This window comes from Shewanella sp. MF05960, assembly GCF_050849305.1.
Classification (GTDB): domain Bacteria; phylum Pseudomonadota; class Gammaproteobacteria; order Enterobacterales; family Shewanellaceae; genus Shewanella.
The window spans coordinates 1-57,671 of the sequence record NZ_JBOZPS010000006.1 but is presented as its reverse complement, the minus strand read 5'-3'; the positions used below and the strand labels follow the sequence as shown (position 1 = coordinate 57,671).

Annotated in this window: 43 protein-coding genes and 4 tRNA genes (1 of these 47 running past the window's edge); 25 read left to right on the top strand and 22 right to left on the bottom strand. The window is 42.9% G+C overall.

Translation table 11 applies throughout. The annotated features are described in order from the left end of the window. The 3 genes from ACROAE_RS07620 to ACROAE_RS07610 form a co-directional block, all read right to left on the bottom strand. On the bottom strand, positions 1-1,851 hold the 5' portion of the coding sequence (locus ACROAE_RS07620; protein ID WP_432400401.1) for a TonB-dependent receptor. 285 nt of this gene lie to the left of the window's left edge; the window shows 1,851 of its 2,136 coding nt (coding positions 1-1,851); it begins with the start codon at positions 1,849-1,851; its stop codon lies beyond the left edge, outside the window. Between the two features lie 168 nt (positions 1,852-2,019). Continuing rightward, a complete protein-coding gene (locus tag ACROAE_RS07615; protein WP_432400399.1) occupies positions 2,020-3,666 on the bottom strand; it encodes a ShlB/FhaC/HecB family hemolysin secretion/activation protein in 1,647 nt (548 codons plus the stop codon). 205 nt (positions 3,667-3,871) lie between these two features. After that, positions 3,872-5,092: a threonine/serine ThrE exporter family protein gene (locus ACROAE_RS07610; RefSeq protein ID WP_432400397.1), complete on the bottom strand. Its 1,221-nt coding sequence runs from the start codon at positions 5,090-5,092 to the stop codon at positions 3,872-3,874. Positions 5,093-5,265: 173 nt separating this feature from the next. On the opposite strand from ACROAE_RS07610, the gene ACROAE_RS07605 reads away from it, so the two are divergent. The 3 genes from ACROAE_RS07605 to ACROAE_RS07595 all read left to right on the top strand — a co-directional run bounded on the left by ACROAE_RS07605 (position 5,266) and on the right by ACROAE_RS07595 (position 8,919). After that, on the top strand, positions 5,266-5,661 hold the full coding sequence (locus tag ACROAE_RS07605; protein WP_432400396.1) for an MAPEG family protein: 396 nt from the start codon (positions 5,266-5,268) through the stop codon (positions 5,659-5,661). A 200-nt stretch (positions 5,662-5,861) separates the two neighbouring features. After that, on the top strand, positions 5,862-8,165 hold the full coding sequence (locus ACROAE_RS07600) for a YgiQ family radical SAM protein (protein WP_432400395.1): 2,304 nt from the start codon (positions 5,862-5,864) through the stop codon (positions 8,163-8,165). Positions 8,166-8,316: 151 nt separating this feature from the next. Further along, a complete protein-coding gene (locus ACROAE_RS07595; RefSeq protein WP_432400394.1) occupies positions 8,317-8,919 on the top strand; it encodes a hypothetical protein in 603 nt (200 codons plus the stop codon). Positions 8,920-9,283: 364 nt separating this feature from the next. Here the strand turns inward: ACROAE_RS07595 and ACROAE_RS07590 are convergent, their stop codons facing one another. Next, on the bottom strand, positions 9,284-9,532 hold the full coding sequence (locus ACROAE_RS07590) for a hypothetical protein (RefSeq protein ID WP_432400393.1): 249 nt from the start codon (positions 9,530-9,532) through the stop codon (positions 9,284-9,286). 75 nt (positions 9,533-9,607) lie between these two features. Between ACROAE_RS07590 and ACROAE_RS07585 the strand changes: the two genes are divergently transcribed. After that, complete coding sequence (locus ACROAE_RS07585; RefSeq protein WP_432400392.1) at positions 9,608-10,207, top strand: pentapeptide repeat-containing protein; 600 nt, start codon at positions 9,608-9,610, stop codon at positions 10,205-10,207. Positions 10,208-10,711: 504 nt separating this feature from the next. On the opposite strand, the gene ACROAE_RS07580 is transcribed toward ACROAE_RS07585, so the two are convergent. Both ACROAE_RS07580 and ACROAE_RS07575 read right to left on the bottom strand, forming a co-directional pair. Next, positions 10,712-11,293, bottom strand: a complete 582-nt coding sequence (locus ACROAE_RS07580; RefSeq protein WP_432400391.1) for a YSC84-related protein — start codon at positions 11,291-11,293, stop codon at positions 10,712-10,714. A 176-nt stretch (positions 11,294-11,469) separates the two neighbouring features. Next, positions 11,470-11,871: a nitrous oxide-stimulated promoter family protein gene (locus ACROAE_RS07575; protein WP_432400390.1), complete on the bottom strand. Its 402-nt coding sequence runs from the start codon at positions 11,869-11,871 to the stop codon at positions 11,470-11,472. 366 nt (positions 11,872-12,237) lie between these two features. Here ACROAE_RS07575 and ACROAE_RS07570 point away from each other — a divergent pair, with 366 nt between their 5' ends. From ACROAE_RS07570 to ACROAE_RS07540, 7 genes are all read left to right on the top strand, one after another. Then, a complete protein-coding gene (locus ACROAE_RS07570) occupies positions 12,238-13,170 on the top strand; it encodes a hypothetical protein (protein WP_432400389.1) in 933 nt (310 codons plus the stop codon). Between the two features lie 144 nt (positions 13,171-13,314). Further along, positions 13,315-13,656 carry a hypothetical protein gene (locus ACROAE_RS07565; protein WP_432400388.1) on the top strand — a complete coding sequence of 114 codons (342 nt, stop codon included), beginning with the start codon at positions 13,315-13,317 and terminating at the stop codon, positions 13,654-13,656. Continuing rightward, positions 13,646-15,115: a protein adenylyltransferase SelO gene (locus ACROAE_RS07560; RefSeq protein WP_432400387.1), complete on the top strand. Its 1,470-nt coding sequence runs from the start codon at positions 13,646-13,648 to the stop codon at positions 15,113-15,115. The genes ACROAE_RS07565 and ACROAE_RS07560 overlap by 11 nt, the downstream gene beginning before the upstream one ends. 26 nt (positions 15,116-15,141) lie before the next feature. Continuing rightward, complete coding sequence (locus tag ACROAE_RS07555) at positions 15,142-15,462, top strand: DUF3630 family protein (protein ID WP_432400386.1); 321 nt, start codon at positions 15,142-15,144, stop codon at positions 15,460-15,462. After that, positions 15,455-16,456 (top strand): serine/threonine protein kinase, encoded by a 1,002-nt coding sequence (locus tag ACROAE_RS07550; protein ID WP_432400385.1) that lies wholly within the window; start codon positions 15,455-15,457, stop codon positions 16,454-16,456. Before ACROAE_RS07555 ends, ACROAE_RS07550 begins: the two co-directional genes overlap by 8 nt. Positions 16,457-16,596: 140 nt before the next feature. Then, positions 16,597-17,214: a thiol:disulfide interchange protein DsbA/DsbL gene (locus ACROAE_RS07545; protein ID WP_432400384.1), complete on the top strand. Its 618-nt coding sequence runs from the start codon at positions 16,597-16,599 to the stop codon at positions 17,212-17,214. 513 nt (positions 17,215-17,727) lie between these two features. Next, complete coding sequence (locus ACROAE_RS07540; RefSeq protein ID WP_188959125.1) at positions 17,728-17,940, top strand: DUF1107 family protein; 213 nt, start codon at positions 17,728-17,730, stop codon at positions 17,938-17,940. A 10-nt stretch (positions 17,941-17,950) separates the two neighbouring features. Here ACROAE_RS07540 and ACROAE_RS07535 read toward each other — a convergent pair whose 3' ends face one another. After that, positions 17,951-18,172, bottom strand: coding sequence for a cell division protein ZapB (locus ACROAE_RS07535; protein ID WP_432400383.1), 222 nt, complete (start codon positions 18,170-18,172; stop codon positions 17,951-17,953). A 172-nt stretch (positions 18,173-18,344) separates the two neighbouring features. On the opposite strand from ACROAE_RS07535, the gene ACROAE_RS07530 reads away from it, so the two are divergent. Next, entirely contained in the window at positions 18,345-18,698 is a 354-nt protein-coding gene (locus tag ACROAE_RS07530) for a RidA family protein (protein ID WP_432400382.1), read from the top strand. Positions 18,699-18,954: 256 nt separating this feature from the next. Next, complete coding sequence (locus ACROAE_RS07525) at positions 18,955-20,046, top strand: branched-chain amino acid aminotransferase (RefSeq protein ID WP_432400381.1); 1,092 nt, start codon at positions 18,955-18,957, stop codon at positions 20,044-20,046. A gap of 57 nt (positions 20,047-20,103) precedes the next feature. Here the strand turns inward: ACROAE_RS07525 and ACROAE_RS07520 are convergent, their stop codons facing one another. From ACROAE_RS07520 to ACROAE_RS07500, 5 genes are all read right to left on the bottom strand, one after another. Further along, positions 20,104-24,576, bottom strand: a complete 4,473-nt coding sequence (locus ACROAE_RS07520; RefSeq protein ID WP_432400380.1) for an EAL domain-containing protein — start codon at positions 24,574-24,576, stop codon at positions 20,104-20,106. A 241-nt stretch (positions 24,577-24,817) separates the two neighbouring features. After that, complete coding sequence (locus ACROAE_RS07515) at positions 24,818-25,723, bottom strand: acyltransferase (protein WP_432400379.1); 906 nt, start codon at positions 25,721-25,723, stop codon at positions 24,818-24,820. 6 nt (positions 25,724-25,729) lie between these two features. Further along, complete coding sequence (locus ACROAE_RS07510; RefSeq protein WP_432400378.1) at positions 25,730-26,626, bottom strand: acyltransferase; 897 nt, start codon at positions 26,624-26,626, stop codon at positions 25,730-25,732. 80 nt (positions 26,627-26,706) lie between these two features. Beyond that, a complete protein-coding gene (locus tag ACROAE_RS07505) occupies positions 26,707-28,230 on the bottom strand; it encodes a YifB family Mg chelatase-like AAA ATPase (RefSeq protein WP_432400377.1) in 1,524 nt (507 codons plus the stop codon). Between the two features lie 88 nt (positions 28,231-28,318). Continuing rightward, positions 28,319-28,465, bottom strand: a complete 147-nt coding sequence (locus ACROAE_RS07500; RefSeq protein WP_432400376.1) for a hypothetical protein — start codon at positions 28,463-28,465, stop codon at positions 28,319-28,321. A gap of 232 nt (positions 28,466-28,697) precedes the next feature. Here ACROAE_RS07500 and ACROAE_RS07495 point away from each other — a divergent pair, with 232 nt between their 5' ends. Further along, entirely contained in the window at positions 28,698-30,005 is a 1,308-nt protein-coding gene (locus tag ACROAE_RS07495) for a hemolysin family protein (RefSeq protein ID WP_432400375.1), read from the top strand. Between the two features lie 37 nt (positions 30,006-30,042). On the opposite strand, the gene ilvY is transcribed toward ACROAE_RS07495, so the two are convergent. Then, on the bottom strand, positions 30,043-30,915 hold the full coding sequence (gene ilvY / locus ACROAE_RS07490) for an HTH-type transcriptional activator IlvY (RefSeq protein ID WP_432400374.1): 873 nt from the start codon (positions 30,913-30,915) through the stop codon (positions 30,043-30,045). A 189-nt stretch (positions 30,916-31,104) separates the two neighbouring features. Between ilvY and ilvC the strand changes: the two genes are divergently transcribed. The 6 genes from ilvC (at position 31,105) to ACROAE_RS07460 (ending at position 40,010) form a co-directional block, all read left to right on the top strand. Next, positions 31,105-32,586: a ketol-acid reductoisomerase gene (ilvC, locus tag ACROAE_RS07485; protein ID WP_432400373.1), complete on the top strand. Its 1,482-nt coding sequence runs from the start codon at positions 31,105-31,107 to the stop codon at positions 32,584-32,586. A 577-nt stretch (positions 32,587-33,163) separates the two neighbouring features. Beyond that, the gene (gene ilvG / locus ACROAE_RS07480; RefSeq protein ID WP_432400372.1) at positions 33,164-34,849 is read left to right on the top strand and encodes an acetolactate synthase 2 catalytic subunit; all 1,686 of its coding nucleotides are present in this window, start codon (positions 33,164-33,166) and stop codon (positions 34,847-34,849) included. Then, on the top strand, positions 34,846-35,103 hold the full coding sequence (ilvM, locus tag ACROAE_RS07475; RefSeq protein WP_432400371.1) for an acetolactate synthase 2 small subunit: 258 nt from the start codon (positions 34,846-34,848) through the stop codon (positions 35,101-35,103). Before ilvG ends, ilvM begins: the two co-directional genes overlap by 4 nt. A 79-nt stretch (positions 35,104-35,182) precedes the next feature. Continuing rightward, positions 35,183-37,042, top strand: coding sequence for a dihydroxy-acid dehydratase (ilvD, locus tag ACROAE_RS07470; protein ID WP_432400370.1), 1,860 nt, complete (start codon positions 35,183-35,185; stop codon positions 37,040-37,042). A 1-nt stretch (position 37,043) separates the two neighbouring features. Beyond that, entirely contained in the window at positions 37,044-38,609 is a 1,566-nt protein-coding gene (ilvA, locus tag ACROAE_RS07465) for a threonine ammonia-lyase, biosynthetic (RefSeq protein ID WP_432400369.1), read from the top strand. A 258-nt stretch (positions 38,610-38,867) separates the two neighbouring features. Then, entirely contained in the window at positions 38,868-40,010 is a 1,143-nt protein-coding gene (locus ACROAE_RS07460) for a pyridoxal-phosphate-dependent aminotransferase family protein (RefSeq protein ID WP_432400368.1), read from the top strand. 102 nt (positions 40,011-40,112) lie between these two features. Here the strand turns inward: ACROAE_RS07460 and ubiK are convergent, their stop codons facing one another. After that, positions 40,113-40,361 (bottom strand): ubiquinone biosynthesis accessory factor UbiK, encoded by a 249-nt coding sequence (gene ubiK / locus ACROAE_RS07455; protein ID WP_432400367.1) that lies wholly within the window; start codon positions 40,359-40,361, stop codon positions 40,113-40,115. Between the two features lie 140 nt (positions 40,362-40,501). On the opposite strand from ubiK, the gene rep reads away from it, so the two are divergent. Continuing rightward, positions 40,502-42,514 (top strand): DNA helicase Rep, encoded by a 2,013-nt coding sequence (gene rep / locus ACROAE_RS07450; protein ID WP_432400366.1) that lies wholly within the window; start codon positions 40,502-40,504, stop codon positions 42,512-42,514. 92 nt (positions 42,515-42,606) lie between these two features. Here rep and ACROAE_RS07445 read toward each other — a convergent pair whose 3' ends face one another. Beyond that, on the bottom strand, positions 42,607-45,231 hold the full coding sequence (locus ACROAE_RS07445) for a bifunctional diguanylate cyclase/phosphodiesterase (protein WP_432400365.1): 2,625 nt from the start codon (positions 45,229-45,231) through the stop codon (positions 42,607-42,609). Positions 45,232-45,483: 252 nt separating this feature from the next. Between ACROAE_RS07445 and ACROAE_RS07440 the strand changes: the two genes are divergently transcribed. The 4 genes from ACROAE_RS07440 (at position 45,484) to ACROAE_RS07425 (ending at position 45,922) form a co-directional block, all read left to right on the top strand. Then, positions 45,484-45,560 (top strand) — tRNA-Arg (locus ACROAE_RS07440). A gap of 50 nt (positions 45,561-45,610) precedes the next feature. Further along, positions 45,611-45,686: transfer RNA gene (locus tag ACROAE_RS07435), tRNA-His, on the top strand. Positions 45,687-45,707: 21 nt separating this feature from the next. Next, positions 45,708-45,784, top strand: a tRNA-Pro gene (locus ACROAE_RS07430). Between the two features lie 61 nt (positions 45,785-45,845). Beyond that, a tRNA-Pro gene (locus ACROAE_RS07425) sits at positions 45,846-45,922 on the top strand. Between the two features lie 250 nt (positions 45,923-46,172). Here the strand turns inward: ACROAE_RS07425 and ACROAE_RS07420 are convergent. The 7 genes from ACROAE_RS07420 to ACROAE_RS07390 form a co-directional block, all read right to left on the bottom strand. Then, the gene (locus tag ACROAE_RS07420) at positions 46,173-48,095 is read right to left on the bottom strand and encodes a bifunctional diguanylate cyclase/phosphodiesterase (protein ID WP_432400364.1); all 1,923 of its coding nucleotides are present in this window, start codon (positions 48,093-48,095) and stop codon (positions 46,173-46,175) included. Between the two features lie 7 nt (positions 48,096-48,102). Beyond that, positions 48,103-48,753 (bottom strand): transglutaminase-like cysteine peptidase, encoded by a 651-nt coding sequence (locus ACROAE_RS07415; RefSeq protein ID WP_432400363.1) that lies wholly within the window; start codon positions 48,751-48,753, stop codon positions 48,103-48,105. Between the two features lie 85 nt (positions 48,754-48,838). Next, complete coding sequence (locus ACROAE_RS07410) at positions 48,839-49,444, bottom strand: OmpA family protein (RefSeq protein ID WP_432400362.1); 606 nt, start codon at positions 49,442-49,444, stop codon at positions 48,839-48,841. Next, entirely contained in the window at positions 49,444-50,796 is a 1,353-nt protein-coding gene (locus ACROAE_RS07405) for a TolC family outer membrane protein (RefSeq protein ID WP_432400757.1), read from the bottom strand. The genes ACROAE_RS07410 and ACROAE_RS07405 overlap by 1 nt, the downstream gene beginning before the upstream one ends. Positions 50,797-50,874: 78 nt before the next feature. Then, the gene (locus tag ACROAE_RS07400) at positions 50,875-52,257 is read right to left on the bottom strand and encodes an HlyD family type I secretion periplasmic adaptor subunit (protein ID WP_432400361.1); all 1,383 of its coding nucleotides are present in this window, start codon (positions 52,255-52,257) and stop codon (positions 50,875-50,877) included. After that, positions 52,254-54,431, bottom strand: a complete 2,178-nt coding sequence (locus ACROAE_RS07395; protein WP_432400360.1) for a type I secretion system permease/ATPase — start codon at positions 54,429-54,431, stop codon at positions 52,254-52,256. The genes ACROAE_RS07400 and ACROAE_RS07395 overlap by 4 nt, the downstream gene beginning before the upstream one ends. An 85-nt stretch (positions 54,432-54,516) precedes the next feature. Next, positions 54,517-57,671, bottom strand: a 3,155-nt coding sequence (locus tag ACROAE_RS07390) for a beta strand repeat-containing protein (protein ID WP_432400359.1), incomplete at its 5' end; no start/stop codon positions are given.

The window sequence follows — 57,671 nt, the reverse complement described above, 5'->3', positions numbered from 1 at the left end:
TGCTTGCCAATTTACATAGCTTGTAAATTTGGGCGCCGATATTGTGCTGCCATCAAGGTACACATCTGCTTCTGTGTCTTTACCTTCAATCCAGCTATAGCTTAAGCCGGTGCTGATATCTTCGGTTACGTTATAGTCAAACTGTGCTTCATACCCCCATATTTTCTGGGGAGCTCGCACGGGTAAATACACACCTGTGGTCGCATCAAAACTGTTACTGGTGCCTAGTTCAGATTGGCTACGATAGGCGGCAACTTCATAACGTAAGTCACCCATTTGACCCGAAACCCCTACTTCGTAGTTATCAACAATCGATGCCTCTGTGCGGATCAAATTGATGTCATTGACTGTTGCAGTCCTTAATAGTCGACCTAAATCCGAAATATCTGCGCCTTGAGAAAAACTCATAAACGGACTAAATGCATCGTTTAAATTATAACGAAGTCCAATGTTGTAGGTCGTTGAGTCATAAGCTAAATCACCACCCGCGACGTCAAAAGGCACTGAGCAAGTGCTTTCTGTGCTACATAATTTTAAGGTTTGGTAATCATCAACGGTTAAGTCAACACTGTCTTGTCGAATACCGGCTTTGATTATCCAATCTTCAGCGATGACAAATTTTGTTTGTAAATAAAAGGCCAAATTTTTCATGTCCATCTCTGGCACCCAAATTCGGCCATCTTCTAGCGGTTGTGAGCTGATGTCCTCGAGTGCATCAAGTCCATAAATAAACGTCGACTCAATATTATCCCAATCTACTTGGCTGACGAAGTTAACTCGCATGCCCTTTTTTTCTGACTTGATTAATGACTGTCCACCGGTATAGCCTTCACTCAAATTTGCTAGTGCTGTTGAATAAAAAAACATATTTTCTATTTTTTGTACGTAACCATCTAAGGTTAATTGAGTGTTGTTAAAAATGTCTTGGTCTACATATTTCAGCATCAAGTTATGATTACCACGTGGGCCTTGTGGTACACCTTGTTTAGCGATGCCAGTGGTATTTTTAATCGCGTAGGTTTTAACGCCTGAGTTGACGCTGCCAATCACATCGATTAAGTCCGCGTCTTGTTGAGCTTCATAGTAGTTGTAAGTTAATTTAATCGACTTATCGTCATCAAATTGGTAACCGAGTTTAGTAAAAAAGTTATTCGATTCGGTTTCTGATAAACCATAAACTAAGCCAATAATGTCACCTTCAGCGTCACGTTCAACCCCTGTTTTTTCCGTAATAGCACTAAAAACATAACTAAAATCGTCAAGGGTTCCATCGATTGAGGTATCAACTCTGTATCCCGCACTGTCTTGCAACTTGACGGCGCTAAATTTACTCGAAACCCCCACTTTGACTCGTGCTTTATCCTCGCTAGCGTGTTTTGTGATGTAGTTAATTATCCCGCCTGATGCGCCATTACCGTAGATGGAAGTAGAGCCTTTAATCACCTCAATTCGTTCAATAACGCCAGCATCGATAGAGCTGATATCTAATTGACCATTACGCAGCGGTGTGGACTGTGGCACACCGTCGATGAGGACTAATGCTGCACGACCGCGTAAGTTTTGCCCTGAGTTACTTGAAGTGCCAGTACTAGGTGCTAGTCCGGGCACCCGAAAAGCCAATAGATTTTGTAGTTCAGTGGTAATTAGCATGTCTTGTGCTAAAGCTTGCTGGTCAATTAACGTCACTGATGAGGGGACTTCATCTATTCGCTCGGCCAAACGACTACCCGTAACGATCATTCTTTCCATTGATGTTACGGGTTGAATCTCATCTGCAGCAACATAGGTGGGTAAGGCAAGTAAACAAAGCGCGTAACGTGTAGCGGTCGAAAGTTGAGTCAGTTTAAACATCACTTATAATCCATTAGTGTAAAAATCCGGCTTGATGATATTAGTTATCATTTGTATTTGCATGTAATTTACAAATACAATCAGATCTTTACAAATTAGCTCATGATTAAATGGCTATGATGGAGATGAAAGTGTGCAACTGGCTTTATCGTAGCATTACTAACAGAATTAAAAATGCTCCTTCACCTGGAAGCGAAATTCCCATGAATTAATGTCGTTACCCGATGTCATTGGCATGGCAATATCAATGTGGGCAACGTTGCCGTAACTCGATTTTGATGAGTATAATCTTGCACCTATACCAATGCTGCCAATAGGACCACTGACTTCATTTTGCTGATCTGGGCCGCCAGAAGCTTGGCCTATATCGGCAAACAGTGCCCAGCCTAATTCTGCTAATTGATATAAATTGATATTAGGGTAATAACGGATTTCGCTGGTAAATAACCATTGATTATCACCATGTTGATAATCGTTAGGATAACCTCGTACACCCGTCTCGTCTCCTAAGGCAAAGGTTTGATCGAGGTAGTTATTGTGCGATGTAGCGACTCTAGCTTTAGAGTAGGCAGTCCATTTAGGGTTTATTTGATGGAAGTATTCTGCCGATAAACCCACATTATAAAAGTCTTGTTGACCTGTTTGTATGTCAGTTCTGCCAGTTAAACTCATTAGCAGTAATTGATTATCTTGCTGCCAGCCACGGGTGGTCAATACATTTAAGTGATAACCCAGCGCTGAACTGTCGGCAACATCATTGGTTTCTAGGCCAAGGGTGACCACATGGCGCCAGCCTAGGTTAAAGTCTTCGTTGTTATTGATTAAGTGAATGTTATTGAGCACGGTGTACTGGTCTTGCAAGTATTCGTAACTTAGCCAGGGGTAAATAAAATCGCGGTCTAACGGCAGTGGCGAATCAGGATAGATATCAAGGTTATTAAACAGGTGCTGTTCTTGTGTTACGCCAACACTGATACGCTGTAAGTAATCGGCTTGTCTATCGACTAACCAGCCAAAACCGATATTGGCATAATCGATAATATGCTCAAATTCGTAAATGTCTTTGCCATTTTGTCTAATGGTGTCAATGCGAGTGTCGGTTGACCACGCTGCGCCATACATATCTTTGGTGTCTAAGGCGTAAAAGGGTTTATTAAAGGCTAATGCAGAGGCCTGGCCGTCGCTGTTATCATAAAAATCAACGGCAATATTGCCATGTTTAACCCATCTCACTGGTGCGTCAAAGGCAAATTTATAACCTGTTCTGTCGGCACTTGATTGGTATTTTATTTTGGTTTGTACGCCTAAACCCAGCAAGTTATCTTCTTTAATTCCGAACGAGTATTTGGTATCGCCACCGTTTTTACTCAAACTTACCGTAGGCAATAGCGACCAATTGTCCCAGGTCTCTACTAATACCACGTCTTCAACATTGTCTCCGGCCAATGGGTCTTTGCGCGCGATATTAATTTCGGCATCGCGAATATAAGGCTCATAACGCAGTAGACGTTGCGCTTCGTAGAGATCTTTTTCGGTGATTTTATCGCCTTCTTCAAAACTTAAGCTATTGAGAATGGTCGATTCTTGGGTGTTGATGTGTAAGTAATTAGCCCAACGATGGAGAAAAATAGCGTCAGGGGCTGACTCATCAAAAATAGGGTGGCTGACAATGACGATACTAGCGACCTTGTCGACATCATGTTTGTTCACTGTCGATACAGCGGGTGGGCTTTCCACCGGCTCATCATTAGCGCTGGCGCTAGTGTGAGAGAGCAAAATGACGAAAAAACCGGCTGCCATTACAGATCTTGGCATAAATTCGTCCTCAATATTATTTTTGTTATATGTCACGGACACGTCAAACGTTAAATTAGTGTAAGTAAAATGAAGCGTTTGCGTTATCACTTGCCTTAATAACACACTTGAATGAGACAATAGTCAAGTGTTTAAAGGTTTTAGCGTGACTTGAGTAATAACGGGCTGCCCAGTCGGCAGCCCTTTTGCTGGGAGAGTGGAATGACTACAATGAACGGCGCGGCGGAACTACAACGTTTGCAAAAATCAGCCCCGCAATTAACGACATAAAAATCAGAAAAATTTGCGAGCCTAAATGTGCTTGATTAAGCATAGTTTCACCGGAGATAAGGGCGTTTAAACCAATGTAGGTTTTGCTGCCAGGTACCAAAATAACAATCCCTTGCAGTAAGGCTATCGATACCGGAGCTTTCATCCAACGTGCATATAAGTTGGAGTAAATACCAACGGCCAATGCACCAACAAAAATACCAATGGATTCACCTAAATAAATCCCTCCAAGCATTGCCGAGAAAAAGGCCACAATACCGGCAAACACGCCCCATGGAGAGTCTTTAAGGCGCGCTTTAAAAATAATCACCAATGACATCGACAATAATGGCACCGCAGACCATATGGCCCAGCGAGGTAAGGGGATAGGGTCAATATAGGTGACATCACCAAATATCGCTTTACCAATGGTCATGCCGAGTACCGCACCAAAATACAGTTTAAATAACTGCATTACCGCATCCATAATACGTGCTGTACCAGAGATTAAATCGCGCGCCGCCAGTTCTGCTAAACCTAAGGTAAGGGCTAAGCCCGGCACAAAAATAATGATCCCCGATAAAATGGTCACTGGCAAATTAATGCTCGGGTCAAATTGCGAGATGGCCGTGGCTAAAATTGCGCACATTACTGCTGCCATAGGTTCGAGCATTTCAGCTATGCGCTTTGAGCGTTCGGCCCAAAATACCAAGCTATAAACTAATAAGCCTAGAATGGCAGACCAAAAAACATCATGCCAACCGGTGCCCATTAACATAGCAAACGCCCCAGCACTTGAGCCAAAGGCTAGCAGTGTCAGTTTATGGCCATAAGGGTTAGGTTTGTTGGCAATTTCTTCTAGACGGTCCAGTGCTTCTTGTAAGGTGCGCTGGCCTGAACTGAGCTCTTCAACTAATTCAAAAGTTCGTGCCAATGAGCCCAAATCAAGTTCGCCAGGTTTAACTCGCGCTACGTGGTTATACTCTTGCTCAGTGTCATGTTGCAGTACAAAAGTCATCGAAGTGGGCGATATTAAAAAATAACCTTCAATGCCTAGCGTGCTACATACTGTTTGCAGGTGGGATTCTAAGCGATACGCCGGCGTACCAAACTTATGCAGGTACTTTCCTAACTTAATGATAAATCTGCGTTTTTCTAAAAAATCCTGATTATCCACTGGGCAGTAGTCACTCTTATTAAAGTATTGATGTTATTTTGGCGCGAATATTAACCGATAAGGTCGTGTGTTTATAGCCAAACTGATTCAAAATGTGGTTTTAGCTCATATTAGCATTGTGATATTAAATGCTGATGTCAAAATAATAATATAGTCGAATTAAGGATTAAGGCATGACATTAATGATTTCGGGATTATACGCAGGGTTAACTGCACTATTGTTACTTGGGTTAGCTTATAAAGTGGTTAAGTTACGTCGATTGAATAAAATTGGCATTGGTGATGGCGGTAATCAGGCGTTATCACTTGCCATTCGCGCACACGGCAACTTAGTTGAAAACGCCCCCGTCGTTATGGTGTTATTGGTGTTAGCTGAACTCAACGGCATGCCAGATTATTTATTACACATCGTTGGTACCGTGTGGATTGTTGCTCGTCTATTGCACGCCATTGGGCTTAATCAGGGTAAAGGCGGACTTCATTTTGGCCGTTTTTGGGGTGTATTAATGACCTGGATAGTGCTATTGAGTTTAGCTGTTGCTAATATTGGCTTCTTTTTAGGTCTGTAGCCGTCTAATACGTGGTGATACGCGCTTATCACCACTTTTTATAAGGTTAATTACTGATAAAATATTTCACTTTTGCTGCTTTTTTAGTCACACTTAGTGCCACTGTACTGCTATACTCCGCGTCCGTTAAATTCAGCTTTAGGCTGAGATTATCATCGGATCAATGAGACTGATTTCCCCCATTTATGTAGGTCATATACATGCAAGTTGAGTCAACGTTATTTAATTATCCAAAGTTTTGGGCGCATAGCTTCGGAACAGCACCTTTTTTACCCATGTCTCGCAAAGAGATGGATATTTTAGGCTGGGATAGTTGCGATATTATTGTCGTAACAGGCGATGCGTATGTGGACCATCCAAGTTTTGGTATGGCGGTGATTGGGCGGATGTTAGAGGCCCAAGGTTACCGTGTGGGGATTATTTCTCAGCCTGATTGGTCAAATAAAGAAGACTTTATGCAGCTTGGCCGTCCTAACCTGTTTTTTGGGGTGACAGCTGGCAACATGGATTCAATGATTAACCGCTACACAGCAGACCGCAAGTTACGTCATGACGACGCTTACACCGCTGGTGATATTGGCGGCAAGCGCCCAGATCGTGCCGTAACCGTATACACCCAGCGCTGTAAAGAAGCCTTTAAAGAAGTGCCTGTTGTCATTGGTGGTATTGAAGCCAGTTTGCGCCGTATTGCTCATTATGATTATTGGTCTGATAAAGTGCGTCGCAGTGTGATTTTTGACGCCAAAGCCGACATCTTAATTTACGGTAATGCCGAGCGCCCATTAATGGAAGTGGCTCGTCGTATTGCTGCAGGTGAAGCGATTAGCGACATTGACGATGTTCGTGGTACGGCTGTGATGCGTAAAGACCCTATGCCGGGTTGGCGTGGTATGGATTCGCGTAAAATAGACCAACTGCATAAAATTGAACCCTTGCCGAGCCCTTATGGCGCTGACGATGTGGGTTGTAGTAATTTATCTGGGCCAACAGACAACAAAATTTTTGATAACGATGCGCCAAAGCCCATAAGTATTCAACCACCTCGTCCTAAGCCATGGGAAAAAACCTATGTGCTATTGCCTGCTTACGACAAAGTCAGCGAAGATAAATATTTGTATGCGCATGCCTCGCGTATTTTGCACCAAGAGCAAAATCCAGGTTGTGCTCGCGCGCTGTTTCAACCGCATGATGCAAACCGTGGTGTATGGGTAAACCCGCCTGCGTGGCCATTAAACACTGACGAGATGGACGCGGTATTCGACTTGCCTTATCAGCGTATTCCGCATCCGATGTATGGCAAAGAAAAAATTCCTGCTTACGATATGATTAAGACTTCAATCAATATCATGCGTGGGTGTTTTGGTGGCTGTTCATTCTGTTCGATTACCGAACATGAAGGGCGTATTATTCAAAGTCGCTCGCAAGAGTCGATTATTAAAGAAATTAAAGACATTCAAGAAAAAGTGCCTGGGTTTACCGGCGTTATTTCTGACCTAGGCGGCCCAACAGCTAACATGTACCGTTTAGGTTGTACTAGCGAAAAAGCGGAAAAAACCTGTCGTCGTTTGTCGTGCGTATTCCCATCGATTTGTGGCCATTTAGGCACAGACCATAAACACACCATCGACTTATACAAAGCAGCACGTGAAGTACCAGGCATTAAAAAAGTATTAATCGCTTCGGGTGTTCGTTACGATTTGGCTATCGAAAACCCAGAATATATTAGAGAGTTAGCTAAACATCATGTGGGTGGTTATTTAAAAATTGCCCCAGAACATACCGAAGAAGGCCCACTCAGTAAAATGATGAAGCCGGGCATGGGAACCTATGACAAGTTTAAAGAACTGTTTGATAAGTTTTCTAAGGAAGCCGGTAAAGAGCAATTCTTAATTCCGTATTTTATTTCGGCCCATCCAGGCACCACAGATGAAGATATGGTTAACCTTGCGCTATGGTTAAAAGGACAGAAGTTTAAACTTGACCAAGTACAGAACTTTTATCCATCGCCAATGGCTAACGCGACGACCATTTATCATACCGAGCTTAACTCATTGAAAAACGTTAAACATGATAGTGAGCAAGTGACAGTACCGAAAAAAGGTCGCCAACGTAAATTGCATAAATTCTTATTACGTTATCATGATCCTGCAGGCTGGCCGATGATCCGTGAAGCCTTAGTGGCGATGGGCAAAGAGTCGCTTATTGGTAATGGGCCAAATCACTTAGTGCCACCAGAAACTCGTAATGAGCAAAGTAAAGTGAAGTGGGGCCAAAAGCCTGCTGCTAAAGCTAAAGACCAAGGTGGTCAAAAAGCCATGACTCGTTTTTCTGCTGATCAATTTGAAGACCGCAAAGGCGCGTCAAAAGCAGAGAAAACCAAAGCCAAACCCGCAGGACAAAAATCTAAAGCTGCGGTAAAAAGCACTGGCCAGCCGGCAAACGCCACAGGGGCTAAACGTCCGGCCAAAACCGGTTGGGCAACCAAGTCTAAATACGCGAAATAGTCAGTTAGCTTTATCGCGCGATATACACTAAACCCGCATTTATGCGGGTTTAGTGTATCTACTATCCCGAGTTGAGGTTATCTAGTCCTCCATACGTAAAGCGTGTACTCTGTGTGCAAGAATAAATATCAATAAGCAAAGGATCAGCATCATGGCTAAAACGAGTACATTACGTGGTTACTTCACTAGCGCATTAGTATGTAGCGCGGCATTAATTGCCTTCCCAAGTAACGCGGCTAACTCAGTGCAGCAACAACAGTTTTTTGAAGCAATAACTGATCTTTGTGGCCAAGCCTTTGCCGGTAAAATTACTGCTGGTGGCAGTGAAGATGATGGCTTTAGTGGCAAAACACTAATTATGCATGTGCGCGAATGTAACGATAAGCAGTTAAAAATTCCATTTCATGTAGGCGAAGATCATTCACGTACCTGGGTCATCACCCAAACCGACACGGGCTTACAGTTAAAACACGACCATCGCCATAAAGATGGCTCCGAAGACAAAGTCACTATGTACGGTGGCGACACTCGCGATGTCGGTACCGCCAATATGCAATCGTTTCCAGTGGATGATGAGTCGATAGTCAATTTTAAACAAAATGGTCTAGATCAATCGGTCACCAATGTGTGGCAGATGATGATTGAAGCACATACGTTTACTTATCGTTTAACACGCGAAAATCGTGATTTTAAAGTGGAATTTGATTTAACCAAACCGGTTGAGTTACCACCTGTACCGTGGGGGTATGAGTAAACGCCATTCGTTACGTCTTCCCGGCAATGCTTTTTAGCCGGGATCCAGGTGTTTGTTTTTGTCGTTTTGCTTATGGCCTGCGGCCACTAACTTTGTGGCGCTTCGCCCACATCAGAGTATGAATAAACGTTACTCTGGTTCAAGTAAACTCCATTAGTTACGTCTTCCCGGCAATGCTTTTGAGCCGGGATCCAGGTGTTAGTTTTTGTTGTTTTACTTATGGTCTGCGGCCACTAAGGTCGTGGCGCGTCGCCCACACCAGAGTATGAATAAACGTTATTCTGGTTCAAGTAAACTCCATTAGTTACGTCTTCCCGGCAATGCTTTTGAGCCGGGATCCAGGTGTTAGTTTTTGTTGTTTTACTTATGGTCTGCGGCCACTAACGCTTAAGATCGCAAGGTTCCACCCTGCACGGGCCAAAAGGGGATCAACAGCAATCCCCTCTTGGATCACCTGTGCCGTTCCGGCAACATTTTCGCTTTTTAACCAAACAACAGCAGCGAAAAAATTGCGACGGAAAATTATCGAGCTTTTTACCGTGTTTGTAGCCTGCTTCAGCCACCTCTTTATGGTAAAGAATGAAAATGCTAACGCTTCAGATGGGGTGTTCATTCCATCACATTGACTATCTTGTTTACTCGAACTACCTGATGTACTGTCTAAAAAAGTGTTGGTGGATGGGAAATCATGAAAGTGTTAGTTGATGGTGAGAGTTATCTAGATATTTTGTTTGAAAAACATCTTGGCTCGCATAAACAATTTAATCATATCGAATTTGAGGACTGTCAGTTTGTAGACTGTGATTTCTCCGAAACTCAGTTCAAAAATTGTAAATTCCTTAATTGTATATTTGAACGATGTAATTTCAGCTTGGTTGACCTTTCTAATTCAAAGCTGTTTGAAGTTAGGTTTCAAGATAGCAAATTAATCGGTGTTGATTGGGCGAAAGCTGAATGGGCTATATACCACTTAGATTTTGAACTTAACTTTACGCGTTGTATTTTGAATGACTCATCATTTTTTGGGCTTAAATTGCACGAGTTAGTCTTGGATGAATGTAAGTTACATGATGTTGACTTTCGCGAGGGTGACTTTACTAATTCATCAATGACTTATTGTAACTTTAGGCATAGTTTATTTATGAGAACAAATTTACAAGGGGTCGATTTCAGTGACTCAGAAGAATACGTTATTGACGTTTTTGAAAATAATGTGAAAAAGGCAAAGTTTTCAAGGAGCGAAGCACTGAGTCTATTGGACAGTTTAGGTGTTGAACTCGTTGACTGAAAGTCTGACTGACGTTTAAGACGAGTTTCGAACGCTTAGTGGAATTAACATAGCTATCTAACCCAATTGGTCGAATAGTCAATACTTTACTAGATGTATGCCTCTAGTATCAGAGGCACTTTTTATTTTGAATCATGTTGTTTAAATCTTTATTGATATTTTACCTCCAGACACGCAAGAGGTTAGATCGAAGAGAGATAATGACAGGTGTAGATGAGTCAGCGAGTGTCCAAAAAAGGGATGTTTTGGTTAAGCCCACATGGAGGTGCTTGCGGCGTCTCGCTTAATCATCTGCACGGAGCCTGCGGCAGGCAATAAGTAACAATGAATTTGGGGTTTTAAAGAAGCAACCCAATACCAATAAGGTCAGATTAAGCAAGTATGTGAGCTGCCTTTTTACAAAAGATCTAGCAATATGAATCAACTCACCCAAAACAATTCAGGCTGCCAATGGCAGCCTGAATGCTCTGTAAGCTACGAGTACAAACTCGTATGAGTTAGTTACTACTTACTATCAAACGTAAACGATTGACCTGCTAAGGCTGCTTCAAACATCAATCCGCCTTTAGCTGCGGTGAAAATAGCCATACCATTAATGTATTTAGCAGCCGCATTATGGTTGCTGCCCGCTTGACCTGCGCCTGCTGAATTACCCGTGGTGCCAACCTGGGCACTAGCACCTAAATTAATTGCCACAGCTGAAGCTTGGGCGCTAAATTCAAAACTACCACTGGTAAATTCGTTATAGGCTTTAGCGTCTTTAAAAAAGATAATTTCGCTATAGGCTTGGCCGCCTAATTGAAAACCAATCGATAACTGCGTAAGGGTTGAGTCACCCATGTGGCTACCAGCTTGATAGACTCGGCCATTGCCATAAGCGGCACCAATACCTATGCCGCCTTTAGCAACGGTAGGGAAAATAGCATAACCATAAGCGGAATTAAAAAAGTGCTGCGTTTCAGTGGCTTTTTTAAAGTTATTTTCGGCTTCTACATAGGTGTTGTCATTTGCGAAGCTAGGTAATGAAAACGCTAAGCTAAATAACACTAATATGCTTGAAAAAAATAGATTTGTTGGACGTTGCATAAATCACCTCATTGACATCATTGTCACTCTATATCCATCTAGATTACCAATACCGATAGATAGGCGCGAGTTAATTAACGTTTATACTTGCGCACAGGTAGACTGAGATCAAACAAACCCTATTCTCATGTGTTGTAGGTGCAATTGGTTGCAATCGCATCCAGATGTATAAGCGGCTATATGATGGACTCACTTTGACGCTTGCGCTCATGACGGTTTGATACGCCTTCTGGCGGTAAGCCTGGAGCGGGCTTGCGTTCAGCAAGTAAATGTTTAATGGCCATAATTGGGTGGGGTAATAACATTCTTGGGCCTGCAAAAAGCATAATCTCACGAGCTTTTTGTTTCATGTGAGGCTTGTAGCAATGTACCGGACATTTATTGCAGGTTGGTTTATCTTGGCCATATGGGCAGCGGTCTAGGCGGGTATTGGCATAACTTAAAAATTCACAACATTGCTCGCACACACCGTGCGATGGTTTTATCGGGTGGTGCGCTTTACAGTAAATAGTGACCATGGCTTCAATGGTGCGAAATTCAAACAGTAACTGGCCTGTGAGTAATTCTGTGTCGCTCATGGTAATACCTTAGTAAATTAGTCTGGTATTGTGAGTTTATGCGGCAAAATAACCGCTGACAAATTCGCATTCGCTAATTATGAATTCAAACACAAAACTAAGGTTGAGTGTGTTATTGATCGCAAAAATGGCTTAAATGATCATTGATTTGGCGGTAATGGATAGCTTGTTACAGTTTAAAGTGGATAAACACTTGATTTTATAGCACAGATTGAAATAATAATGACTGGTGCTTAAAAAATAATCGCACTCGAATATTCACAGCGAAAAAATGATATTAATATCGTAAAAATGGCTCACAACCCATGAGTGTGAGTAACATGGAATCCATGCGTGTTTGCGCATAACCAGCAAGGTGGACGCCTAATGCTAATAAAGATCTTTTTAGTTGTCATATTGGTTGTAATTGCCATGTATCTATACAGGCGCACCCAAGTAGTGGCAAAACAAGAATTAGACAAAAGTACCCGTACAACCAAAGTATCTGAAGCGCAATCAGAGGTCGCTTCGCACGCAGATACCGCGCAATCAGACTCAGTAGAGGCACCCGCAGCGGTTACCGACAGTAGTGAAGTTGACACGACCATCAACCAAGACAATGACACACCAATTGAACCAGAAATCTCTCCGGCGGAGAGTGTTGAAGTGCCAGCGGTTAAGCCTGAGATGGCTGAACCACATGAAACCAAAGATGTCGCGCCTGCTGTAGCGCAAGCAACTCAGGCAGAAGTCACTGAGCCTGAAGCTATTGTGACTGAAGCTATTGCAACTGAAGAGATAGACACTGAAAAAGCAGAAGATGTTAAAACTGCTCAGCTTAATAAAGACGAAGCGCCAACTGCAGCACCTCAAGTTGAAGCCGATGAGAATCAGGGGCATCAATTAAGTTTAACAACAGTGAAAGGGGAGTGGGCCAGCGATAGTTTTGTGCAGTTAGTTGCAGTAGCAAACACCGCAAGTGATGCACAAGCTCAGCATGATGCGCTAGCGAACGTGATTAACCATTGCTATAAAATGCGTAAGCAAAGTGATTATTGCCAATACGGCGCTGCACTTAAGTTGGCTTACCTCGACTTATTCCGTGTGGTATATCAACAACACGTTGCGAATGATAATGCCCAAGATATTAAAGCCCCTGCGTTTATGCAATTATCGACATTGTTGAATGATATTGGCGAGTTTGGGCAAGCGATTAGTGTATGCCAACAGGCGATTGAATATCACTTAACCGACGGCACCGTCACCGGATTTGAAGGCCGGATTAATCGAATTGAGAAAGCGCAAGCAAAGGCAGGCTAACTCAGTTAATACAGGGTGATGGATATCGGGTATGATAGCCATAAAGGAAGCGGACCTCGGTCCGCTTTTTTGTATTTTGTGTCCGTGAATGAATGTGAATAATGGATGCTGGTGGCTGACAGAATAAAGGTTTGGGTGACAGTGATGACTTCTTTAATAAGCAAATTACTCCTTGCTGCAATTGGGTTAAGTGTTGTGATGGGGTGCACGCGCACACCAGAATGGACACTCTTTTACGTTGCTGATAATCCGCAAAATGCCGAAATGGCGATAGCATCAGCCAACATGGTGCAAACCGAGTTCATTTTAGGTTATTACGATACGCTCGAGCAATGCCAAGCAAAAGGTTCCGGCATGTTACGTTTGCAAGGTTCATCAATGCCCGCTGCGCAAGCCTTTGTGTGCGCGCAACAATGCCAAGTAGACGACAACAAGCAACTGAATTGCCAAAGCCAAGTGTTGGGAGGCGCGTTGGATGCGCTTTAAGCAAGACTTTTTTGAACAATTAGACGGCTTTTATTCGCAAGTCTATCCGCAGGGGATTCAACATCCCCACTGGCTCGGCTGGAGCGATGACGCCGCTAAATTGATTGGTTTAGACAAACCAAATGATGATTTATTAATGCAGCTTTCGGCAAATGCTGCTGCGCCTGGTGCCAGTTATTATGCTCAAGTTTACAGTGGTCATCAGTTTGGTGGATATACCCCAAAATTAGGTGATGGTCGCTCGATTATTTTAGGTGAAGCGGTGGGGCCTAATGGTGCGTGGGATGTCGCCTTAAAAGGTGGCGGCCCAACGCCGTATTCACGCCAAGGTGATGGCCGAGCCGTAATGCGCTCTGCAGTGCGCGAGTTTTTAGTGTCAGAGGCACTGGCGGCATTGTCTGTCCCTACAAGCAGAGCATTAGCGGTCATTGGGTCTGATTTACCGGTATGGCGCGAAAGCCAAGAGACCGCAGCCATTACCGTGCGTTTGGCTAAAAGTCATATTCGCTTTGGCCATTTTGAATATTTTTGTTACAGCGAAAAAGGTGCGCCAGACAAGCTAACCCAATTGCTTAATTTTGCCATTACTCAGCATTTTCCTCATTTAACAACCGATATCGCAGGCTACAAACAATGGTTTGTCGAGGTGGTGCAATCAACAGCAAAAATGATCGCCCATTGGCAAGCCGTTGGATTTGCTCATGGGGTCATGAATACCGATAACATGTCGATTTTAGGCGATACGTTCGACTTTGGCCCGTTTGCATTTTTAGATACCTTTAAAGAAGACTTTATCTGTAATCATTCAGATCACGAGGGCCGCTATGCTTTTGGTCAGCAACCTGGTATCGGCTTATGGAATCTAAAACGCCTAGCGCAAGCGCTGACTCCGATTATTCCGTCGGATGATTTAATCGCAGCGTTAAATACTTACCAGCCGAGTTTAGTGAGCCAATATGTGAGTTTAATGCGGGCAAAATTGGGTTTTGGCTCTGGCCACAGCGTAGAGCGCGATGCGCAAACCGAGTTAGAGAAACAAGACTTACAGTTAATTAGCCAATTTACGGTGTTATTAGAAAATAACCAGTTGGACTATAGCAACAGCTTGCGCCAAATAGGCCAGATAGACATAAGCAGTCAGCACAGTTCACTTCGCGATAACATGGTTAATGTGAACGAATTTGACCGTTGGTTTCAAACTTATCAAGCCCGGGTTGGTTCAGTTGCCGATGTTACTGCCTGGCAAGGTGAGCGTAATCAGCACAATCCAAAATATATTCTACGTAATTACCTCGCCCAAGAAGCGATTATCGACATTGAAGAAAAAGGCGATAACAGCAAGCTGCTTCAATTGCAGCAACTATTAACCCGCCCGTATGATGAACAGCCCGAAATGGATGATTATGCTAAACGACCACCAGACTGGGGCCAAGGCTTAATTATGTCTTGCAGCAGTTAGTTGAATTATTTTATCTGAGTCTTTTTATGAAATTATTGTCTGCTAAATTTGATCCCGACGCCCTGAGTATTGTTATTCAAGCTGACGTTGATTTTGAGCAATTTGAATTATTTGCCGAACCCTTAGCGACCGCATTAGATTGCGATATTCGCGAACGCCAGTGGGGCGCTGACAGACACCAATGGCTGCTGAATTTTGAAGGTTGCCCGGTGTGGTTACACTATGAATTTTACGGTGATATTTGCTGGTTATCGGTCGATAACGCCAATGATGTCGACGTATTAGGCTTTTTAGTCAGCTTGCTTACGCCGCATATTAAAACCACCCAAGAAGGTTTACATGGATAATAGCAGTGCAGAGTTTCACTTTCAGGCATTAACGCCAGACCTTATTTTAGATGCGATTGAAAGCATTGGAATATTTCCTGAAACCGGTTTGTTAGCATTAAACAGCTATGAAAACCGGGTTTATCAGTTCCGTTGTGACCAAGGTTTACGTTATGTGGTTAAGTTTTATCGTCCACAACGTTGGAGTGATGCGCAAATCCAAGAAGAGCATGACTATGCATTGGCCTTAGCGGCTGAAGATATTCCTATCGCAGTGCCTGTTGTCATTGAAACTCGGACATTGTTTGAGTTTAAGGGGTACCGCTTTGCTTTATTCCCCTCCATTGGTGGCCGTGCATTTGAAGTTGATAATGACGAGCAGCTTGAGTCTGTAGGGCGCTTTATTGGCCGTATTCATCAATATGCCAGTAAGCAGCCTTTTGTACATCGCGAGCCGTTAACCCCTGAAATTTTAGGCGATGACGCCTATCGTTATTTGCGCGATAGCGGTATTGTTTCCTCGGGAATGCACGATGCGTTTTTTACTGTGGTAGAGCAAGTGCTGACAAAAGCGAAACAGATTTGGCAGCAATATAACGTTGAGACCATTCGTTTACACGGTGATTTGCATCCGGGTAATATTTTGTGGACACCCGACGGGCCAGGTTTTGTCGATTTAGATGATGCAAGGCAAGGACCCGCGGTACAAGATATTTGGATGATGCTGACTGGCGATAGAGCACAACAATTATTACAACTCGACATTTTGATTGAGGCTTACCAAGAGTTCTGTGATTTTGACACCAAACAATTGGCGTTAATCGAGCCGTTAAGAGCGTTTAGAATGATCCATTACAACGCATGGCTAACTAAACGTTGGCAAGATCCTGCGTTTCCGATGAACTTTCCCTGGTTTGCTGACATCAAATATTGGGAACAACAAACCTTGGCGTTTAAAGAGCAACTGGCGGCATTAAACGAGGCGCCTTTGAGTCTCAGCAGCTTTAATAGTTGATTAACATTGATTCATAATCACTACAGGATGTATTTAGTTACAAATACAATCAGGTAGCGATTGAGTTACTGCCTAGCGCTAGACTATGATAGTACCAGCGATTTTTTATTAGTATATTTTGCCTATTGAAAGGAAGTGAGATGAAAAAAGCATTATTGATGGCCGCAGCACTACTACTCGCGCCAATGGCGGCGATGGCTGCAGATTATAAAGAAGGTGTTCATTACACTGTGATTAATGAAGGCCCTGAATCAGCCAAGCCAGAAATCACTGAGTTTTTCTCTTTCTATTGTCCACATTGTTTTAACTTTGCTAAAACGGTTGTGCCAAAGATTGAAGCTAACTTGCCTGAAGGCGTGGCGTTTAACCAGTCTCACGTTGATTTCATTGGCCGTGAAATGGGCGTAGAAATGTCACGCGCCTTTGCGGTTGCGAAGCAGTTAAATGTTGAAGAAAAAATTGAACCTGCATTATTTAGTGCTATCCATGATAAGCGTCAGCAGTTTACCCGTGCGGATGACATCAGAGCGTTATTTATTGCCAATGGCGTAGATGCTAAAGCCTATGATGCAGCAGCAAGTTCATTTATGGTGAATGCTCAGATGTCAAAAATGAAACGTGATACTGAAAATTCAAAAATTTCTGGTGTGCCAACGCTGGTTGTTAATGGTAAATACCGTGTAGAAACAAGCTCTATCAAGTCTTATGACGAGCTTATTGATATTGCATTTTATTTATCAACGATGAATAAAAAGTAAATTAAATCATGGCGACTTTAGCGCTATGATTGAGCTGAAGTGCGGTATGCGAAGAGGAGCTTAGGCTCCTTTTTTGTTGTCTACAGATTGGATAGCATGACAATAACTGGGGGATTACAGGCAAAAAAAAACCGTATATCTATAAAAGACAATACGGTGATGAGTCAAATGACTCTTTTTTACCCTGAGTAACGTCAAGGATATTAGCATGGCGTCAAAATATTGGCAAGTGGCATTATATTGTCGCAACCATTATCGTGTGATTTGTCAGACTATTTGAAAACGTAATGTTAATGAAACTCTTATTAAAACGTGTTGTCCAACCTTCTGACTGGCATCAATGCTGTCTATTTATTCAGCAGTTAAGAGATAACAGTCCGTTTTAGTGCGATACAACTACAGCCAAACGGGTTCATTGTATCGCACGCTAATCTCACTATGCCGCAGGGCTGTTTAGCCCTAATGTCGGTTAATGACAACGTATTATGTGTATTTGCTCTAGGAGGAGACACTATGAGAACGTTCCCTGTTTATGCGCCCAAGTTAATTGTTAAGCATGCTAGGATCTTTCTGAGTGGCGTGATTTGGGTAAAAGATTTAGGTTTACTCGAGTTTGAAAAAGGACGTTTTTTGCAAACAAAAAAAAGCCTGCCAAAAGTGAGGCAGGCGATCAGCGAATTAAATGCCCTGATTGAGGCGCAATCTACGCCGCAGCAATCAGTTTAAAAAGACTCGCTTACATTTCGTTATTCAATAAACCAACAAGGCCGTTGACCTTATCGCTCCAAGAGTTGAGGTCTTGCTGCAATTGTTGGTTTTTTTGTGTCAATTCTTCTTGCTGTTGCACTAATGCTTGGTTCTTTTGCTTCTCTTCATCAAGCTCCATTTTTAATAGCTCGATATTTTCAAGAGTTGCCTGGATTTTGGTTTCCAGTTGGGACAATAATTCAAGGCTCATGGGGAGTCCTATACGTTTCTGGATGGAACCCCGATTCTAGCAGTGACAAGGCCTATAGGAATAGCCTTTAAAACTAAGTGGCTAAAATATGTTCAATAAATCAGTCGATATTGTACTTTATCTAAGATCGCGCTATTTTCATCGACTCACTTAGACATTAAAAGCGCATTTTATGACAATTACCAGATTGGATGTGGGTACGCGGATGAGCAGTATTGTTATTCATAACAATACTGTTTATTTGTGTGGCCAAGTCGCTAAAGATAAATATAGCGACATTACCACGCAAACTATCACCATGCTCGAAGAGGTCGATGGGTTATTATTGCAAGCGGGAAGTCGTCGTGAAAATATTTTATCTGCCACCCTTTACCTCAAAGACATGGCTGATTACGATGCGATGAACTTGGTGTGGGACAAATGGGTGCCAACAGGTCATGCGCCAGCGAGAGCTTGTGTACAAGCCGCTATTGCAGAACCAGAATATTTAGTCGAAGTGTCTATTGTTGCCGCTATCGTAAAATAAACCGATAAGTTAATGTCAAGAACCTTAACTCGGGATACTTTGATATTAAGCATTTTGTTTCCATCGCTTATCCCTAGTTCAGGTTAAATAGATAGAATAGACTGATGCACTGACAGTTTGTCTGTTGCAATATGAATAAATATATTGATGCTTGTTACGTTCAATTGACGTATTTTGATTTAGGATCTAGGGCTGTGACTTGACATTAATCTCTAGCCTCCATAGTCTGCAAGCTCAGTTTTTAAGGTGGTATGCAATGGACATAAAATATAATTTAAAATCAGCGTCAGAGCGCCGCACAGAACCGTTTAAGCCAGAAGGTGATGTCGGTTTTGGCAAGCTTCGAACTGACCACATGTTTCTAATGGATTATCGTGATGGTCAATGGTGCGATCCGCGCATTGTCCCTTATGGGCCGTTTGAGATGGCACCTGGTGCAATGTCGTTGCATTATGGGCAATCTATTTTTGAAGGCGCGAAAGCCTTTATGCACGAAGACGGTGAGATTTATACTTTCCGTTTAAATAAAAATGCTGAGCGCATGAACCGTTCTGCCGATATTGTGTGTATTCCCAATATAGATGAAGCGATGCAGGTTAAGGCGATTAATGCACTTATTGACGCTGACCGTTTGTGGTTCCCGCAGCAAGAAGGCGCATGCTTATATATTCGCCCGTTTATTTTTGCAACCGAAGACCGTTTATCTGTGAGCCCAAGCCAGCAGTATACTTTTTGTGTCATGCTGAGCCCGTCTGGTGCTTACTATGCGTCGGGTGTTAATAATGGCATTCGTTTATTAATAAGCACTAAGTATCACCGTGCAGTGTCTGGTGGAACAGGGGCTTCGAAAGCATCTGGTAACTATGCTGCTTCTCTTCGTGCTGGTAAAGCCGCGGCAGAACATGGTGCATCGCAAGTATTGTATTTAGATTCAACCAACACCCAAATTGAAGAAGCGGGTGCAATGAACCACTTCCATATTTTAAAAGATGGCACTGTGATTATTCCTACCTTCACAGACACCATTTTAAAATCAATTACCTCGCAGTCCATTATGGAACTTGGAGATATGTTGGGTTGTGAAATCAGGCAAGAAACGGTGATGTTAGATAAGTTTATTGCTGATATTGAAGCGGGTGAAATTATTGAAGCGGGTGGTTTTGGTACTGCTGCTGTTGTATCACCTGTTAGCTCATATATCTTCGAAGATGGTCGCATCGTGACTGTTGGCGACGGTAAGGTTGGCCCAAATATTAAGCGTATTTATAAGCTGTTTACTGAGTTACAAAAAGGCCATTTAGCTGCACCACAAGGCTGGGTTAAACGTGTAGAGCGTGTTGCCCCTTAGTTTAAGCAAAGCTGCAGACAAAATAAAAGCTCCCTAGGGAGCTTTTATTTTGTCTGCTTAAAGCTGTTTATCTTTGGTCAGCAGCGCTAAACAATCGCTTGCAGTAAGTGGTTTACTGAGGAGGAACCCTTGTACTTGGTCACAACCGCCATTGCGTAAAAACTCAAGCTGTTCTTGGGTTTCTACACCCTCAGCCACCACTTTCAGTTCAAGACTGTGGGCTAAGGTAATAATCGCGCTGGTGATCGCGGCATCATCTGGGTCTTCAGTGATATCACGGACAAACTCACGATCGATTTTTAAAGTATCAATCGGAAAGCGTTTCAAATAACTCAAGCTTGAATAACCAGTACCAAAGTCATCAATGGCAATGGTTAAGCCTAATGCTTTGAGTTTCGATAATACCGCCACAGAATCTTGTGGATTACCCATAATCATCGACTCAGTCAGTTCAAGCTCTAATGCTTCGGCTGCTAATCCTGAGACGGCAAGGGCTACTTCAATGATTGAAATAATGTCGGCTTTTAGCTGTCTTGCTGATAAGTTGACGGCCACCGAGATATGCTCAAAACCTTGTTGATGCCACAATGCCAGTTGGCCACAGGCTTGGTTTATGGCCCAGTTGCCGATGGGGTTAATTAAACCTGTCTCTTCAGCTAATGGAATAAATTCTACAGGTGAAATAGAGCCAAGCTCAGGGCTTTCCCAGCGTAATAATGCTTCTAATCCAATAATTCGTTCGGTTTTAACGTCATATTTAGGTTGATAGACTAAGTAAAACTCGTTTTCTTGTAGGGCTTTTTTCAAGCCCGCTTCTAATTGAACATGACGTGTCGCGTATTGATTGAGCTCTTTGGTATAGAACTGGAAATTATTGCGGCCTAATGACTTGGCATGGTACATGGCGGTATCGGCATACTTAATTAATGATGTCGTGTCCTCTGCATCTTCAGGATACAAACTAATTCCAATTGAGGGTGAAATAGTTAGGACTTTATCATCCAATAAAAAGGGGGTTTGGAATGCGTGTAATACTTTTTCGGCAATAATGGTCGCCGCTTTGGTTTTAGCAACACCCTCTAAAATAATGGTAAATTCATCGCCACCTAAACGGGCGACGGTATCGCCGTCACGCACTGCATTTTGTAAGCGGTGTGCAACCGCTTTAAGCAGTAAGTCGCCCACATGATGACCCATTGAATCATTAATGTGTTTAAAGCGGTCAAGGTCTAAAAATAGTAATGCGACCATGCTTTCGGCGCGATGCGCTTTAGTGACTGCTTGGTTTAATCTGTCTTGAAATAACGTGCGGTTAGGTAAGCCTGTTAATGGATCAAAGTTCGCCAGTACGCGAAGATCTTCTTCTGCTTTTTTGCGCGCAGTAATGTCGGTAAATACCGCAACAAAGTGGCTTGTTTCACCTTTATTATCGATAACTTGATTGATCTCTAACCAGGCAAGAATGCCACGACGGTCGCGGGTTCTTATGTTAATTTCGCCAGCCCAGTGCTTGTGTCTTAATAGTTGGGTTTCTACTGAGTTATAAAACTCACGCGATTGTTTACCCATGGTTAAAAACAAAAAGTGTTTACCGACAACATCGCGATGTTTAAAGCCGGTTATACGACTAAAGGCCGGGTTTACCGAACGGACTTGATAGTCTAACTCGCCAACGACAACGGCTTCGTTCATGCTAAATAATACTTGCGATGACAGTTTGAGTTCGTTTTCGGTCAGCTTACGGCTGGTAATGTCTTTGTGGGTACCGGCCATTCTGAGGGGCACATTATTAATATCACGTTCTACAATTTGGCCTCTGTCTAATAGCCAAGCCCATGTTCCTGGTTGCGTTTCTACGCGATATTCAGCTTCAAAGAATTCACTTTCGCCATTAAGGTGTTCGTTTAATAGTTTTTGTACACGGGGACGATCTTCTGGGTGAATGCTTTTAATCAGTAACTGATCTTTTAACGAAAAATTCATCGGTTCGACCATATTGGTCCGATACACTTTATCGTCTTTAATATTCCAGTCCCACATGCCGTCGCCTGAGGCCCAAAGTGCTAATTTAAGTCGCTCTTCAGAGGCCCGAATACTGCTATCAAATTCACGCTGTTTAGTGTGCTTTTTACGTCTTGCAGCAACAATCCAAATAATGAGTAGTAAGCCAATGGTCACGTAAGCTGCGTAAGCCATATGAGTCATATAAATTGGCGGGACCACTGATACACGGACATTGAGGGTGTATTGACTGTATTGGTTTGTTCCCAGTGCGTGACGAACGATCAGCGTATATTCGCCCGGTGAGAGGTTGGTATAAGAAATTTGATTGCCTTGAGACAATGTTCGCCAATCAGTGTCAAAGCCGTCGAGTTTATAACTAAAACGGCTAAGTCCTGGATAACTAAAGTTAAGCGAACCAATTTCAAAGCTGATGAGTTGCTTTTCAAATGGCATTACAATATCTGGCGCATGGCTTAAATCGCGGACTGGATATTGAGTTTCACCAATGGTGTATTTGGTGAGTGCTAGCTTGTTTTCAGCTCTGTAATTTGGAATTGTGCTGGGGTTAAACTGGTTGAGACCATGAATACCACCAAACCATAATGTGCCGTTAGTATCTTTAAATTTGGAGGCACCATTAAACTCATTGGCCTGTAAGCCTTCAAATTTATTATACGAAATAAAGCTATTGTTACTTGGGGTAAAGCGCGAAATACCGGAGTTAGTGCTTAACCATATGTCATGTTTTTCGTCTTCTAACATGGCATAAACAGTATTACTGCTGTGATCGGCATTGACGTCCATGCGCTCAAATTTAAAGCTACCGTATTCGATGGTCAGCTTGTCGATACCACCATGTGTAGCGATCCAAAAATCCCCGTTGTCGGTTAATAAAAAATCTCTGACACGATTATCACTGAGGCTATAAATATTCTCTGGATCATGCCTTAAAAATTCTAGTTTTTGCTCTTCAGGTGATAACCGGACAACGCCCCCCATGGTACCTAACCATAAGTCGCCTTGGCTAAAATGCAGTTTAATGATTTGATATTTAAACGGTGAAAAGTCGGCCTGAAAGCCAAAATTATAGGCCATCATCCGATGGGTATGTTCAGAGATAAAATATAAGCCTAGCGAGCTTGCTATCCATAAGCGGTCTTTATCGTCAAAGGCTAAGCTACGAAATTTGGTATCGGCACGAAACTGCTCATTTGCAGGCTGAACTTGTACGAGAGTGTTGTTGCTGTCCAGGGTAAATAAACCAAGGTTGGTCGCAAACCATAAAACATCCTGCTTATCTTGAGCAATGTCATGTACTATCAATGATAATTGTTCTGTAGGTATCGATAAAGCTTCTGCAAATAAATGATTAATATAATGATATTGATTATCTTGCGAGGTGAGATATTTTACTCCCGCGCCATCTGTGCCAATCCATAGACGTTGTTGTTTATCACGAAAAATACTGCGCACCATATTGGCCATGCCGGGTGAGTCGGTTTGGTAGTCGTAATAATGGGTAAAATATTGATGGCTTAGGTTGAGCTTATCGATACCGGAGTAACCGCTGCCTATCCAAAGAGTACCGCTCGAATCGAGTAATAGCGTTTGTAACGTATTGGCGCTGATGGTGTTTAGGGCTTGCGAATTGTGCTTATATATCGTGCTGTGCCACTGGCCATCTTTAAAGTCGAGTTGAAAAAGCCCCGTATTATTGCCAATAGCAAAGATTTGGTTGGCATTAACAACGATAAAGTCTGTAATTTTGCGGTTGTCACCGTAACTGTTGTCGCGCGACCATATTAAATCTTTTTGGTGGGTATCGAGATTGTAGCGCCAGATTTGATTGTCGATAGCCAACCAAACGGAATAAATAGAACTTGAATGGATTTGGTTAACGACCATTGAAGTCGGGATATCAAGGCGAATAATGGTGTTGCTGTCTACAGCAAACGTGCCATTGGCTTGAGTGCCAACCACAATGTATTTGTTATCAACGTTTGCAAGGCTGACGATATCTGGGGTGATATTATTGCCCAAGCTAACCGGAATGATTTTTTCAGTTTTTAGCGACAATAAATACAAGCCAGCACGTGTACCAATCCATAATGTGTCGCCAATAACCGCTAATTTGGTTATTTGCAGTTCGCCTAAGCCTTGTTCCTGCTTAAATTGCTGAAACTCGCCAGTGTGTAAATTAAAGCGATTGAGTCCATTATCAAATGTACTGACCCACAAATCACCGTCAGGCGATTGCAAAATATCGGTAATAAAATTGCCAGAAATGCTTTTGTTATTGTCAGCTTGTTTGAGATACAGCTCAAAATCGACGCCGTTATAGCTGTGTAAGCCGTCTTGCGTGCCAATCCACATCATGCCGGCACTGTCCATAAACAGGCGTGTTATTGAATTTTGGTTGAGTTTGCCATCAGTGTCGAAGTGTTCAAACTTAACTTCGGCGAGACCTTCGTAGGCATTATCTTGTTGCGCAGAAACAGGCACTGAAAATATCAGTGTAAGTAGCATTATCCAGTATGTTAAATGCGTGAATGCGCGAAAATTCAAATCTCACCTATATAAGTTATGTTAGCAATATGGCGTAAAAATGGCCTACTTAGCTTAACAGGAAAATACTTATTAAGCCTCGAATTTTCAGTGACTAAGCTTTTACTTAAATGGAGCATGCAATTAGATTAATGAATATGGCTAAAAGCTAATAGTCTTATGCCTCTTTGCCGTGTAAAAACGCGCGAGTCTATTGGGTTGGTTACTTTTGTTGATGACGTTGGATCTCATCATCAATCAGTTGATCCTTTTCGAGCCACAACTGATTTAACCAACGCTGGAAAGTGACTCGGGTATCTGCATTAGCAAAATAGTCATTTGAATCTACATGAGGGGCAGGCAATACTTCAACGTGCATGATCACTTTTTTAGTTCGGCCATGCATCACATTGCTTAATACTTTTTCTGGTGTGTCAGGGTAAACCAGCGTGATGTTGAGTAAATTAGTAAATTGCTCACCCATAGCTGACAAGGTAAATGCGATACCGCTGGCCTTAGGGCGCAATAAATGTCGGTAAGGAGAGTTTTGGCGTACGCGCTTTTCTTCGGTAAAGCGGCTACCTTCAGCATAATTAATAATAGAGGTGGGTGAATCTTTAAAGCGCTCGCATGCCTTACGAGTGGTTTCAAGATCCTTGCCTCTTAATTTGGGGTTTTTCTTGAGTTTAGCTGGACTGGTACGGTCCATAAACGGCATGTCGAGCGCCCAACATCCTAAGCCCATAATCGGCACATACAAGAGTTCTTTTTTGAGAAAAAACTTCAACATAGGGATGTGATTACGCAGCACATAGGTTTGAGCCGCAATATCAAACCCACTGACATGATTACTAATAATTAAATACCAGCCATTAGGGTCGAGTTTTTCAAGGCCTGAAATGTCCCACTCTATGTTTGATATCAAATATAAAATTCCGCCGTTACACGTCGCCCAGGCCCACATAAAACGGTTCATTATTTTGGTTAGCACTCTGCGTACAGCCTTAAAGGGCAGTAACAACTTAATAATACCGCCCACAGTTAACAGTGAGCTCCATAAGCAGGTGTTAATAATTAACAACGTGAGGCTGAGAATAAACAGCACAGGACCAGGTAAAAACGTCAACATGTATAGTTATGCCTTTTGCTTTGGTTCGTCAGCAAGCTTTTGCAGTTGCTGGTCTTTATTGACCCAAATTTGATTAAGTTGTTCTTGAAAATCAATTTTGAACTCACGATCTTTAAGGTAGTCGCCGCGCATACTTTGCGGAATATCGCTAATACTAACATGCACGTGGACTTCATTGAGCGCACCACAAATATACTGCCAGTAGCTGGGGACCTGGTCGGGATAATAAATAGTGACATCGACGAGTTTATTAATGTGTTCGCCCATTGCAGAGAGTGCGAATGCCATACCGCCTGCTTTAGGTTTTAACAGATGCTTAAAAGTGGATTGTTGTTTGTCATGCTTGGCCTGAGTGAAGCGAGTGCCTTCAACAAAATTCATAATACTGACTGGCTTGGTTTTAAACTTTTCACATGCTTTGCGGGTAATTTCAATATCTTTACCTTTAAGCTTTGGGTTTTTACGCAGTTGGGCTGAGCTATAACGGCGCATAAATGGAAAGTCTAATGCCCACCAAGCTAAACCAAGAATAGGGACATAAATCAATTCTTGTTTAAGGAAAAACTTTAAAAAAGGAATTTTACGGTTAAACACGCGCTGCAAAATTAGGATGTCGACCCAAGACTGATGGTTAGCGATGACCATGTACCATTCTTGTTCTGAAAACTGCTGATCGCCAGAAACGTGAATGCGCATTGGGTGAAAAATAGCTTCGACTACGGTGTTGACGCTGATCCATGCTGTTGCACAGTTATCAAGAATGTAGCTACAGCTTTTTTGAAAAATGCCAATCGGGATAAGCTTAAAAACACTAAACACTAAAATGGGAATAGTCCAAAAAATGGTATTCAGTAAATAGCATATGAATGCTATGCAGCCTTTGATTTTTGAAAACAACGACATTTGTCTCTCCTATTAAACGGAGAGCTATGTTACTCGTAGTCGCTGGATTGCTCAATAAATACAACCGTTAAAAATGGACTTTATTGCTGGTTCAACTTTGCAAGTAGGCGATCCATTGCTCGGTAACCAAGGGCTTGAGCGATGTGACTACGCTCGATGGTGATCGATTGTTGTAAGTCGGCAATGGTGCGCGACACTCGCTGAATGCGATGAAAACTGCGAACAGACAAGCCTAAACTCACTACGCTTTGCTCTAAAAACTCTAAATCTTGCTGGCTAATTTGGCTGTCTTGCTTGAGCTGTTTTGGGGTTAACTCACTATTGAGTACTCCAGCTCGAGCCAGTTGTTTTTCACGTGCTTGCTTAACACGCTTAGCTATTTCAACGCTAGTTTCACCCGGTTGATGCTTTTTTGTTAGGGTGCCAGAGGGCAGCTTAGGTACATCGACGGTTAAATCAAATCGGTCTAAAAATGGCCCAGACAGACGCGATAAATAGCGCTGAATTTGATCTGGGGTTGAACGGGAACGTTCGGTATCACCACAGGGACTAGGATTCATGGCGGCGATGAGTTGAAAACGGCTTGAAAAAGTGAGCTTTGCGGCCGCTCGTGAGATTTCCACTTGGCCAGTTTCTAATGGCTCGCGCAAACAGTCGAGGACCTTACGAGGAAACTCGGCAATTTCATCTAAAAACAATATCCCTCGATGAGCCAACGATATCTCCCCAGGTTTTGGGTGGCTGCCACCACCTATTAACGCGATTGACGAGCAAGTATGGTGTGGTGAACGAAAAGGGCGGTTAAGGAAGTTTTGCGGTTTGACGTGTAAGCCAGCAACTGAATGAATGGCCGCCACTTCGATAGCTTCATCGTATGTGAGCGGTGGTAATAATGGTATAATTCTGTTGGCGAGCATGCTTTTTCCGGTACCTGGTGGTCCAAGAAAAAGTAGGTTGTGATTTCCAGCTGCGGCAATTTCTAGTCCTTGTTTAGCTTGATATTGGCCAATGACATCACTCATGCATAATGAATTGTCTGTTGGCTGAAGTTCTTCAATCCATTCTGGCTGGGTGTCGAGTAAAGGCAGTTGTGCTTGGCCATGTAAAAACGCAGCTAAATTTTGTAAATGGGCGACAAAATAACTTTGGTGATACCCCACTAATTCAGCTTCGTGACGATTATCGATAGGCATAAAAAAATGATGCTGATCGTTGCGCGCAGCAATAATGGCTGGCAGTAAGCCGGTACAAGAACGAATTTGCCCTGACAATGCAAGTTCACCCACAAATTCACATTGTTGTAGTGCTTTGGCTGGGACTTGGTTTGACGCGGCTAAAATACCAATAGCGATAGGTAAGTCATAGCGGCCGCCTTGCTTGGGTAAGTCTGCTGGTGCGAGATTAACGGTAATGCGCCGCTGAGGAAATTCGAATCCGGCATTGATCAAGGCACTTCTTACCCGCTCTTTGGCTTCTTTGACTGAAGCTTCAGGTAAGCCAACTAGGTTAAATGCAGGTAAACCATTACTTAAATGAACTTCTACGGTGACTTTAGGTGCTTCAACACCACAACTTGCTCGGGTAAATACACAGGCTATCGCCATGAACAAATCCTTTTGTTTGAATAATATACAAATGAAGGGGTGAGTACAGTCTAGCAGCGCTGGCTGTTTTTGCTGATTTTATGGTGAGTTAGTCGGTATAATGAGACAAAATATAATCAATTATGTTAACTAAACCTTGGTTATCTTGTTGGCTTTTGAGTAGAATACGCGCGCTATTAAACGGGAACTTAACACGACCGTGATACGATGATAAAAAGCCAACAGAATCGCTCATTTTTCCCATAAACAGCTATTTTACCTTAGCGAGAATAGCGAATGATGGTGACCTTAACCTTGATAGAAATCCTCGATGTTGTCCTCTTGGTATTAACGTCATGACATCATCTCAATATTGGCCCAAACCGAATTTTTGTCCCTTTGTTATTCAACAAAGTTAACTGCTTTATTAGCGAAAATCGCTACCCCATTATGACTTAGTGCTCAGCGGCCTAAGCTAAAGAGAATGTATGACTATTACTGATAGTTTCTTGATTATATTGTGCCTAATCGGCATAAGTTGTTTTTTTTCGATGTCCGAAATAGCCTTGGCTGCATCACGTAAAATACGCTTGCAAACCATGGCGGATGAAGGCGATGTACGGGCCAAAAAGGTGCTTAAGTTACAAGCTCATCCTGGGAGCTTTTTTACCGTGGTGCAAATTGGCTTAAACGCCGTTGCCATTATGGGTGGTATTGTCGGTGAGTCGGCATTTCGTCCGTACTTCGAGCAATTGTTAATCCCCATATTAGGTGACGAGTGGGGCTTACAATTGAGCTTTGCCTGTTCTTTTATCACCGTCACATCACTATTTATTTTATTTGCTGACCTAATGCCAAAGCGTATTGCGATGGTGATCCCAGAGCAAGTGGCAGTAACGTTTGTGATGCCAATTGTATTTTGTATTACGGTACTAAAACCGTTTGTGTGGATTTTTAACGGTTTAGCAAATGCGATTTTTAAGCTGTTGCAAGTGCCTACCGCGCGTAATGACCAGATTACCCACGATGATATATACGCCATGATGAGCGCGGGCACTGAAGCTGGCATGATGGATAAAGGCGAGCAACAAATGATGGAAAACGTGTTTGAAATGCAGTCTGTGTCGGTGACCTCTGCAATGACAGCGCGCGAAAGTCTAGTGTACTTTTTATTGCAAGACACAGAAGAAGACATTAAACAAAAAATTGCTAAAAACCCGCACAATAAATTTTTAGTGTGTGATGGTCAGTTAGACATGATTAAAGGGTTTGTTGACGCAAAAGAGTTATTAATTCGAGTCATTAATGGCGAAAACATTACCCTTAAAGGCAGCACATTGGTGCACAACTGTTTAATTATTCCTGATACGTTAACCTTGTCGGAATCGATGGAATATTTTAAAAATAGCCGTGCTGATTTTGCTGTGGTCATGAACGAATACGCGTTAGTGGTCGGGATTGTGACCACCAACGATTTACAAAGTGCGGTAATGGGAGCCTGGTCTTTACATGAAAGCGAAGAGCAAATTGTGGCCCGCGATGGTAATTCTTGGCTAGTCGATGGCGTAACGCCGATTACCGATGTGATGCGTGCATTTAATATTGAAGTGTTTCCACAAAACCAAAACTACGAGACCATTGCCGGTTTTATGATGTACATGCTGCGTAAAATACCTAAGCGCACCGATTTTGTTAACTATGCCGGTTATAAGTTTGAGGTGGTCGACATTGACTCATATAAAGTCGACCAACTATTGGTGACCCGTTTAGAAATCGATGCACCACCCATGCCATAGGTTTTGTTAAAAGTGGTACGCTGATAAAAAAGTCGCATCAAATGATCTCAAGAAACGCACTAATGATGGGATCATTGGTGCGTTTTTCTTTGCAGCAACAACCTAATTCAAAGGCGGGAATATCAACCGGTGACGTTAATGTTTGTATCCGCTCGCGAACCGGGCTGTTATGGATCACGGCATCCGGGCTAATACCCACTCCACAACCTAATGCAACCATAGACACGATGGCTTCCTGGCCAGACACTTGTGCATAGATGTTGGGTTTAATCCCCATTTGTTTAAACCATTGATCAATACGTTTTCTGCCCGGACCATGGTCTGGCACGATATAGGGCAACTTTGCCCAGTCGATAGTTCCCTGAGATACCCATTGTTGTACTTGGCAATGCATGGTTGGCGCGATGACTGAGATTGGTACCTTGTCGATAGGGGTAAAATGTAAAGTATCGGGGAACACTTCAGGTAAGGCGATAATGGCGATATCCGCGCGATTTTTTTGAATTTGAGTTACCGCATTGGCAGGATCGCCAGTGGTGAGCTTAATATCGACATGGGGATGATCGCGTCTAAATCGGTCTAGCAACGCGGGTAGGTGACTGTAAGCTGCGGTCACCGAGCAATATAAGTTGAGATTGCCGCGTAAAAACTGCTGATTAGGGTCAATACGGCTTCGCAGTTGGCTCCATTCTGCTAATGTTTGTTCTGCAAAGCGCTTAAATTCTAAACCCGCATGGGTAATGGTGACGCTACGATTGTCACGTTCAAATAATTTACTGCCAACTTCATCTTCTAAGCGCTGTAATGCACGGCTCAGCGTCGATGGGCTCACATGTGATTGCTCTGCTGTTTTAGCAAAATGCAGGCTATCACACAGATGTAAGTATAAGTTAAGAGAGCGAATGTCCATAAATAGAGCTTCCGTAAACAGAGATTATTTAATCACAATAGCAACGTTGCATTTTGTGCAACATCACATGCCGAATATATCATTTTAAGCAATGAGATGGATAGGCTATAGTCAATTCAATCGCAAAGTTTGAGTATGCATCAAACGCAGTTTGCGTCCCAAATATCAAAATTTTAAAGGTGGTATCAGATGGCTAACTATTTTAACTCTCTGAATTTACGTCAACAACTAGCTCAATTAGCACAATGCCGCTTTATGGATCGCACTGAATTCAGTGACGGTTGCCAATACATTAAAGATTGGAACATCGTGATTTTAGGTTGTGGTGCACAAGGCCTTAACCAGGGGTTGAATATGCGTGACTCGGGCCTAAACATTTCTTTTGCCCTACGCCCACAAGCCATTACTGAAAAGCGTGCCTCTTGGCAAAAAGCGACCGATAACGGGTTTAAAGTCGGTACATTTGAAGAGCTTGTTCCTGCTGCTGACCTCGTGCTTAACTTAACGCCAGACAAGCAGCACACCAATGTTGTTAATGCGGTTATGCCGTTAATGAAACAAGGTTCTACGCTAGCATATTCACATGGTTTCAACATTGTTGAAGAAGGTATGCAAGTGCGTTCAGACATTACTGTCATTATGGTTGCACCAAAGTGCCCAGCGACAGAAGTGCGTGAAGAATATAAGCGTGGATTTGGTGTGCCAACACTGATTGCTGTTCACCCAGAAAACGATCCAAAAGGCGATGGTTTAGCGATTGCTAAAGCGTATGCTAGTGCGACTGGCGGCGACCGTGCCGGCGTATTGATGTCATCGTTTGTTGCTGAAGTTAAGTCTGACTTAATGGGCGAGCAAACAATCCTATGCGGTATGTTACAAACCGGTGCCATCTTAGGTTACGAGAAAATGATTGCTGACGGTGTTGAGCCTGCTTATGCCGGTAAACTTATTCAACAAGGTTGGGAAACGGTGACCGAAGCGCTTAAGCACGGCGGCATTACCAACATGATGGATCGCTTATCTAACCCAGCTAAAATCAAAGCATTTGATATGGCTGAAGAGTTAAAAGACATCCTTAAGCCGTTATTTGAAAAGCACATGGACGACATCATCAGCGGTGAGTTTTCTCGCACTATGATGGAAGACTGGGCCAATGATGACGCTAACTTGCTACGTTGGAGAGCTGAAACCAACGAAACCGCATTCGAAAACGCGCCAACAACGTCTGAACACATTGATGAGCAAACGTATTTCGACAAAGGTATTTTCTTAGTGGCGATGATCAAAGCCGGTGTGGAATTAGCCTTTGATACTATGGTTGCCGCAGGGATTGTTGAAGAGTCGGCTTATTATGAGTCGCTACACGAAACGCCATTAATTGCGAATACCATTGCACGTAAGCGTTTATACGAAATGAACGTGGTTATCTCTGATACAGCGGAATACGGTTGTTACTTATTCAACCATGCTGCAGTACCAATGCTACGTGATTACGTTAAGTCTATGTCTTCTGAATATTTAGGCGCTGGATTGGCAAGTGACTCAAATGGTGTTGATAACCAACGTCTAATTGAAGTTAATGAGCAGATCCGTCATACAGATGTTGAGTATATCGGTGCAGAATTGCGCGGTTACATGACAGACATGAAGCGTATTGTTGAAGCGGGCTAAGTACTTACGTACTTAATTGATGTTGTACCTGTTCAGTGTTTTTAGCTAAAAATATAGCTCCGTTGTCGGACAGGCATCAATCGAAACGACCCAATGCTATTGGTTGGGTCGCTGAAAAAACAAATTGTTAGAGTGAGTTCTCGGATTATTTTTAATCGAACTCATGAGTTAAGTTTTTGTTGTTGTTTGCATTGTCTCGGCAGGGAAGCTGAATTTTTTTACATAGACGATTTTTTAGTTGTGCTTGGTAAATCTTTTATGGTACTTGTTAGATATACCGTAACGTTTATTGAACATAACCGAACGAAAAAATATTAGAAACTTAGGATACAGTCTACAAAATGCTAAATCATGCAGCCATGCTCATTCTCGCGATTATTACCGTAGTGATTATTAAGTCACAGCGGGGGTGGCGTTTGGCAACTAGACTGACCTAAGAGTCAAACAGTTAACAAAAACCCCCGCTCCGAAAGGACCGGGGGTTTTTTAGTTTCTAGGCAAAGTAACCTGAGTTAGGGTTAAGTAAAAAATGACACAGTAGAGCAAGCATAATCATTGACGAAGTAGAGATGAAAATATGGAAGCAGGACAGAAAATGCGCGGCGCGGATGCAGTTATCAAAGTATTAGCAGCACATGGTGTTACCACAGTGTTTGGTTATCCTGGTGGGGCGATTATGCCCATTTATGATGCCCTCTACGGCAGCCCTGTAGAGCACTTGCTTAGCCGTCATGAACAAGGCGCCGCTTTTGCCGCTGTAGGTTATGCAAGAGCAAGCGGTAAAACTGGAGTGTGTTTCGCAACATCTGGCCCTGGAGCGACCAACTTAATTACTTCGTTAGCTGATGCCTTGCTCGATTCTGTTCCACTGGTGGCGATTACGGGTCAAGTCTCGACCAGCGTCATTGGTACTGATGCTTTTCAAGAAATCGATGTGTTAGGTATGTCTTTGTCGTGTACCAAGCACAGTTTTATGGTCACCGACATCAATGAGTTAATCCCTACGTTATACCGCGCTTTTGAAATTGCCGCAGAAGGCCGACCCGGCCCTGTTTTAGTTGATATCCCAAAAGATATCCAAATTGCTGAGCTTGAATACAAAACTCCGTTGCAAAGTGTTGCCGACGAATTGACTCCAACATTAACCGCACTAGACACTGCAGCAGCGTTACTGACCCAAGCGAGTAAGCCAATCTTATACGTGGGTGGTGGTGTGGGTATGGCAGGAGCCGTTGCTCATTTACGTGAGTTTATCGATGTGAGTGGTATTCCTTCTGTTGCGACCTTAAAAGGCCTGGGCAGTGTTGCTCATGGAACCAAAGGTTATTTAGGCATGCTGGGTATGCACGGGGGCAAAGGCGCTAATTTAGCAGTACAAGAGTGTGATTTACTCATTGTGGTTGGCGCGCGCTTTGATGACCGTGTTACCGGGCGTTTAGCCAGCTTTGCCAGTAACGCCAAAGTATTGCATCTTGATATCGATGCAGCTGAAATAGGTAAATTACGCCAGCCAGATGTGGCTATCGCCGCTGAGCTTCGTCAAGTATTACCCGCGTTAACCGAAGCGGTAAAAGGCAAAATGGCCATTAGCCAGTGGCAAGCCGAAGTTGAAGAGCTGTCGCGTAAGCATCAATGGGATTACCAACATCCTGGCGATTTAATTTATGCACCTGCGATGTTGCGCCGCTTAGCGAATAAGTTACCCGAAGACAGTGTGGTTGCATGCGATGTGGGTCAACATCAAATGTGGGTCGCACAACATATGTGGTTCCGTCGTCCTGAAGATCATTTGTCTAGCGCTGGCCTTGGCACTATGGGATTTGGTTTACCTGCAGCGATTGGCGCTCAAGTGGCTCGCCCAGATGCTACCGTGGTCACAGTATCCGGTGATGGCTCATTTATGATGAATGTCCAGGAATTGACTACCATTAAACGTCGTAAGCTGCCGGTTAAAATTTTACTGATAGATAATCAAAAATTAGGCATGGTCAAGCAATGGCAGCAGTTGTTTTTTGAAGAACGCTACAGCGAAACGGACTTATCTGATAACCCCAACTTTGTGTTAATGGCGTCGGCTTTTGATATTCCTGGCCGCACTATTAATCATGCTGATCAAGTAGAGCAAGCGTTAGATGAAATGCTTAACAGCAGTGGACCTTACATGTTGCACGTCTCGATTGATGATGCCTTTAACGTTTGGCCATTAGTTCCACCCGGAGCCAGTAACAGTGACATGATGGATCAAATGGAGAAGCAAACATGATGCATAATCTTGAAATAACCGTTCAACAACGTCCAGAAGTGCTAGAACGTGTGTTGCGTGTCACTCGCCATCGTGGATTTAAAGTGACCAAAATGCATGTCAGCATCAATGAAGATGCGAGTATGGCTATTGATTTATGGGTTGAAGCCGAACGTGCCATTGAACTGCTAAGCAATCAACTAGATAAGCTCATTGATGTAACACATTGCAAAGTGATGCCAGCGGTGTCTCTTGGGCAAGCAGCTAACAGTTAAGCTTTCGCGATATATTATTTTTGAGCGTTATTTGTGACTAAATAAGTAACGCGCACCACATTACACAAGGATATTTGCAATGCCAAAATTACGTTCAGCAACCAGTACCGAAGGCCGCAACATGGCAGGCGCCCGTGCACTATGGCGAGCCACTGGCGTAAAAGAAACCGATTTTGGTAAGCCAATTATTGCGATTGCCAACTCATTTACCCAATTCGTTCCAGGACATGTGCATTTAAAAGACATGGGCGCGCTAGTGGCTAGCGCCATTGAAGAAGTCGGTGGCATCGCCAAAGAATTTAACACCATTGCTGTCGATGACGGTATCGCGATGGGGCACGGCGGCATGCTTTACAGTTTGCCTTCTCGTGAGCTTATTGCCGACAGCGTTGAGTATATGGTGAATGCGCATTGTGCCGATGCGTTAGTGTGTATTTCAAACTGCGACAAAATTACTCCAGGCATGTTAATGGCGGCGCTACGGTTAAATATTCCCGTAGTGTTTGTGTCTGGCGGACCAATGGAAGCGGGTAAAACCAAGCTGTCGAACCAAATCATTAAGCTTGATTTGGTCGATGCCATGGTAGCGGGTGCAGACACCAATGTGAGTGATGAAGACAGTAAGCAGATTGAGCGAAGTGCTTGCCCTACTTGTGGTTCGTGCTCTGGCATGTTCACCGCTAACTCGATGAACTGTTTAACAGAAGCGCTAGGATTATCATTACCCGGTAATGGTTCAATGTTAGCAACACACGCGGATCGCCGTGAACTGTTTTTAGAAGCAGGTCGCCGGGTTATGAAGTTAGCTGAACGTTATTACAAGCACGACGATGAAACAGCATTGCCGCGTAATATTGCTTCATTTAAATCATTCGAAAACGCTATGGTATTAGATGTTGCCATGGGCGGTTCATCTAATACAGTGTTGCATTTAGTGGCTGCCGCGCAAGAGGCAGAAATTGATTTTACGATGGCAGATATTGATCGCATATCGCGCCTAGTGCCTCATTTATGTAAGGTTGCACCATCAACGCCTAAATACCATATGGAAGATGTCCACCGTGCTGGTGGCGTAATGGGCATATTAGGTGAGTTAGATCGTGCAGGGCTAATCCATAACGACGTACCGCATGTCGCAGCAGACAATGGTGGCGATTTAAAATCAGTGTTAGCAAAGTACGATATCAAACAAACCAACGACCCTGCCGTCATTCGTTTCTTTAGCGCAGGCCCTGCCGGTATTCCCACCCAAAAAGCCTTTAGCCAAGATTGCCGTTGGGACAGCGTGGATGACGACCGTGAAAATGGCTGTATTCGCTCACGTGAGTTTGCCTTTAGTCAAGAAGGCGGCTTAGCCGTATTGTCTGGTAACGTTGCGGTTGACGGCTGTATCGTGAAAACGGCAGGTGTTGATGAGTCTAATTTAACCTTTGTGGGCAGCGCCCGAGTGTATGAAAGCCAAGATGATGCTGTTGCGGGGATTTTAGGTGGTGAAGTGGTCGCTGGTGACGTAGTGGTTATTCGTTATGAAGGCCCTAAAGGCGGCCCAGGCATGCAAGAAATGCTTTACCCCACCACTTACCTTAAATCGCGTGGTTTAGGCACTCAATGCGCATTGATCACCGACGGTCGTTTCTCTGGTGGTACATCAGGTTTGTCTATTGGGCATGTTTCACCTGAGGCGGCATCAGGTGGCACAATTGCACTTATTGAAAACGGCGATCAAATTGCGATCGACATCCCTAAGCGCGCAATTCAATTGAATGTCAGCGACGAGGAATTAGCGCGTCGTCGCCAAGCTATGGATGCAAAAGGCCCGCTGGGTTGGAAACCGGTATCACGTGAACGTTATGTGTCATTAGCCTTAAAAGCCTATGCGTTATTAGCGACCAGTGCAGACAAAGGTGCCGTTCGCGATCGTACCAAACTGGAGGGGTAGTATGTTGGCTTTGGCATCTCAAACTCAATTAGATCTAGCGCATTATTACTTACAGAAAATTTTGCTGTCGTCTGTATACGATGTCGCGAAAGTGACGCCGCTGTCGAGCATGAATAAACTGTCAGCTCGCTTTGGTTGTCAGGTGTATTTAAAACGTGAAGACATGCAGCCAGTACATTCATTTAAACTGCGCGGTGCATACAATCGTATCGCTGCGCTCACGCAAGAAGAATGCGATAGAGGCGTAGTGTGTGCATCTGCAGGTAATCATGCTCAAGGTGTGGCGATGTCGGCGGCCAGTCGCGGGATAGATGCGGTTATTGTGATGCCAAGTACCACACCAGACATCAAAATTGATGCCGTACGTCGCTTGGGCGGCAATGTTGTATTGCATGGACAGGCGTTCGATCAGGCCAACGATTTTGCTAAAAACTTGTCGGCCACCGAAGGACGCGTCTATATCGCACCGTTTGACGATGAAGCGGTTATTGCCGGTCAGGGCACTATTGCTCTGGAGATGGTGCAGCAACAACGTGATATTGAAGTGGTATTTGTGCCTGTGGGCGGTGGCGGGTTAATTGCGGGGATTGCTGCCTATTACAAAGCGGTCATGCCACAAGTCAAAATTATTGGGGTCGAGCCTGAAGATGCTGCGTGTTTAAAAGCGGCATTAGAAGCAGATGAGCCAGTCACGTTAGCTCAAGTGGGCTTATTTGCCGACGGTGTCGCGGTGAAACGTATTGGCACAGAGCCTTTTAGGCTTGCACGTGAATATGTCGACGAAGTCGTAACCGTAACTTCAGATGAAATTTGCGCCGCAGTGAAAGATATTTTTGAAGATACCCGTGCGATAGCTGAACCCGCTGGCGCATTGTCAATTGCAGGCCTTAAAAAGTATATGAGTTTGCATGGCGACAGTAGTGACGCGCCGAAGAAGGTCGCAGCCATTTTGAGTGGGGCTAATGTGAACTTTCACAGTTTACGTTATGTGTCAGAGCGCTGTGAACTTGGTGAGCAAAAAGAAGCGGTATTAGCGGTAAAAGTGCCAGAAAAACCCGGCAGCTTTTTACGCTTTTGTGAACTACTTGAAAAGCGCCCGATGACCGAGTTTAACTACCGGTTTAGCAGTCGCGATATGGCGGTGGTGTTTGCCGGTATTCGTTTAACCGGTGGCCAAGCCGAGCTGGCTGACATTATCGCTAAACTCGAGTTAGAAGGCTTTGAAGTACAAGATTTATCTCAAGATGAAACCGCTAAATTACATGTTCGCTATATGGTCGGTGGGCATCCACTTGAGCCGTTAGAAGAGCGCTTATTTAGTTTTGAATTTCCTGAGCATCCTGGAGCATTGTTGAAGTTTTTAACCACGCTGCAAAGTAAGTGGAATATCAGCTTATTCCATTATCGTAATCATGGCGCGGCGTTTGGTCGCGTGTTGGCGGGTTTTGAAGTGCCAGCAAAAGATGATGCCGCTTTTGCACAGTTTTTAACAGACCTAGACTTTGTCTATCAAGAAGAAACTCACAGCCCGGCTTACAAGTTATTTTTAAATAGAGCTAAGAGCTAAATGTGTTACAAATTACACAACACTAATCAGTTGCTTAACGCTAAATAAATATCACATTGAGGTGATTTAGAGCCTCAATGTGATATTGTCAGGGCGCCTAAAACGAAAATATATTCGTAGGTAATAACCCACACCGCCAAAGTGTGATGTCATTAGTACATCATATGATTGTGACGGGTTGCTTATATGTAGGGTAAATTTTTCCATATGCGTGTAGCTTTACACATGCATATACGACCTCATTTTAAGGAGACATTGATGTTACCCGTACCAACTATTCCAGCTTTTATGCCACCGCGCCGTACCCTAATGGGACCTGGTCCATCTGATGTGTATCCTGAAGTGCTTGCTGCACAGTCGAGACCAACTATTGGCCACTTAGATCCGCTTTTTGTCGGTATGATGGATGAGTTAAAAAGCCTTATTCAGTATGCCTTTCAAACCAAAAACGAAATGACCTTAGCCGTATCAGCACCTGGTAGTGCCGGCATGGAAACCTGCTTTGTTAACTTGGTTGAACCCGGTGAAAAAGTCATTGTTTGCCGCAACGGCGTGTTTGGTGAGCGCATGCGCCAAAATGTTGAGCGTGTCGGTGGTGTAGCCGTTGTGGTCGACAATGAATGGGGCGAGCCAGTGTGTCCTGACAAAGTTGAAGCTGCACTTGTGGCAAATCCAGATGCGAAGTTTTTAGCCTTTGTCCATGCTGAAACCTCAACAGGTGCATTGTCTGATGCGAAAACCTTGTGCACATTAGCGCAATTACACGATTGTATTAGCATTGTTGATGCGGTCACCTCTTTGGGTGGCGTTGAATTGCTGGTGGATGAATGGGGCATTGACGCTATTTATTCCGGCAGCCAAAAATGTTTGTCATGTGTGCCGGGTTTATCACCTGTATCATTTTCACCTAAAGCCGTCGCTAAATTAAAAGCACGTACCACCCAAGTGCAAAGCTGGTTTTTGGACCAAACCTTAGTGATGGGTTATTGGGGTAATAGCAGTGGCGCTAAGCGCAGCTATCATCACACTGCACCTGTGAATGCACTTTATGCGCTGCATGAGTCACTGCGTTTACTGGCCAATGAAGGGCTAGAAAATGCCTGGGCAAGGCACCGTAAAATGCACCTGTTATTGCGTGATGGTTTAACCCAGCTTGGGTTTAAATTTGTGGTAGACGAAGCGTCAAGATTGCCACAATTGAACGCGGTGTATATTCCCGAAGGTGTGGATGATGCAGCAGTGCGTAAACATCTGTTAGAAGAATATAACCTTGAGATTGGTGCCGGCTTAGGAGCATTAGCAGGTAAAGCATGGCGTATCGGCTTAATGGGCTTTGGCGCACGTCGCGAAAATGTAGCTTTGTGTTTGCGCGCCTTAGAAGAGTCTCTTGCTCAAAAATAAATAGCGAGTTTAAGCAAGCTAACGTATAAATAAAAAATGACGCTAATTAGCGTCATTTTTTATGGTCAACAGAGTCAGTACGATACTTTGGTATTGCAACAGTTAGTCAGCAAACTTCTTTTCTAATTCATTGACTTGTGCTTGCAATGCTTCAAGCTTTTCACGTGTTTTAAGTAACACATGTTGTTGTACTTCAAATTCTTCGCGTGATACCACGTCCAGTTTCATCAGTTGGTTTTGCAATATCTGTTTGCTGCGTTCTTCAAACTCACCGGCAAATTGCTTAACACCGCTAGGTAAGTTGTCGCTAAGTTGTTTTGCGAGCTCTTCAATTTTCTTTGGATTAATCATTATGATCCCCTACTGATATATTGAGCTAATTGTAACCGAGGTGAGCGTATTTCCAAAACCAAAGTGTGATTTTCGTTAACCGTCATCAGTTGATTCTGCTATGATCCGCCTTCGTTTAGTTTAGTGAGGCAGTGTGATTAATGAAACTCAATCCAGGGCAAAATGAAGCCGTACATTATGTCTCGGGTCCGTGCTTAGTGCTTGCGGGTGCTGGCAGCGGTAAAACACGTGTCATCATTAATAAAATCGCTTACTTGGTTGAAAAGTGCGGTTACAAAGCGCGTAATATTGCCGCGGTGACATTTACTAACAAAGCAGCCCGTGAAATGAAAGAGCGTGTCGCGCAGTCAATGGGCCGTAAAGAAGCGCGTGGACTGTGGATTTCGACTTTCCATACCTTGGGGTTAGAGATCATTAAGCGTGAGCATAAAGTGCTTGGCTTAAAAGCAGGCTTTTCATTATTTGATGACCAAGACACCTTCGCCTTATTAAAAGAGCTGACTCAAGATGAGTTAGACGAAGACAAAGATTTAATTAAAGCCCTTGCCTCGGCCATTTCAAATTGGAAAGGTGGTTTGATTATTCCTCAGCAAGCGCGCAGCTTGGCAAAGGATGAACAAGGGCAATTGTTTGCCATGTTGTACCAACGTTATGCGCAACATATGAAATCCTATAACGCGCTCGATTTTGACGATCTTATTTTAATCCCGACCTTATTGCTGCGAATGAACGAGGAAGTCCGTACCCGCTGGCAAACTCGGATTCAATACTTGCTGGTGGATGAGTATCAAGACACTAACACCAGTCAATATGAATTAGTGAAACTGTTAGTGGGCGAACGTGCCCGATTTACCGTGGTGGGAGATGACGATCAGTCAATCTATTCGTGGCGCGGTGCCAAACCACAAAACCTAGTATTATTAGGCACTGACTTTCCGAAATTAAAACTGATTAAGTTGGAGCAAAATTATCGTTCTAGTCAACGTATTTTGCGCGCTGCTAATATATTGATTGCCAACAATCCCCATGTTTATGACAAGGCGCTTTTTAGTGAACTTGCTTATGGTGAACCGCTTAGGGTATTAATTGCCGCTAACGAGGAGCAAGAAGCCGAACGTGTTGTCGCTGAAATTATTCGTCATAAGTTTGTTGGCCGTACTCAATTTGGCGATTATGCCATTTTATATCGGGGTAATCATCAGTCGCGCTTATTAGAACGTGCGCTTATGACTAACCGTATTCCTTATAAACTGAGTGGTGGCACCTCGTTTTTCTCTCGGGCAGAAATTAAAGACATTATGGCGTACCTGCGCCTGGTGGTGAACCCTGACGACGATAACGCATTCTTGCGTGTGGTTAACTTACCTAAGCGCGGTATTGGTCCTGCAACCCTGGAGCGATTGGGTAACTTTGCCAACCAAAAGCATATTTCATTATTTGAAGCCATTTTTGATGTGGAACTTAATCATCATTTAGCGCCTGCAGCCGTTAACTCTCTTTATCAATTTGGCAAATTTATTGTTGATACGGGTGAGCTTGCCACTCGAGGTGAGCCTGTCGAAGCCATTAAGCAGCTTATTCGTAAAATTAATTATGAAGATTATTTATACGAAACCAGCACCAGTGCGAAAGCGGCAGAGATGCGCATGAAGAATATCTCAGAGCTGTATCGCTGGGTGACTGAAATGCTTGAGGGCGACGAACTTGATGAAGCCATGACATTACCCGAAGTTGTGACCCGATTAACGCTACGCGACATGATGGAGCGTAATAGTGAAGATGAGGGCGGCGATCAGGTGCAGTTAATGACCTTGCACGCATCGAAGGGGCTTGAGTATCCGTTTGTGTTTATGGTGGGCGTAGAAGAGCGTATTTTACCGCATCAATCGAGTATTGATGAAGATAACGTCGATGAAGAAAGACGCTTGGCTTATGTAGGAATTACAAGGGCGCAGCGTGAGTTGTGGTTTGTGATATGCCGTGAACGTCGTCAATTTGGTGAGACTATGCGCTGCGAGCCGAGCCGCTTTTTACTTGAGTTACCCCAAGATGATTTAATTTGGGAAAATCGCAAACCAGTACAAACAGAACAACAGCGGGTTGAAACCAGCAAGAGTCATATTGCTAACATACGTGATATGTTTAAAAAGTAATCTCAAATCAAAGCAATATCAAACTAAAGCAATCTTAAATCAAAGAATATTAAAGCAAAGCCTTTTTGAGTATCGAGTCGGGATTTTAGCGATCACGCGCAGGACTTATAAGGCTTTTTTTTTTCGTTAAATAATTTACTAATAGCCCGACCTTGGCCGCGCATATAGCCGAGTTCTAAAAATTGCCGCACTTGTTGCTGCGTGTCGACAGTGGTGGCGTACATTTCAAACTCGAGTGTTTGTGCTGTGAGTTGATAGGCTTTAACTAATTGTAATTGTTTATCATTTAATAAGTGTTTACTGATGTCATTATCGAGTTTCAACGCTTTTATGGGCAAAAAACTGAGGCAGCTTAATGAGCTGTATCCTGTACCATACCCATCAATACCAATTTGAACGCCTAACTGAGAGATAAGGTCGAAACCATTGATGTGGTTTTCAGTATCTTGAACTAAGGCTTTTTCGTTAAAAAACAACATGAGTTTACTGAGTTCAATATTGCTGTTTTTAATGGTGTTTTTGAGGTTGCGTAAGACAAACTTGTTTTTAATATGTTGGCTACTAATTGACAAGTGCAGAGTGACATTTGGTTGATACTGCTGTTTTAACCACTGATATTGATTGCTCAAGTGAGTAAAAATATAACCGTCTAAGTTCAATGTCAGTTGATATTGTGCCGCTAAACGTTTCATCTTAGTGTGTTCAATGATGCCGTGCTCAGGATGTTGCCATTCAACATGTGGTTCAATGGCAATAATTTCACCAGTAGTAAAATCGACGACTTCCACGTAGTGAATATCAAACTCTTGCCGTTCAAGTGCTTTTTTAAAATCAATTTCAAGTTCGTGCTGTAGCTTTGACTGCGCACTCAGCTGATCATCAAAAATAACGTAACAACCTTTACCATTGGCTTTTGCTTGGTACATGGCAGCATCAGCATCGCGTAGTATCGATTCGCTGGTGACAAGCTTATTACGGCCGCTAAAGGCGATACCAATACTGGCACCAGAAATAAATTCTTGTTTGGCTAAAGTATAAGGCATCGATAAAGCTTGCAGTATCCGATCGCTTACTTCGACGGCATCATCGGTAGAATGAATGGCATCCAGTAAAATAACAAACTCATCTCCGCCCATTCTGGCCAATGTATCATTGTCGCGTACGCATGATTTTATGCGCTGCGCCGTTTCGATTAAGAAGCGATCACCTTCTAAATGGCCAAATGAGTCGTTTATCAGTTTAAAGCGGTCTAAATCGATAAATAACAGTGCGAACTGATCTAAGCCATGGCGACGTAAGTGCTTTAATGCTTGAGACAATCGTTCCATTAAATAGCTGCGATTGGGTAAACCTGTGAGTCCGTCGTGCTGCGCATCGTGTACCAGCTGATCTTCAATTTTGCGACGTTGAAGTATTTCTTGCTGCAAATTATTGTTGAGTTCAGCCAACGCGCGAGTCCGCTCGACCACTTTATCTTCTAACAGCTCGTAACTACTTTTTAACGACTCTACGGCTTGTTTGCGTTCGATGGCGTTGGCAATATGTTGTGAAACAAAAGTCAGTAGTTCTAAATCTTTTGATTGATAGATGTGTTCATCATCTAGGCTGTAAATGGTTAATGCACCTGCCACATCGCCATTAATCAGTAGTGGAATACCAATCCATTGGTGCATTCTCTGAGTTTTATTGAGCTCTGGCGATTTAGAATAAATTTCGCCCATTGTGACCATGTTAGCAATGTCTTTGGCCGACAATAATCGCGGTAACTTATGGCGTAAAATGTATTCGGTTAAGCCATCCTGCATGGGACGTGATGCTGGATACTGGGCGGTCATTTGCGAAACATAAAATGGAAACGACAGCATGTTGTTATCATCAATTAATGAGATAAAACAATTATGCGCTGGAATTAATTGGCTGATAATCGCGTGCAGGCGAAGATAGAAGTCTTGTTGCGGCACATTCGATGCAGATAAATCAGCGATTTCGAATAAGGTTTTTTGCAGCTTTTCGGCTTTAACGCGTTCTTGAACTTCAATGGTGACTTTGTTGTAAGCCTGACTGAGCTCTTTGGTTCGTTCAGTAATGGCTTGCTCGAGTTGTTCATGATGTTCTAGTCGTTCCATCACACCTGAGATATGGTGGCAAATAAAACCCATTAATTCTAATTCTAATTCACCGTAGGTGTTATCTTCGTTATAGCTCTGAACCACCAACACGCCGGTGACTACATCTTGATTTCTAATGGGGACGCCAAGCCATTGATGGCAAGGTGACCCTAAACTTTTAATGTCGCCACAGGCGATTAATGCATTAAATTTATTATCGTCGCAAAGCAATGGCTCACCATTGCGCAGTACATAGCCTGTCAATCCACTATTGAGTAAAGAGGATATTTCTTGATCTGGGTAAAGCTCCGTTGGATGCGAGTCTTGCTGGTCAGCAAAAAAGGGTAAACTGGTTAACCCTGTTTTGAGATCTCTAGAGGCTATAAAAAAGTTTTCTGCTGGGATGAGTTGTTGAAGATGTAAATGGACACGTTGATAGAAATCATCCAGTGATGCCACCTGGGTTGCGATATTAGAAATACCTAACAGTGCATTTTGAATAATTTCAGAACGCTTATATTTTTTAGCCAAACGCTTTAAACGAGCAATCCTTTTTTGTAGGTGCTCGACACGCGGAGATGTTGTTGGGTGACTAATTTTGGTATCCATATCCCGAGCAGGTGTTATCCTATTAATAATGTGAACAAATATTTTTGAACAATCATTATAATTACCATAAATACAAATGTGATCCAAGCGAAATAAATGTAAGTATAAAGTTAATAATTATGAGTAATGAGTCAAAGAGCACAAATAGTTAGCGTAAATGACTCAAAACTTAATCAGTCAGTTAAAAAAAGTAAATCAGGGCTAGACGTGAGAGTGTTTTATCCCTACTATATGCGTCGCTAACCAAGGCGAGCGCCCATAGCTCAGCTGGATAGAGCGTACCCCTCCGGAGGGTAAGGCCGAAGGTTCGAATCCTTCTGGGCGCACCATTCGGCAAGTACGTGATGTCGTAATTGGTTAGTAGAATTGAAAGTCAGTGGTGATTGTAGCTCAGTTGGTAGAGTCCCGGATTGTGATTCCGGTTGTCGTGGGTTCGAGCCCCATCAGTCACCCCATTCAATTCAATGTTTTATTTTCGGTGATTAGCGCAGCCCGGTAGCGCATCTCGTTTGGGACGAGAGGGTCAGAGGTTCGAATCCTCTATCACCGACCACATTGTTAAAATGAGTTAAGAGTTAGTTAACTTGTTTATAGTAAAAGTTTGAAATAAATTTCGGTGATTAGCGCAGCCCGGTAGCGCATCTCGTTTGGGACGAGAGGGTCAGAGGTTCGAATCCTCTATCACCGACCAATTTAACAAAAAAGCCACTCATTAGAGTGGCTTTTTTGTTTTCAGATTTTCATTCCAATCTTTTCCTTTTTATACCTATTTCCCTATCGCGACATAACACTCCTGGCTTACTGCTTACTGCTCATGGGAGAGTACGATACAGTTTGTGCGAGGTTTGTTTTTTATTATAAAAACTCATACAAGTACGAATTCAAAGCCATAAAAAAACCACTCCGAAGAGTGGTTTGTTGATAGGTTCCGTCGCTCGGCGTTATAGCTTTACATTAACCGGTGGCGAGATAAAGCCTTGGTAGGCATCGACCCTAAGCTCTGTAAAGCGGCTGAGCTGTTGTTTCTCTTGAATACCAGTGACAATGACTTGGATGTCTAAGCCTTTAGCGACGTTAACTAATGCCCGGCATAATTCACTGTTATGCTGGTTGTCTTCAATATAAGCAAATGATTGATCGAGTTTGACGTAATGCGGCCTTAAGCTTTGTAAATAAGCCATTGAGCCAAATTGACGACCAAAGTGATCGATACCAAAGTGCGCGCCACTGTCTCTAATGACTTTACACAAGTTTTCACATGCTTCTAAATCGCTGTATACGCTAGCTTCTGGGATTTCAAAACAAATACGTTCAGGATATTTATTCGCGCGTAGAAACTGCTTTAACCATGCATGGAACTCAAAATCGCTAATACTTTGATTGGTTAAGTTAATGGCGACTCTTTCGTAGTTACGCTCAAGTAATCTGTGTTCATTTACTGTCTCTATTAGACACCGATCGAGCATGGTTCCCAGAGACAATAGTTCAACATAAGGCATAAATTGGCCAGCATGAAGCGTAGTATTGGCGATTTGTAACTGACAATATAATTCGCGCTGACAGACTTCATCTTTGGCGTTTAGTTGAATTGGCTGCCAGCGGAACTCAAACTTTTTATGTTGAATCGCATAACCTAAGTTTGTTCGCCACTCTTCACGAGTAAACAATTGCTGCTGGGTATTTTCAAACCAATGGAAGACTTTGGCATCTTTGATAGATTGTTGCAGCGCGTTATCTGCTTGAGCCATCATATCGGATACTGTCATTTGCCCTAAACGTTCGGCTACACCGATATTAAACTGCTCATTAGGTTTGCAGCCTGCTTTCGATATTTCCTTGTTTACTGTGCGTATGAGGCTTTGTAGGTACTTAGTTAGCTGGTCGTGTTCACAGTCTTCTACCAAAAATGCAAATTCATAAGCGGCTATGCGTGCGATGACCGATTGAGCAATTTCATCTTGATGATATTGTAATTTTTCTGACAGGATACGAATGGTTTCATCACGGACTTGGAAGCCATACTTACTGTGTACATCTTCTAGCCAGTCCATTTTGACTAAATACAGCGCGCCGGTACTTGGTTCGCTTAACCAACCGTTAATGCGGCTCACCATGTATTGTCGATTGGGAAGGCCTGAAACCTGATCAACGAGGTTTTTCTTACGTAATGCTGAGACTTCTTCGTCAAGTGAATTGAAAACTTGTTTCAGCTGTGCAGACATACTATTAAATGCGTTAACCAGTTCTTTGAGCTCTTTGGTTTTGGGCGCTGGCATGTCTGGGCCAAACTGGCGATCTGAAATTTGTTTTGCATGGACAGACAAGGTGTTTAATGGTTTTAAAATCCAGCTTAATCCCACTCTGGCAAACACAATGGCAATTAAAAATAAGATAGAAAAAAGAATGACAATATCAGTAATAATGCGCCATAACTCTTGGTAACCAAAACCTGGATGAGCCGCGATTTCTAAGGTAGCAAGCTGCAGCCAGCCTGAGGTAATTGTCGTTTGTTTGTTGATACTCTTAAACAGGTTTAGGTCGATAAACCATTGCGGTACATTACTCACTCTTACCGAATTATTCCAAACCTGTTGCTTACCGTCGACAAGCCAGGTTAGTTTGATCTGCTGATAGTAGCCGCCTTCAAAGATGACATTGACTAAAGTCTCTGCGCCAGCAGTATCGCCTGACTCCAATACCGGAGTCAGCATTAATCCTAAAGAGTTACTGGCATTATTAAGATCAGACTCCATCTGTTTGGTTAAAAAACCTTGGGTTTCTGAAAATTGTACGTAGGCCACACTTGCAATAGTTAACAAGAAAAGTGCAAAAAGTAACGCATAGATCTGCCTGAACAGGGTCATGTTGTCACTACTCCATGTTGAGTTTTGGTCGGCGTAAGCGGTCTACGCCTAATCTAAGTTTAAGGTCAGTCCATTTTTCAAGGCGTGATGATGAGCCAGCTAACACTCCTCGACCTTTTTCTTTGTTTAACCATAATTGTTTACCATTAAAACTGTATACAGGCAGAAGATCTCTTCTTTGTGTCGCAGGTTTGATGGTTTTGTCTAAATTATCTAATACCAGTGGTATTGAATTAGGTTGTTCGTAATAAGCTAATACCATGTGGTATTGGTTTAACGTTGTGGCTTTTACCATGGTGATCCGCATTTTGTCTTCCGATACGCCAAGCTGGAGTAAGGTAAAGTACTTTGCGATAGAAAAATCTTCACAGTCGCCGCCATTAACACCAATAAACTCCATCGGGGATGCCCAGTAGTTTGAGTCGCCCCACAGTGTTTGGTCGTCGATAAACCTAAATAAATTGAAAAAGTGATTTACCTTCTTCAATTTATCGATATCACTTAATTGCTGTGCATCATCAATAATTTTAAACCATGCATTAGCGCGAAGTGCCGCTCTGTCGCCGTAACGTTTCGTTAATGCAGATACAATTTGCTGCTGATTTAACTCTTGAGTTGGCGCCGCAAACAAACATGAAACTAAAAGGGCCGATGTCACAATTACACTGTGGCAGACCCTTTTATAAAACGATGCAGTGACATGTTTGTCTTTACGACTCAATGATCAATATCCTGTTTAACGATTATTCATTCTCATCGTCAACAGTATAGATATTCCATCTCATCTTTGACATTGTATCTTCGCCAGATATTGTCGAGATAACACGTCTATTACGCTCTTCTGCTTCAGGTGTGCCACTGGTATCAATTGGTTTGTCAAAACTATAACCAACCGCTGACATGCGCTCAGGGCTAATACCAAAAGTATTCTCGAGTACATCGATGACTGATTTTGCACGCTTTTGAGACAAAGCTAAATTGAGTTCATAACTGCCTCTTAAGCTAGTATGACCTTCGATAACCACTTTTGTCGTCGGGTACTTTTTCATCAGCTTAGCGATTTTTTCTATTTGGTCATAATACTGCGACTCAATGACTTCAGAGTTGTTCGCAAAAAAGATGTTTAGCTCTTGGGTCTCATTGATATCGTGAACCTGACCACAACCATAATTATCAACTTCAGCGCCTAATAGCGTTCCTGCACAGTTTTCACGTGCAGTGATAACACCATCTTTGTCCATATCTGTTAAGTCGAAGTTTTGCTTTGTTGGTTTATTGAGCTCAACAATATCGTTCATTGCACAGCCAGTGGCGGTCAACATAGCGAGTAGAATCATTAAGTATTTCATTATTGAACCCCTCCCTCATACGAGCGTTCACCGCGCCATTCTTCAGGGCGTGTGACTCTCAGTGAGTCAAGCAAACTGCCAGTAGCATTTAACACTCTGTAGCGAGCTGCAATTTCGTCATATTCAGTTTGTAGGTAGTCTTTACGCGCTTCAAATAACTCGTTTTCAGTGTCCAGTAAATCGAGAAGAGTACGCTGACCTAAATTAAACTGTTGCACATAAGCGACTTGCGTTTGCTTTGCTGCGACAACATGTTCACGAATATATTGCTTTTGTGGTGCAAGCATTTCGTAGGCGTTCCAGGCTAAAGAAATACCCTCAACAACTTGACGATATGCACGTTGTTGAATTTCTTTGGCTTCATTAATTTTGTACGCAGTCTCTCTATCGCGTGCTAAATCTTTTCCGCCTGAAAATAAGTTATATTTAACGCGAACCATGGCCACTAAATCATTACTATGACCATTAACATTTTGGCTGCTCAATGCGCTATAACCGTCTTCACCATCAACGTCATTATTCCAGTTACCGTTAAGCTCTAAACTTAGCTGTGGGAAATAATTTGCCTTAGCAGAACTACGCTCATATTTTGCCGCGTTGATATCACCTTCAGCAGACTTAAGGATTGGATGGTTGCTTTTGGCTTGCATCACACCTTTATTTAAGCTTTCTGGGATCATATCTGCATCTGGTACTGGCAAAATAAGATCTTCTGGTTCTGACTCAACAATTCGAATAAATGCAGCTTTAGCATCTTCTAAATTGTTTTTCGCAGAAACCACATTCGCATTAGCTCGTGCTAAACGACCGGTAATTTGCGACAAATCCGCAATTGAACCTAATCCTGAGTCAGTACGCTCTTTAATTTGATCATAAATAGCTTTATGGCTTTCTAGGTTTTTTTCTGACAGCGTTAACACTTGCTGGCTACGAATGTAGTCTAAATACACTTTAGATACATTTAATGCCATGTCTTCTGCTGCAGCAAATAATGCCCACTGATCTGCGGTGGTTTCGGAAGAATAGCGATCAACTTCGCTACTGGTATAAAAGCCATCAAATAACATTTGCTTGATGCTAAAACCGGCTTCACCACGTTCTAGATCAATTGTGCCATCGTTATCAACGTCGCCTTGGCCTGCTTTACGACGACTCGAAGGGCTATCAGTTTGCTCCCAGCCGTAACCCGCTGTCAGATCGACAGTTGGCATATAACCGGCAGATGCCTGGTTAACTTGCTCTTCACGTGCTTTAAAGCGGTTAAACGCAATCCGTAAATCTGGATTGGTGTCTAGCGTATGCGCAACAGCTTGTTCAAGTGATTGACTTGAGGCTGCGGGTGCAATCAGCATAGACAAAGCAAGTGCAACTGCACTGATCTTTGTGTGCTGATTTTTTATAGTGCTCATTTAAAACCCTCCTGGTTCTTCTTAGCGCTCTCTAAGGGCGGTATCTTTCGCTCTTAAAATTGGATTCAAAATGTACTCAAGTATTGATTTTTTCCCAGTGATAACGTCCACCGAAGTGAGCATTCCTGGGATTATTGGCATCTCTGTGCCATCGTCTTTTAGTAAACTCGATTGTTCTGTTCTTACTTTTATAATGTAAAAACTATTACCTTCTTCATCTTGTGATGTATCGGCACTAATATGTTCTACTGTACCTTTAAGGCCGCCATATCGAGTAAAGTCATATGCTGTTACTTTAACTATAGCGGGTAATCCAGGGTGTAAGAAAGCAATATCTTTTGGTGTAATTTTAGTTTCTATCAGTAGTTTATCTTCTGATGGCACAATCTCAATGATTTGTTCACCAGGCTGCACAACTCCACCTAAAGTATTAAAGTAGATTTTTTTAATTGTGCCAATGACAGGCGAAGAGATTACCGCTCTGCTGACTTTATCAAATGCACCAATTTGTGCCTGATTCATACGTGATAATTTTGTTTGTAACTCGTTTAATTGCGCCCGTAAGTCGGTGGTATAAACAAATACAGCATCACGACGTTTCAAAATCGCCTCATCCATTGCAGCTTTGACTTTAGGCCTTAAGAGGCGTAATGACTGCAGTTCACCCTGGATATCATTCACCGTTCGTTCAAGTTTTAATAACTCGACTTCTGGCACAATCCCTTTTCGAGCAAGCGGTTTAGTTAATTCAAGCTCACGGCTAACCAGTTGGTAACTTTTCGTGAGAGTTTTAATTTTTGATGCTAAATCTTCAATTTCTTGCTGACGCTGCTGGATTTGGCGCACTAATATTTCGAGTTGATTGTTTAAGTTATCTAAACGCAGCGAGTATTCTTCTTGTTGGCGTTTTACTAATGCAGGCTCGGCTTCTATTGTCTCACCAGGGAAAGCTAATACCTGTTTGGTAATTTTAACTTGTTGACGCCAGTCAGAGGACATATCTGAAATCACAATGCTGTCTAACTCTGCACGCATACGGATTATGTTGGTTTGCAGTCCATATACTTCTTGTTCTTGTTGGCCAAAATCAGACCTAAAACGTGTATCATCGATACGAGCTAATGGTTGACCTTTAGTAACCATCAAGCCTTCTTGAACATAGATTTCTTGAAGTATTCCGCCATCTAAGCTCTGAATGATTTGGATTTGCGAAGAGGGAATGACTTTGCCTTGACCTGTTGTGACTTGGTCTAATTCAGAAAAATATGCCCAAACAACAAAGCAGACCATCATTGCGGCTAATGACCAAATAATGAGGCGATGTCCTGTCGGGGCATCGGTCATAATGGCACCATATACGTCGTCAACCATCTCTAAATCTTCTGCCGTTAGATGTTTGCTCATGCGTTTTGCTCTCCAGCCATTGCGCCAGAGTTAAGCATGGCTAGCACTTCATCTTTAGGGCCGTCAGCCATCACATGGCCTTTATCTAATACAATAATACGATCAACCAAGTTAAGCAGGTGCATTTTGTGCGTAATTAAGAGCAAGGTTCTGTCACGGCTAACAAGTTGCATAGAGCGAATAAATTGCTTCTCTGCGCGTGCATCTAAACTGGCTGTGGGTTCATCCATGAGCAATATAGACGGATCATTAAGTGTCGCTCTGGCTAAGGCTACGGTTTGTCGTTGGCCTCGGCTTAATGCTAAACCACCTTCTCCCACTTGTTGATCAAGTCCTTCCGACTCTAAATTGGTGAACATGCCTACGCCTGAAAGCTGAATGGCTCTCATTAATTGATGTTCAGTCACCTGGCGCGACCCGAATAAAATATTGTCGCGGATACTTCCGTGAAATAAGGTGACATCTTGTGGCAGATAACCAAAGTTACGTCTTAAATCGCTCGGATGAATTTGTCCTGAGTCTAAACCATCATATCGAAGGCTACCTTGAGTCGGCTTATATAAGCCGAGTAGCAGTTTTGCTAAGGTACTTTTACCGGAACCATTGCGTCCGATAATGGCAATTCGTTCACCTGGTTTAATACGCAGTGATAAGGGGTGTAAGCTCGGCTTTTCTGTGCCAGGAAAATTAAAACTGATATTATCGGCTTCGATTTTTCCCATAATACGTTCTTTGCTGACGAGATGCCCTTTGTCTTCGAACTCATCTTCTTCTTCCATGATGGCATCAAGTTGACGTAACGAACTGATGGTATGATTCCCACGAGAAATAAGACCTGCTAATTGGGCCATTGGGGCAATTGCCCGGCTTGATAGCATGACAGCAGCAATAATGCCGCCCATGGATATTTCGTTATCAGCTAAACGATATACACCCAAAATCACAACCAGCACTACCGTCACTTGCACCATAAAATTGGCAACATGGGCTACATGGTTAGAGAGCTTTTTACTTTTTAATTGCCAGTTAGCGGTATGGCCAATCATTTGCTGCCAGCTTTTCTGCACTAAACCTTCAGCACCGTTTGCCTTAATTGATTCAAGCGCGGTTAAACTTTCAATTAAGTGGCCATGCTTTAAGCTTGAAAAACGATTACTTTCTTCAATGGCTTGCTTTAATTTAGGTTGTAGGTAGAGGGTCACTGCGATAATGACAATACTGCTAAAAACTGGAATAAGTGCTAAATCACCCGCCACAATGTAAATGATGATGACAAAGAGCAAGGCAAAAGGTAAATCGACCAGTGCAGTGATTGTTGCTGAGGTTAAAAACTCTCTAATACTGTCAAACTCACCGAGTTGCCTTGCCATTCCGCCTACACTTGGGGAGCGTTTTGACAGCGGAATACCAATGGCTTTAGCAAATAAATTTGAGGAAACGATAATGTCGACTTTTTTGCCAGCAATATCGATTAAATAACTGCGTAATTGACGCATAATAAAATCGAAAAGATATGCAATCCCGGCACCAATAGCCAACACCCAAAGTGATTCAAACGCTAAATTGGGCACCACTTTGTCATAAACGTTCATGATAAACAGTGGTGAGACTAATGCGAATAGGTTAACCAATACTGATGCAATAAGTGCATCTCTATAAATAGGGGCGGAGTCTTTAATGCTTTGCATTAACCAGTGAGTGCTGTTGTCATGTAAATGAACATCGAAACTTTTATCGCCACGATAATCTTGTTTGACCAGAAATAAGTAACCCACATATAAGGACTCTAGTTCCTCTAGGGTTAGGTTATCTTCGCCACCAGTTTCAGGTAATTGAATAACAACTTTGTCATTTTCTAAATCAATCTCTCTTAACACACAGGCTTTTTTATCTTTAAACAATAAAATGCATGGCAATAGTATGTCTGATATTTGATTTAGGTCTTTACGTGATAATTTGGCCGACAAGCCTGCTCTAGCAGCAGCTTGTGGTACTAATTCGGGTGAAATAACTGAGCCTGACAGCGGTAAACCCGCAGCCAAAGAATCAATAGAACAAGGGCTGCCAAAGTGTTCTGTCAGCAATACTAAGCAATCGAGAAGCGGATCAACCGTTACCCGTTGTGAAGCAGAAATCGTCCACTGCTCGCTTGTTTTAGACGCAGTTATAGGCACCTAATAAGAGTCCTTAATTTATTATTGTTAGAAATAACAAGTGATGCGTCACATATTACTATGTGACGCAGTCAATGTGTTGTTATTAAGGAATAATATTTCCACTGTACTGGTCATAAAGATCGACAGGGGTGGTTCCTGGTGATGGTGCAGGGGTTTGTGCTGGTGTATCAACAATGAGTGCGCCATCATTTAGCAACCCATTAATAATAACACCATCAGTCGTAGCGCCATATTGCTGCGACAGGTCTACACCATCTAATACTATCACTTGGTCTACCGTACCATCTTTATTAGCATCAATAGAGATTGTGGTATTACCATTGCTGAACGAGAAGTCCAGGTAATCATCGAGATTACCATTCTGCTCATCTTGCAATAAATCGCTGATATGAAGTGTATCGTTGTTCACTTCAAAATCTTTAATGGTATCAGTCCCAATGTCACCTTTAGACCACACAAAGGTGTCACTGCCTAATCCACCGATTAGTGTGTCATTGCCTAATCCGCCGATAAGCACGTCATTACCTTCGCCGCCATAGATAGTATCATTGCCACCTTGACCAAATAAGATATCGTCACCAATACCGCCATCTAAAATGTCGTTACCGTCGTTGGTGTTATTGATATTAAATTCATTCACATGATCACGGATGTAATCGTGGACTGCTTTAACGTCAATATCCGCAACGTTTTGACCAGTCTTACCAGCTACATAGGTTTGTAATGCAACGTAACCTTGCTCAGATGAACCACTAAATTTAACCAGGTCACCGAAGATAATATCATCACCTTGATTACCAACCGTATTATCATCACCTTGAGATTGGAATGTCTCAGAGCCTGTGATAACACTTGATAGATCAGACACATCGATAGAAGCTCGGACGAAGCCGTCTGTATCATATAGTTTTAGGTTGGCCTCATTAACCGTAGTGTTGCCGTTAGCACTAGCTAAACTGATTGCTTCAACTTCAGACACTGCGGCAAGCAAGTTAAATGCATGCTGCGCTTGAGCGGTTGTATTTGTACCATTGTCTGTAAAGCTTTTAACAGTATTATTAGTGTTAAAGCTTAATTGGCCAATTTTAGCGCCTGTGTATGGTGAATACACAGCACCGCTAGCGTTGACAATAACTTGACCATCTATGCTGCTGATGACGTTGCCTTTAACATAGTTATTAGAAGTCAACAAACTACTTAAGGTTTGATAACTACTGGTCGCAACATCATAACTCATTAATACTGTTGAAGTATTAGTGTCAACTGTTTGTGCATTTGGTGAACCATCAGTAATGAAGTAAGAAATATTATTTCCAACATTATTTAGCACAGTGCTGCTAGTAAACCAATTTATTGCAGACTCAAAACCAGCTTCATAATTAGTGGAACCACTGGCGCTCATTTTTGCTAATTCAGTAAGCAGCGTTTGGACCGCGTTTGGATCGTCCATATTTACTGATACAGAGTAATTTGACCCAGTTGCAAAATTCGTCAGTAACACATTTACGGTGCCGCTGTGCGAGCCCGTCGCGCTATTAGCAAGTGAGTTAAAGACTGCTTCGAGCTCCGTTTTAGCTTCTGCAACAACGCCAGCCATACTACCGGATGTATCAAAGATAAATGCGATATTGTAGTTCTCACCTGCAACAATCTGTAAGCCCTGTTGATCACTGACAATAATATCGTTATTAACGGTACCTTTAATCACATCATTACCTGGATTACCAGTGTATTTATCGTAAACCGTGCCAGAATCAGATTCGCCAACAATGTTAATCGTCACTGTTGCTGTATCTGTTGCGCCGTATTGATCAGTAACTGTGTAAGTAAAGGTATCTGTAGCTAGTTGACCTGCTGTTAAGGCTTCAAATGAATCATTAGTGTCATAAGAATAAGTACCATCACTGTGGATAGTTAATAATGCACCACTAGGTAATATCACAACTTGTCCATCAGCTACAGCAGTGCCATTCACATCAGTTAGTGCAAAGGTATTTCCTTGTGCATCTGAGTCGTTATTGAGTAACCCTTGATTTGGATTGGAAATAGTTAACACACCATCTTCAGAGACCAAGTAAGTCCCCATAATGGCAGGACCCGACGCGGTAATACTCGTCAAGAAGTAATCCGAAGAATCACTTAATAATGTGCCACTATTTGTTTCACTAATGGTTTTAGTCGCCTCAAAGACTAACTGATCAAAGACGATAGTACCGGTATCGATCGTGAATGTACCTTTATCGCCAGATAGCGTTTTAAATGTTTCACTCGCGACCAATTGACCATTGTAGTAAGCCTTCCAGACCCCTTGCTCACCGTCATTTTCATTAGTAAACATGTTTGAAACGCTGAACGTTGCCTGATTTACTAAACCATTAAAATCAATCACGATAGATTCAGATGTGCCTGAAGCAGAGTCGTATTCTATTTGGCCAATAATTTGGTCACCAACACGAGGAGAGCCTGACACGCCTAGCTTCCCTGTACCGCTTTCAATATTGACCACACCCATAGAACCATCAGCATTACGAGCTGAGATGGTCATTTTGTTTTCACCGTTTGACTGCGGGATAGCCCAATTACTGCTAGAACCTGTCGTTACTGTGTATGACGAACCAGGGATATCATCATTGGCATCGACGTTGTTAATTATTGCGGTGTCTGTGACGGCTATAGATTCATTCCCAGCTGCATCAGTTTGAGATATCTCAACAGTAATTTGTTCACCTGCAGTTGGTACATCAGCAGTCCATGTAATCTCACCATTGTTATAACTGAAAGCAACATTAGGTACAGAACCATCCAAATTAACTAATTGGCCATTTTCTAATTTCAGGTCAAATGACACTTCGATGCCATTAACTGTTGTCGATATTGAAACAAATCCGCCAGCAGTAAGATCTGCATGATCTGCCTCAGCTTTAATTTGTATTCCACTGCCATTAGCTAATATTTCATTATTATTTAACCAGCCATCTCCAGGAGTGCCGTCATCAACGATGATAATTGATAATGCCGAAGGAGCAGTTTTATCGATCCCTTCTTTATCTGTCGCGATAATCGATAGGTTACCTGCAGCGTCAGTGACTTGAGCCGTGACGTTCACTTCTGTTGCGCCTGCAGTCACAGGCACTTCAACAGCGTAACCATTGGTTAGCATCGCTTGCGTCACGGTGACCGTCGCTAATACGTTTCCACTGCCATCGGTCACGACGAGAGTGTCGCCGATCTGGGTGC

Bases quoted from the DNA above. Each gene is read 5' to 3' on its own strand.
- ACROAE_RS07615 (WP_432400399.1), bottom strand. From the start codon at position 3,666: ATGCCAAGATCTGTAATGGCAGCCGGTTTTTTCGTCATTTTGCTCTCT.
- ACROAE_RS07605 (WP_432400396.1), top strand. From the start codon at position 5,266: ATGACATTAATGATTTCGGGATTATACGCAGGGTTAACTGCACTATTG.
- ACROAE_RS07600 (WP_432400395.1), top strand. From the start codon at position 5,862: ATGCAAGTTGAGTCAACGTTATTTAATTATCCAAAGTTTTGGGCGCAT.
- ACROAE_RS07595 (WP_432400394.1), top strand. From the start codon at position 8,317: ATGGCTAAAACGAGTACATTACGTGGTTACTTCACTAGCGCATTAGTA.
- ACROAE_RS07590 (WP_432400393.1), bottom strand. From the start codon at position 9,532: ATGAACACCCCATCTGAAGCGTTAGCATTTTCATTCTTTACCATAAAG.
- ACROAE_RS07585 (WP_432400392.1), top strand. From the start codon at position 9,608: ATGAAAGTGTTAGTTGATGGTGAGAGTTATCTAGATATTTTGTTTGAA.
- ACROAE_RS07580 (WP_432400391.1), bottom strand. From the start codon at position 11,293: ATGCAACGTCCAACAAATCTATTTTTTTCAAGCATATTAGTGTTATTT.
- ACROAE_RS07575 (WP_432400390.1), bottom strand. From the start codon at position 11,871: ATGAGCGACACAGAATTACTCACAGGCCAGTTACTGTTTGAATTTCGC.
- ACROAE_RS07570 (WP_432400389.1), top strand. From the start codon at position 12,238: ATGCTAATAAAGATCTTTTTAGTTGTCATATTGGTTGTAATTGCCATG.
- ACROAE_RS07565 (WP_432400388.1), top strand. From the start codon at position 13,315: ATGACTTCTTTAATAAGCAAATTACTCCTTGCTGCAATTGGGTTAAGT.
- ACROAE_RS07560 (WP_432400387.1), top strand. From the start codon at position 13,646: ATGCGCTTTAAGCAAGACTTTTTTGAACAATTAGACGGCTTTTATTCG.
- ACROAE_RS07555 (WP_432400386.1), top strand. From the start codon at position 15,142: ATGAAATTATTGTCTGCTAAATTTGATCCCGACGCCCTGAGTATTGTT.
- ACROAE_RS07550 (WP_432400385.1), top strand. From the start codon at position 15,455: ATGGATAATAGCAGTGCAGAGTTTCACTTTCAGGCATTAACGCCAGAC.
- ACROAE_RS07545 (WP_432400384.1), top strand. From the start codon at position 16,597: ATGAAAAAAGCATTATTGATGGCCGCAGCACTACTACTCGCGCCAATG.
- ACROAE_RS07540 (WP_188959125.1), top strand. From the start codon at position 17,728: ATGAGAACGTTCCCTGTTTATGCGCCCAAGTTAATTGTTAAGCATGCT.
- ACROAE_RS07535 (WP_432400383.1), bottom strand. From the start codon at position 18,172: ATGAGCCTTGAATTATTGTCCCAACTGGAAACCAAAATCCAGGCAACT.
- ACROAE_RS07530 (WP_432400382.1), top strand. From the start codon at position 18,345: ATGACAATTACCAGATTGGATGTGGGTACGCGGATGAGCAGTATTGTT.
- ACROAE_RS07525 (WP_432400381.1), top strand. From the start codon at position 18,955: ATGGACATAAAATATAATTTAAAATCAGCGTCAGAGCGCCGCACAGAA.
- ACROAE_RS07520 (WP_432400380.1), bottom strand. From the start codon at position 24,576: ATGCTACTTACACTGATATTTTCAGTGCCTGTTTCTGCGCAACAAGAT.
- ACROAE_RS07515 (WP_432400379.1), bottom strand. From the start codon at position 25,723: ATGTTGACGTTTTTACCTGGTCCTGTGCTGTTTATTCTCAGCCTCACG.
- ACROAE_RS07510 (WP_432400378.1), bottom strand. From the start codon at position 26,626: ATGTCGTTGTTTTCAAAAATCAAAGGCTGCATAGCATTCATATGCTAT.
- ACROAE_RS07505 (WP_432400377.1), bottom strand. From the start codon at position 28,230: ATGGCGATAGCCTGTGTATTTACCCGAGCAAGTTGTGGTGTTGAAGCA.
- ACROAE_RS07500 (WP_432400376.1), bottom strand. From the start codon at position 28,465: ATGAGCGATTCTGTTGGCTTTTTATCATCGTATCACGGTCGTGTTAAG.
- ACROAE_RS07495 (WP_432400375.1), top strand. From the start codon at position 28,698: ATGACTATTACTGATAGTTTCTTGATTATATTGTGCCTAATCGGCATA.
- ilvY (WP_432400374.1), bottom strand. From the start codon at position 30,915: ATGGACATTCGCTCTCTTAACTTATACTTACATCTGTGTGATAGCCTG.
- ilvC (WP_432400373.1), top strand. From the start codon at position 31,105: ATGGCTAACTATTTTAACTCTCTGAATTTACGTCAACAACTAGCTCAA.
- ilvG (WP_432400372.1), top strand. From the start codon at position 33,164: ATGGAAGCAGGACAGAAAATGCGCGGCGCGGATGCAGTTATCAAAGTA.
- ilvM (WP_432400371.1), top strand. From the start codon at position 34,846: ATGATGCATAATCTTGAAATAACCGTTCAACAACGTCCAGAAGTGCTA.
- ilvD (WP_432400370.1), top strand. From the start codon at position 35,183: ATGCCAAAATTACGTTCAGCAACCAGTACCGAAGGCCGCAACATGGCA.
- ilvA (WP_432400369.1), top strand. From the start codon at position 37,044: ATGTTGGCTTTGGCATCTCAAACTCAATTAGATCTAGCGCATTATTAC.
- ACROAE_RS07460 (WP_432400368.1), top strand. From the start codon at position 38,868: ATGTTACCCGTACCAACTATTCCAGCTTTTATGCCACCGCGCCGTACC.
- ubiK (WP_432400367.1), bottom strand. From the start codon at position 40,361: ATGATTAATCCAAAGAAAATTGAAGAGCTCGCAAAACAACTTAGCGAC.
- rep (WP_432400366.1), top strand. From the start codon at position 40,502: ATGAAACTCAATCCAGGGCAAAATGAAGCCGTACATTATGTCTCGGGT.
- ACROAE_RS07445 (WP_432400365.1), bottom strand. From the start codon at position 45,231: ATGGATACCAAAATTAGTCACCCAACAACATCTCCGCGTGTCGAGCAC.
- ACROAE_RS07420 (WP_432400364.1), bottom strand. From the start codon at position 48,095: ATGACCCTGTTCAGGCAGATCTATGCGTTACTTTTTGCACTTTTCTTG.
- ACROAE_RS07410 (WP_432400362.1), bottom strand. From the start codon at position 49,444: ATGAAATACTTAATGATTCTACTCGCTATGTTGACCGCCACTGGCTGT.
- ACROAE_RS07405 (WP_432400757.1), bottom strand. From the start codon at position 50,796: ATGCTGATTGCACCCGCAGCCTCAAGTCAATCACTTGAACAAGCTGTT.
- ACROAE_RS07400 (WP_432400361.1), bottom strand. From the start codon at position 52,257: ATGAGCAAACATCTAACGGCAGAAGATTTAGAGATGGTTGACGACGTA.